Source organism: Streptomyces sp. NPDC007863, assembly GCF_040633895.1.
Classification (GTDB): Bacteria; Actinomycetota; Actinomycetes; order Streptomycetales; family Streptomycetaceae; genus Streptomyces.
In genome coordinates this window covers 512,394-569,498 of record NZ_JBEYEI010000001.1, presented here as the reverse complement: position 1 = coordinate 569,498, position 57,105 = coordinate 512,394, and the positions used below count along the sequence as shown (strand labels likewise).

45 protein-coding genes and 2 pseudogenes (2 of these 47 running past the window's edge) are annotated in these 57,105 nt (G+C 72.7%); 23 read left to right on the top strand and 24 right to left on the bottom strand.

What is annotated here, in order from left to right:
- A protein-coding gene (locus ABZ621_RS02410; RefSeq protein ID WP_360599808.1) for an AMP-binding protein crosses the window boundary here: on the top strand, positions 1-1,182 show its 3' portion. The gene continues 204 nt to the left of window position 1, outside the view; 1,182 of the gene's 1,386 nt are visible here — the last part of the coding sequence; the start codon falls outside the window, past its left edge; it ends in the stop codon at positions 1,180-1,182.
- Between the two features lie 77 nt (positions 1,183-1,259).
- Complete coding sequence (locus ABZ621_RS02405) at positions 1,260-2,141, top strand: Ada metal-binding domain-containing protein (protein WP_360599806.1); 882 nt, start codon at positions 1,260-1,262, stop codon at positions 2,139-2,141.
- Positions 2,142-2,220: 79 nt separating this feature from the next.
- Here ABZ621_RS02405 and ABZ621_RS02400 read toward each other — a convergent pair whose 3' ends face one another.
- From ABZ621_RS02400 to ABZ621_RS02390, 3 genes are read right to left on the bottom strand one after another with little or no spacing between them, the layout of a single operon-like run.
- Positions 2,221-3,444: an MFS transporter gene (locus ABZ621_RS02400; protein ID WP_360599804.1), complete on the bottom strand. Its 1,224-nt coding sequence runs from the start codon at positions 3,442-3,444 to the stop codon at positions 2,221-2,223.
- Position 3,445: 1 nt separating this feature from the next.
- Positions 3,446-5,026, bottom strand: a complete 1,581-nt coding sequence (locus tag ABZ621_RS02395) for a 4-hydroxyphenylacetate 3-hydroxylase N-terminal domain-containing protein (RefSeq protein WP_360599802.1) — start codon at positions 5,024-5,026, stop codon at positions 3,446-3,448.
- Positions 5,027-5,052: 26 nt separating this feature from the next.
- A complete protein-coding gene (locus ABZ621_RS02390; protein WP_360599800.1) occupies positions 5,053-5,619 on the bottom strand; it encodes a flavin reductase family protein in 567 nt (188 codons plus the stop codon).
- Positions 5,620-5,823: 204 nt separating this feature from the next.
- On the opposite strand from ABZ621_RS02390, the gene ABZ621_RS02385 reads away from it, so the two are divergent.
- Entirely contained in the window at positions 5,824-6,486 is a 663-nt protein-coding gene (locus tag ABZ621_RS02385) for a class I SAM-dependent methyltransferase (protein ID WP_360599798.1), read from the top strand.
- A gap of 60 nt (positions 6,487-6,546) precedes the next feature.
- Here ABZ621_RS02385 and ABZ621_RS02380 read toward each other — a convergent pair whose 3' ends face one another.
- On the bottom strand, positions 6,547-8,217 hold the full coding sequence (locus ABZ621_RS02380; protein ID WP_360599796.1) for a BBE domain-containing protein: 1,671 nt from the start codon (positions 8,215-8,217) through the stop codon (positions 6,547-6,549).
- A gap of 277 nt (positions 8,218-8,494) precedes the next feature.
- Between ABZ621_RS02380 and ABZ621_RS02375 the strand changes: the two genes are divergently transcribed.
- From ABZ621_RS02375 to ABZ621_RS02365, 3 genes are all read left to right on the top strand, one after another.
- Entirely contained in the window at positions 8,495-9,067 is a 573-nt protein-coding gene (locus ABZ621_RS02375; RefSeq protein ID WP_360599794.1) for a cupin domain-containing protein, read from the top strand.
- 125 nt (positions 9,068-9,192) lie between these two features.
- On the top strand, positions 9,193-9,999 hold the full coding sequence (locus tag ABZ621_RS02370; RefSeq protein WP_360599792.1) for an SDR family oxidoreductase: 807 nt from the start codon (positions 9,193-9,195) through the stop codon (positions 9,997-9,999).
- Positions 10,000-10,444: 445 nt separating this feature from the next.
- Positions 10,445-11,986 (top strand): MFS transporter, encoded by a 1,542-nt coding sequence (locus ABZ621_RS02365; RefSeq protein WP_360599790.1) that lies wholly within the window; start codon positions 10,445-10,447, stop codon positions 11,984-11,986.
- Here the strand turns inward: ABZ621_RS02365 and ABZ621_RS02360 are convergent.
- Positions 11,888-12,760 carry an AfsR/SARP family transcriptional regulator gene (locus ABZ621_RS02360; protein WP_360599788.1) on the bottom strand — a complete coding sequence of 291 codons (873 nt, stop codon included), beginning with the start codon at positions 12,758-12,760 and terminating at the stop codon, positions 11,888-11,890. The genes ABZ621_RS02365 and ABZ621_RS02360 overlap by 99 nt on opposite strands.
- 105 nt (positions 12,761-12,865) lie before the next feature.
- Positions 12,866-14,554, bottom strand: a complete 1,689-nt coding sequence (locus ABZ621_RS02355; protein WP_360599786.1) for an FAD-dependent monooxygenase — start codon at positions 14,552-14,554, stop codon at positions 12,866-12,868.
- A gap of 228 nt (positions 14,555-14,782) precedes the next feature.
- Here ABZ621_RS02355 and ABZ621_RS02350 point away from each other — a divergent pair, with 228 nt between their 5' ends.
- The 10 genes from ABZ621_RS02350 to ABZ621_RS02305 all read left to right on the top strand — a co-directional run bounded on the left by ABZ621_RS02350 (position 14,783) and on the right by ABZ621_RS02305 (position 26,050).
- Positions 14,783-16,501, top strand: a complete 1,719-nt coding sequence (locus ABZ621_RS02350) for a class I adenylate-forming enzyme family protein (protein WP_360599784.1) — start codon at positions 14,783-14,785, stop codon at positions 16,499-16,501.
- Positions 16,502-16,503: 2 nt separating this feature from the next.
- Positions 16,504-17,517 (top strand): methyltransferase, encoded by a 1,014-nt coding sequence (locus ABZ621_RS02345; RefSeq protein ID WP_360599782.1) that lies wholly within the window; start codon positions 16,504-16,506, stop codon positions 17,515-17,517.
- A gap of 44 nt (positions 17,518-17,561) precedes the next feature.
- On the top strand, positions 17,562-19,523 hold the full coding sequence (locus ABZ621_RS02340) for an FAD/NAD(P)-binding protein (protein ID WP_360599780.1): 1,962 nt from the start codon (positions 17,562-17,564) through the stop codon (positions 19,521-19,523).
- Complete coding sequence (locus ABZ621_RS02335; protein ID WP_360599778.1) at positions 19,520-20,923, top strand: adenylosuccinate lyase family protein; 1,404 nt, start codon at positions 19,520-19,522, stop codon at positions 20,921-20,923. Before ABZ621_RS02340 ends, ABZ621_RS02335 begins: the two co-directional genes overlap by 4 nt.
- A gap of 34 nt (positions 20,924-20,957) precedes the next feature.
- Positions 20,958-22,178 carry a methionine adenosyltransferase gene (metK, locus tag ABZ621_RS02330; RefSeq protein ID WP_360599776.1) on the top strand — a complete coding sequence of 407 codons (1,221 nt, stop codon included), beginning with the start codon at positions 20,958-20,960 and terminating at the stop codon, positions 22,176-22,178.
- Positions 22,179-22,403: 225 nt separating this feature from the next.
- A complete protein-coding gene (locus tag ABZ621_RS02325) occupies positions 22,404-23,180 on the top strand; it encodes an AfsR/SARP family transcriptional regulator (RefSeq protein WP_360599774.1) in 777 nt (258 codons plus the stop codon).
- Between the two features lie 52 nt (positions 23,181-23,232).
- On the top strand, positions 23,233-23,823 hold the full coding sequence (locus tag ABZ621_RS02320; protein WP_360599772.1) for an RNA polymerase sigma factor: 591 nt from the start codon (positions 23,233-23,235) through the stop codon (positions 23,821-23,823).
- Positions 23,820-24,620, top strand: coding sequence for an MGMT family protein (locus tag ABZ621_RS02315; RefSeq protein ID WP_360599770.1), 801 nt, complete (start codon positions 23,820-23,822; stop codon positions 24,618-24,620). The genes ABZ621_RS02320 and ABZ621_RS02315 overlap by 4 nt, the downstream gene beginning before the upstream one ends.
- A 26-nt stretch (positions 24,621-24,646) precedes the next feature.
- Positions 24,647-25,195 (top strand): methylated-DNA--[protein]-cysteine S-methyltransferase, encoded by a 549-nt coding sequence (locus ABZ621_RS02310; RefSeq protein WP_360599768.1) that lies wholly within the window; start codon positions 24,647-24,649, stop codon positions 25,193-25,195.
- Between the two features lie 168 nt (positions 25,196-25,363).
- Entirely contained in the window at positions 25,364-26,050 is a 687-nt protein-coding gene (locus ABZ621_RS02305) for a 2OG-Fe(II) oxygenase (protein WP_360599766.1), read from the top strand.
- Between the two features lie 342 nt (positions 26,051-26,392).
- Here the strand turns inward: ABZ621_RS02305 and ABZ621_RS02300 are convergent, their stop codons facing one another.
- Positions 26,393-27,277: a DMT family transporter gene (locus ABZ621_RS02300; RefSeq protein WP_360599764.1), complete on the bottom strand. Its 885-nt coding sequence runs from the start codon at positions 27,275-27,277 to the stop codon at positions 26,393-26,395.
- A gap of 102 nt (positions 27,278-27,379) precedes the next feature.
- On the opposite strand from ABZ621_RS02300, the gene ABZ621_RS02295 reads away from it, so the two are divergent.
- Positions 27,380-28,315, top strand: a complete 936-nt coding sequence (locus ABZ621_RS02295; protein WP_360599762.1) for a LysR family transcriptional regulator — start codon at positions 27,380-27,382, stop codon at positions 28,313-28,315.
- A gap of 22 nt (positions 28,316-28,337) precedes the next feature.
- Here ABZ621_RS02295 and ABZ621_RS02290 read toward each other — a convergent pair whose 3' ends face one another.
- The 4 genes from ABZ621_RS02290 to ABZ621_RS02275 form a co-directional block, all read right to left on the bottom strand.
- The gene (locus ABZ621_RS02290) at positions 28,338-29,144 is read right to left on the bottom strand and encodes a class I SAM-dependent methyltransferase (protein WP_360599760.1); all 807 of its coding nucleotides are present in this window, start codon (positions 29,142-29,144) and stop codon (positions 28,338-28,340) included.
- Between the two features lie 874 nt (positions 29,145-30,018).
- Positions 30,019-30,894 (bottom strand): leishmanolysin-related zinc metalloendopeptidase, encoded by an 876-nt coding sequence (locus ABZ621_RS02285; RefSeq protein WP_360599759.1) that lies wholly within the window; start codon positions 30,892-30,894, stop codon positions 30,019-30,021.
- A gap of 425 nt (positions 30,895-31,319) precedes the next feature.
- Complete coding sequence (locus ABZ621_RS02280) at positions 31,320-32,180, bottom strand: DUF4344 domain-containing metallopeptidase (RefSeq protein ID WP_360599758.1); 861 nt, start codon at positions 32,178-32,180, stop codon at positions 31,320-31,322.
- 18 nt (positions 32,181-32,198) lie between these two features.
- Positions 32,199-32,606, bottom strand: coding sequence for a hypothetical protein (locus tag ABZ621_RS02275; RefSeq protein WP_360599756.1), 408 nt, complete (start codon positions 32,604-32,606; stop codon positions 32,199-32,201).
- Positions 32,607-33,179: 573 nt separating this feature from the next.
- On the opposite strand from ABZ621_RS02275, the gene ABZ621_RS02270 reads away from it, so the two are divergent.
- Together ABZ621_RS02270 and ABZ621_RS02265 are read left to right on the top strand one after the other, a co-directional pair.
- Positions 33,180-33,545 (top strand): hypothetical protein, encoded by a 366-nt coding sequence (locus ABZ621_RS02270; RefSeq protein WP_360599754.1) that lies wholly within the window; start codon positions 33,180-33,182, stop codon positions 33,543-33,545.
- Between the two features lie 401 nt (positions 33,546-33,946).
- Positions 33,947-35,239, top strand: a complete 1,293-nt coding sequence (locus ABZ621_RS02265; protein ID WP_360599752.1) for a cellulase family glycosylhydrolase — start codon at positions 33,947-33,949, stop codon at positions 35,237-35,239.
- 63 nt (positions 35,240-35,302) lie between these two features.
- On the opposite strand, the gene ABZ621_RS02260 is transcribed toward ABZ621_RS02265, so the two are convergent.
- From ABZ621_RS02260 to ABZ621_RS02250, 3 genes are all read right to left on the bottom strand, one after another.
- Positions 35,303-37,063: an ABC transporter ATP-binding protein gene (locus ABZ621_RS02260; protein ID WP_360599750.1), complete on the bottom strand. Its 1,761-nt coding sequence runs from the start codon at positions 37,061-37,063 to the stop codon at positions 35,303-35,305.
- A gap of 320 nt (positions 37,064-37,383) precedes the next feature.
- Positions 37,384-38,625, bottom strand: coding sequence for a cellulose binding domain-containing protein (locus ABZ621_RS02255; protein WP_360599917.1), 1,242 nt, complete (start codon positions 38,623-38,625; stop codon positions 37,384-37,386).
- On the bottom strand, positions 38,616-38,945 hold the full coding sequence (locus ABZ621_RS02250; protein WP_360599748.1) for a hypothetical protein: 330 nt from the start codon (positions 38,943-38,945) through the stop codon (positions 38,616-38,618). The genes ABZ621_RS02255 and ABZ621_RS02250 overlap by 10 nt, the downstream gene beginning before the upstream one ends.
- Positions 38,946-39,331: 386 nt before the next feature.
- Between ABZ621_RS02250 and ABZ621_RS02245 the strand changes: the two genes are divergently transcribed.
- Complete coding sequence (locus ABZ621_RS02245; RefSeq protein WP_360599915.1) at positions 39,332-40,363, top strand: LacI family DNA-binding transcriptional regulator; 1,032 nt, start codon at positions 39,332-39,334, stop codon at positions 40,361-40,363.
- A gap of 72 nt (positions 40,364-40,435) precedes the next feature.
- Here the strand turns inward: ABZ621_RS02245 and ABZ621_RS02240 are convergent, their stop codons facing one another.
- The 3 genes from ABZ621_RS02240 to ABZ621_RS02230 form a co-directional block, all read right to left on the bottom strand.
- Positions 40,436-41,239 (bottom strand): carbohydrate ABC transporter permease, encoded by an 804-nt coding sequence (locus tag ABZ621_RS02240; RefSeq protein ID WP_360599913.1) that lies wholly within the window; start codon positions 41,237-41,239, stop codon positions 40,436-40,438.
- Between the two features lie 68 nt (positions 41,240-41,307).
- Complete coding sequence (locus tag ABZ621_RS02235; protein ID WP_360599911.1) at positions 41,308-42,282, bottom strand: sugar ABC transporter permease; 975 nt, start codon at positions 42,280-42,282, stop codon at positions 41,308-41,310.
- A 120-nt stretch (positions 42,283-42,402) separates the two neighbouring features.
- A complete protein-coding gene (locus ABZ621_RS02230) occupies positions 42,403-43,728 on the bottom strand; it encodes an ABC transporter substrate-binding protein (RefSeq protein ID WP_360599746.1) in 1,326 nt (441 codons plus the stop codon).
- A gap of 275 nt (positions 43,729-44,003) precedes the next feature.
- Between ABZ621_RS02230 and ABZ621_RS02225 the strand changes: the two genes are divergently transcribed.
- Positions 44,004-46,403: a glycoside hydrolase family 2 protein gene (locus ABZ621_RS02225; RefSeq protein ID WP_360599744.1), complete on the top strand. Its 2,400-nt coding sequence runs from the start codon at positions 44,004-44,006 to the stop codon at positions 46,401-46,403.
- Positions 46,400-47,446 carry a LacI family DNA-binding transcriptional regulator gene (locus ABZ621_RS02220; RefSeq protein ID WP_360599742.1) on the top strand — a complete coding sequence of 349 codons (1,047 nt, stop codon included), beginning with the start codon at positions 46,400-46,402 and terminating at the stop codon, positions 47,444-47,446. The genes ABZ621_RS02225 and ABZ621_RS02220 overlap by 4 nt, the downstream gene beginning before the upstream one ends.
- Before the next feature lie 166 nt (positions 47,447-47,612).
- On the opposite strand, the gene ABZ621_RS02215 is transcribed toward ABZ621_RS02220, so the two are convergent.
- The 4 genes and pseudogenes from ABZ621_RS02215 to ABZ621_RS02200 form a co-directional block, all read right to left on the bottom strand.
- Positions 47,613-48,920, bottom strand: coding sequence for a cellulase family glycosylhydrolase (locus tag ABZ621_RS02215; protein WP_360599740.1), 1,308 nt, complete (start codon positions 48,918-48,920; stop codon positions 47,613-47,615).
- A 358-nt stretch (positions 48,921-49,278) separates the two neighbouring features.
- Positions 49,279-50,469, bottom strand: a complete 1,191-nt coding sequence (manA, locus tag ABZ621_RS02210; RefSeq protein ID WP_360599738.1) for a mannose-6-phosphate isomerase, class I — start codon at positions 50,467-50,469, stop codon at positions 49,279-49,281.
- Between the two features lie 152 nt (positions 50,470-50,621).
- Positions 50,622-51,659, bottom strand: a complete 1,038-nt coding sequence (locus ABZ621_RS02205) for an ROK family protein (RefSeq protein WP_360599737.1) — start codon at positions 51,657-51,659, stop codon at positions 50,622-50,624.
- A gap of 112 nt (positions 51,660-51,771) precedes the next feature.
- Positions 51,772-51,894, bottom strand: a pseudogene (locus tag ABZ621_RS02200) (ABC transporter ATP-binding protein); the annotation flags it as partial.
- On the opposite strand from ABZ621_RS02200, the pseudogene ABZ621_RS02195 reads away from it, so the two are divergent.
- A pseudogene (locus ABZ621_RS02195) lies at positions 51,893-52,153 on the top strand (GntR family transcriptional regulator); the annotation flags it as partial. The pseudogenes ABZ621_RS02200 and ABZ621_RS02195 overlap by 2 nt on opposite strands.
- Before the next feature lie 62 nt (positions 52,154-52,215).
- On the opposite strand, the gene ABZ621_RS02190 reads toward ABZ621_RS02195, so the two are convergent.
- From ABZ621_RS02190 to ABZ621_RS02180, 3 genes are all read right to left on the bottom strand, one after another.
- Positions 52,216-54,360 carry a PQQ-dependent sugar dehydrogenase gene (locus tag ABZ621_RS02190; protein ID WP_360599735.1) on the bottom strand — a complete coding sequence of 715 codons (2,145 nt, stop codon included), beginning with the start codon at positions 54,358-54,360 and terminating at the stop codon, positions 52,216-52,218.
- Positions 54,361-54,401: 41 nt separating this feature from the next.
- Positions 54,402-55,586, bottom strand: a complete 1,185-nt coding sequence (locus ABZ621_RS02185) for a sugar phosphate isomerase/epimerase family protein (RefSeq protein ID WP_360599733.1) — start codon at positions 55,584-55,586, stop codon at positions 54,402-54,404.
- A 149-nt stretch (positions 55,587-55,735) separates the two neighbouring features.
- Positions 55,736-57,105: the 3' portion of a nucleotide pyrophosphatase/phosphodiesterase family protein gene (locus ABZ621_RS02180; RefSeq protein WP_360599731.1), read on the bottom strand. 34 nt of this gene lie beyond the right edge of the window; the window shows 1,370 of its 1,404 coding nt (coding positions 35-1,404); its start codon lies off the right edge, out of view; the stop codon is at positions 55,736-55,738.

Sequence of the window (57,105 nt, the reverse complement as noted above, 5' to 3'; positions counted from 1 at the left end):
ACGCTGTTCGCCTTGTGGTCGCTCGGCGCCCGGGTGGTGCTGGCGGAGCCTCCGTCCGGCCCGCGGGCGCGGGGCGTCCCGCCCGCGGCACGGCGGGCGCGGTTCTCGGTGTCGCTCGGCGAGGGCCGCGGGCTGCCCCACGACTTCGTCGACGAGTGCGAGGTGCTGGTGCGCCGTCACTCCGGCGGCGCTCCGGACGCGAGCGGGTCCTGCCTCGTGCAGTTCTCGTCGGGCACCACCGGGCGCCCCAAGGCGGTCGGCAGGAGCCCGGGGTCGCTGCTGGACGAGCTGAGGCGGCTGGCCGCCCTGGCGGGCATGCCGCGCCGGGGCGAGCGGGTGGCCGTCCTGGAACCGCTCACCCACTCCTTCGGGCTGATCGGCGGGGTGCTGCACGGCCTCGCGGTGGGCGCGACCCTGGTGCTGCCGGAAGCCCGTACGGCGGAGGCGGCCGTGCGGGCGGCGGCCGACGCGCACGTGGTGCTGGGCAATCCGCACCACTTCCGCGCGCTGACGTGGGCCGAGCCCGGGGCGCTGCCGCGCCTTCGGCTGGCCGTGTCGAGCGGTGACGCGCTGGCGCCCGAGATCCCCGCGCTGTTCCGGGGCCGGCACGGGGTGCGGGTCGGCCAGGCCTACGGCACGACCGAGACGGGCATCATCGCCGCCGATCTCACCGGCCGTTTCGGCCCGGCGGGCATCGGCACCCCGGTGCCCGGGACCCGTGTGCGCGTGGTCGGCGGCGTGCTGGAGGTGCACGTCCGGGAGTCTCCGTACCCGGACGACGACACGCCCTGGAGGGGCGGCTGGATGTCCACCCGCGACCTGGTCACGCGCGATCCCGGCAGCGGCGCGCTGCGGCTGCGCGGCAGGGTCCAGGGCGTCGGGGACACCTCGGTCGACCTGCTGCGCATCGAGTCGGTGCTGCGGGCCCACCGGCACATCACGGACGCCGTGGTCCTCGGGGTCGGCCCGATCGAGGCGCACGTCGCGAGCAGCGCCGAGCTGGACGGGGAAGAGCTGCGCTCCTGGTGCCGCCGGTTCCTCGGCGGGGCGCCGGGGCCGGACCGCTACCACCTGCTGCGGGAACTGCCCCGTACCGCCGGCGGCAAGGCCGTGCGGGACCGCGGCGTGCTCCGCCGGCACCGGACGCACCCGCCCGGGGCGTGCCGCTGCGTCAGCTGGTGAGCCGCCGCGGCGGTCGAGGGTCGCGGCCGCGAGCGCCAGGAGAGACGACCTCCCGAACGACTGGAAAGAGACGGAGCATGACGGTGACGACGACCGTGGCAACGCTGTACACCGGTGACGAGGCACGCTGGCGGGCCGTGCGGGACCGGGACGCCGACGCCGACGGCCACTTCTGCTACGTGGTCACCACGACCGGCGTGTACAGCCGTCCGTCGTGCACGGTGCGGCTGGCCCTGCGGGAGAACGTCCGGTTCTTCCCGACCCCGGAGGCCGCCCGGGCCGAGGGGTACCGCCCGTGCCGTCGCTGCCGCCCCGACGACTCCGACCGGCACGCGGTGGCGGCCGAAGCGGTGGCCCGGGCGTGCCGGATCATCGACGAGGCGCCGGTGCCGCCGAGCCTGGACGAGCTGGCCCGCGAGGTCGGCTACAGCCGCTTCCACTTCCACCGCCTGTTCAAGTCGTTCACCGGCATCACGCCGCACGCCTACCTGGCGGCGGCGCGGGCCCGCCGGGTGCGCGAGGCCCTGCCGCTGGCGGGGACGATCGCCGACGCCGTGTACAGCTCGGGGTTCAACTCCGGCGGTCACTTCTACGCGGCGGCGCCGGAGATCCTGGGCATGACCCCGAAGGCGTACCGGGCGGGCGGCGACGGCACGGACATCCGGTACACGGTGGCGGGCTCGTCGCTGGGGCCGGTGCTCGTCGCGGCGACGGACAAGGGCGTGTGCGGGGTGCTGACGGGGGACGACGCGCCGGCCCTGCTGCTCCGGCTCCGCACCATGTTCCGGCAGGCCCGGCTGGTGCCCGCGGACGACGCGGTCGCCGCGGCCGTCGCCGCGGCGGTGCGCGCGGCGGAGCCCCCGCAGCTCGGCCGTGAACTGCCGCTGCCCATACGGCGATCCGCGCTCGCCGTGCGGATACGGCGCACGGTGCCGTCGCCCGCCGCCCCGAGCAGGTAGCTCCGGGCCGGGGCCGACGGGGCCCGGCGTCCGCCCTCGTTCTCCCACCGGCCCGCCCGACGCGGAGTCCCGCTCCCGCTCAGCCCGGGGAGCGGGACTCCGCGTCGGCGGGGGCCTGCTTCCGGTCCGCCCCCGGCGGCCGCAGCCGCCCCGACGCCCAGGTCGCCGGCAGTGCCACCGCGCACACGAGCAGTCCGGTGAGGACCGCGTCCTTCGCGCCGCCGTGCGCGACGGCGGCGCCACCGGCCACCGCCCCGAGCGCGATGCCGGCGTTGACCGCGGACGCCGGCAGCGTCGAGGCGAGGTCGCGCCCGGGGCCGGCCAGCAGCCCGACCCGGTACTGCAGCGCGGGCACCAGTCCGAACCCGACGACCCCCCACAGCACGAGGGCGAGAGCCACCGCCGTCCGGGAGGCGCCGGCGCTCCACAGCACCGCCAGCGCCACGACCAGGACGGCGTTCGCCGCGACGAGCGTGCGCGCCGCGTCCCGGTCGGCGGCCCAGCCGCCCGCGAAGGTGCCGGCCGCGGTCGCGGCGCCGTACGCGAAGAGGAAGAGGGTCAGCCAGGCGCCGGACACCCCGGTGACGTCCTCCAGGAAGGGCGTGATGTAGGTGAACGCGGCGAACTGGCCTCCCATCAGCAGGAGACCGACCCCGAGCACGGCCAGGACCCGGGGCGCCAGCGCGTGCCGGGACTGCGACCACAGGCCGCCGGTGCCGGATCCGTCGACCGGCGGGAGGCACACGGCCGTGGTCAGCAGCGCCAGCGCGCCGAGGACCACGATGGCCGTGAACGCCGCCCGCCAGCCGAGGTGCTGGGCCGCCAGGGTGCCGAGCGGGACGCCGAGCGCGGTGGAGACGGCGATGCCGCCGAAGACCGCGGAGATCGCGCGTCCGGTCCGCTCGGGCGGCACCAGGGCGGCCGCCACGGTGAAGGCCGCGCCGAGGAACAGGCCCTGCAGCGCCCCGGTGACGGCCCGGGCCGCGAGCAGCGTGCCGAAGTCCTGGGCCAGGGCGGCCAGCAGGTTGCCGGCGACGTAGCCGGCCAGGGACGCCCAGGCCAGGGTGCGGCGCCGGATCCGGATGGTGAGCGCCGTGAGCAGCGGACCGCCGGCGCAGATGCCCAGCGCGTACGCGGTGACCAGGGCGCCGGCCGTGTCCACGGACACGCCGAGGTCCCCGGCGACGAGCCTCAGCAGGCCGACGACGACGAGCTCGGCGCTGCCCATGACGAAGGTGGCCAGGAAGAGGGCGGCGAGGGCCGGGCCCGGTCGCCGCCGCACCGCGGACGGGACGGAGGTCATGTCAGTGCCAGAAGTTCTTCCTGGCGCCGCGCAGGTCGTGGAACGACTCGAGGTCCGGCACCGTCCACCCGTCGAGGTCGTACTCCTGGAGGCACTGCTCGGCGAATCCCTTGTAGGCGTCGAGCTGGCCGGTCTCCATCTGGGTCATGAAGATGTCGCTGCGCACCGACTCGTGGTTGCCGGAGTAGTTGCGCTCGTACAGCTCGTGCCGGCCGCCGAACTCGGTGCCGACCGCGTCCCACAGCAGCTTCATCAGCTTGACGCGGCTGACGGCGTCGTAGCCGTTGGAGCCGCGCACGTACTTGTCGAGGTACGGGCGCACCTCGGGGTTCTTGAAGTCCTCGGCGCTGGAGTTCACGTAGATGAGGCCGCTGGCGACGTCCTGCTCGATGATCTCCTTGATGCGCGGGTAGCCGATGGTCATGAACCAGCGGTAGGCCATGCCGTACTCCAGGCGGGGCAGCAGGGCCCCGTCCTTCCACTCCTCGGGGTTGCGGGCGGCGGCGTCGGTGAGGGCCCAGAACATGTTGCGCCAGGCGAGCACCTCGCCGATGCGGGCCTGGATGCCGCGGAAGTCCTTGGTGCCGGTCATCTCGACGGCCTTGGCGAGGAGCCCGGCGATGAAGTCGATCTTCACGGCGAGGCGGATGCACCCGTGGAAGGTCAGGCGCGGGATGAAGCCGGACTTCGGGGCGAAGCCGTTGACCTGGTCGACGTCGCCGTAGAGGAAGACGTTCTCCCAGGGGATGAGGACCTTGTCGAGGACGAAGATGGTGTCGTTCTCGTCCAGGCGCGAGGAGAGCGGGTAGTCGAAGGGGCTGCCCATGACGGCGGCCGCCGCCGCGTAGGAGGGCCGGCAGATCAGCTTCAGACCGGGCGCGCCCATCGGGATGGTCGCGACGAGCGCGAACTCCTTCTCCTTGAGCGGCAGTCCGTAGTGCGAGATGAAGTTGTAGTGCGTGATGGCCGAGCCGGTGGCGACGACCTTGGCGCCGCTGACGACGAGGCCGGCGTCGGTCTCCTTCTCCACGTGCACGAAGACGTCCTTGACCTCTTCGGACGGGCGGTGCCGGTCGACCGGCGGGTGGATGATCGCGTGGTTCCAGAACAGCACCTTCTCCTGGGACTCGCGGTACCAGCGCAGCGCGTTGTCCTGGAAGGGCGCGTAGTAGTCGGAGTTGGCGCCGAGCGTGCCGAGGAAGGCGGCCTTGTAGTCGGGGCTGCGGCCCATCCAGCCGTAGGTGAGGCGGGCCCACTCGGCGATCGCCTCGCGGTCCTCGACGACGTCCTGGACGCTGCGCGGGGTGCGGAAGAACTTGTGGGTGTAGCCGTCGCTGCCGGTGTCGGTGCGGGTGGTCAGCACGTCGCGGCGGGCCGGGTCGTGCAGGGCGTCGTACAGGCGGGCGGTCATCCGGGCGGGGTTGGCGAACGCCGGGTGCTTGGTGACGTCGGTGACGCGTTCGCCGTAGATGTACACCTCGCGGTCGTCGCGCAGGCTCTCCAGGTACTCGTCGCCGGTCAGGGGGCGGGTGGTGCGGGGAGCCGGTGCGGAGGCGGAGTCCTCGCCCTGCTGCAGCGTCATGGTGTGTCCTTGTCCGGTCGTGACGGTCAGTGGCCCAGGGGGATGTGGAGCGCCGCGGTTCCCGACGACCACGCGCCGTCCGCCGGCCCGTCGAGGGTGCCCGCCCACGCGTGGTGGCCGGGCGCGGTGTCCAGGAGGCGGAAGGCCCCGCCGTGGAAGACCAGCGGCTCCGCGTCCCGGGTCGAGAAGGCCCGTACCCGCCCGACGTGCAGCACGTGGTCGCCGCCGTCGTACGCGGCCCAGGGCACGCAGTCGAGGTGGGCGGCGCAGCCGGCCAGGCGCGGCGCCGCCGCGTCGGGGTCCCAGGGCACGGGGGCGTCCGCCGGCCGGGGCCGGCCCGCGAAGTGCAGGGCCAGGTCCTCCTGGTGCGCGGCGAGGATGTTCACGCCGAACGACGGCGCGCCCGTGAGCAGGCCGCACATCCGGCTGCGCCGGTCCAGGGACACCATCACCAGCGGCGGGTCGAGCGAGACGGAGGTGAACGAGCCCACCGTGGCGCCGTGCACGCCGGCGCCGTGTTCGACGGTGACCACCGTGACGCCCGTGGCGAAGCGGCCGAGGCAGTCGCGAAAGCGGCGGCGTGTGTCGCTCATCGGCACTCCTCGAAAGAAGGGAAAGGAACCCTCGAATTCGGCGCTCTGTCAGGCGCATTGTGCCGTCGGCCGCTAAAGGATCGATCGAAGGGGGCGGCAGGAGATTTCGCGCAATATCCAGGAGACCGGAAATGATTGACACCGATGGACGCGGACGCCTGTAATTCCTTCTCGGATTCGAGTACCCGACACGAGGTGGCCATCATGAGACTCCAGGTCGAGTTGACCGACGCACTCCAGGACTACGTCGCCGAGGTCTCGCTGCGCGAGCCCGACCTGCTGCGCGCGCTGCGCGAGGAGACCTCGCAGCTCCCGCTGCACCTGATGCAGATCTCGCCCGAGCAGGGCCAGTTCATGCGGACGCTGCTGAAGGCGACCGGCGCGCGGCGCACGCTCGAGGTCGGTGTCTTCACCGGCTACAGCCTGCTGTCGACGGCGCTGGCGCTGCCCGCCGACGGCCGGGTGGTGGGTCTCGACATCAACGAGGAGTGGAGCGCCATGGCGCTCGACTACTGCAAGCGGGCCGGGGTCGCGGACAAGGTCGACCTGCGCGTCGGCGACGCCCGGGCCTCCCTGGAGCGGCTGCTGAAGGAGGAGGACGCCGCCGGCACGTTCGACTTCGTCTTCATCGACGCGGACAAGGAGAACTACACGGCCTACTACGAGTACGCGCTGGAGCTGCTGCGCCCCGGCGGCCTCGTCGTCGTCGACAACGTGCTGTGGCACGGCGCCCTGCTCGACGAGTCCGCCCAGGACTCCGAGACGCGGGCGCTGCGCGCCTTCAACCCGCGGCTGCGCGACGACGAGCGGGTGGAGCTGAGCCTGATCCCGTACGCGGACGGGCTGACGTTCGCCGTCAAGCGCTGAGTTCCGCGCCGCGCGCGGGAAGGCCGCCCCGGGAGTCCCGGGGCGGCCTTCGGGCGTGGGTCAGGGCAGGCGGACGGACTGGGCGTGGCGGAAGAAGTCGGTCGGGTCGTACTTCTTCTTCACCTGCTGCAGCCGGGGGTAGTTGTCCTTGTAGTAGAGCTTGTACCAGGGCGTCGACGAGGTGTTGTACGCCGGGTCGTTGAGGTCGTTGTCGGGGTAGTTGACGTAGCAGCCGTCGGTGACGGCGTTGGGCACGGGCACGCCGCCGGTGTCGGCGTAGACCTCCGCGAAGCACTGCCGGTTCCAGGCGACGTAGGCGGCGTCCTCGGCCGGGTCGTTCCAGAGGGACATCCACATCATCTTGAAGAACGACTCGCGGTGCGGATAGCCGGTGGCCGCCGGCGCGGGCCGGTTGACCTCGCCGCCGTAGGAGCTGAGCGTGATGGAGGCGCCGGGCAGGGAGGCGTCGGTGCGCGTCAGGTGCTTGTACAGGGCCGCGAGCTGCCGGTCGGGGAAGGCCGCGCGCATGTACGAGGACTTGTACTCCTGCCGGTAGGTCGGGTCGGTGAGGTTGGTGTTGGTGAGGGCGAGGTACCGGGTGGCCTCCAGCCACGGCAGCCTGCGGGGCTCCGCGTAGGCGGCCATCGGGCCGAACTCGGCGAACGGGCGGGTGACGGCCACCGTCGGCACGTCGACGCCCTCGCCGATCGCGGCGCGGTAGTCGTCGAGCAGCCGGCGGGCGTCGGGGACGGTGGCGTCGACCTGGGTGACCATGGCGATCTGGCCGGCGGACTTGTGGGTCAGCACGAGGAAGCTGGCGAGCGCCAGTTCGGGGGCGCCCGGGGCGCTGTGCGCGGTGAACCAGCGCGCGTAGTTCTGGGCCAGCCGGGAGAACTTCTCCTCGGTCATGCTCTCCCACGGCCAGGCCTGCGCCACCAGGTACACCTCGCGGGGCGGCTTGGGCAGCAGCTTCTTCGGGTCGGTGCCGGTGGCACCGGGGGTACGGAACCAGTAGCGGGTGACGACGCCGAAGTTGCCGCCGCCTCCGCCCGCGTGGGCCCACCACAGCTCACGGTGCGGGTCGCTCGGATCGTTGGTCGCGACGACGGTGCGGACCCTGCCGTCGGCGCCGACCACGACGACCTCGACGGCGCACAGGTAGTCGATGATCAGGCCGAGCTGGCGGCAGAGCAGGCCCCAGCCGCCGCCGCTGACGTGCCCGCCGGCCGCGACGGAGTGGCAGATGCCGCCGGGCACGGTGACGCCGTACAGCTGGTACAGCAGGGCGTAGACGTCCAGGAGCTGGGCGCCCGTCTCGACGGCGAACGCGCGCCGGCCGGCGTCGTAGTACACCTTGTCGAGCAGCGACAGGTCGAGCACCACCTGGACCTCGGGGTTGAAGACCCAGTCCTCCAGGCAGTGCCCGCCGGAGCGCACGGTCAGCCGCTTGCCGGCGGTGACGGCCGCCTGCACGACACCCGCGACCTGGGAGACGTCGTCCACGATCTGGACGGCCTCGGGGTTGCCGACGTAACGCCTGTTCATGCCGTGGACGAGTTCGCCGTACTGGGCGTCCGCCGGGGTCACCCTCACCGGGGCGAACGACCGGGCGCCCGTGGTCTCCTCCGCCGCCGCCGGCCGGGCGAGGACTCCGCCCACGGCGGCCGTGCCGCCCAGCGCCGCCGCGGTGGTGAAAAGCCGCCTGCGGCCTATCCCTTTACTGTCGTGCACGTCAACGTCTCCCGTTCTCGCCATTTTCGGCGCAGTGCAACACCCGCTCTTCTGCGCCGCGACAGTACGAATCAGTCATCGCCGAAAACACTCCGGATCTTGCTGTCGCATCCCTGAACGGCAGATTCCGGGATACGACCGCAAGATGGGGAGTGTCGGACGGCGCGCAGATCGCCACCATCGGAGGCCAGGCCGAATTCGCATGGTGGAAGGGGGCGCGCCGGTGACGGTCAGCGTCGGTGAGGTGTACGAGAACCCGCGGTGCCGGGAGCGGGTCGTGATCAGAACGCCGTCCTCGCACACGGGCGGGGAGCGCACCGTGATGGACGTGTACTCCGAGCCCGGCGGCGCGGTGTCGGGCGAGCACCTGCACCCGGTGAGCGAGGAGCGCTTCACCCTGGTGCGCGGCAAGGTCGCCTTCCTGATCGGCGGGCGTCAGGTGACCCTCGACGAGCCCGGGCAGAGCGTGCTCATCCAGCCCGGCATCAGGCACCGCTGGTGGAACTGCAGCGGCGAACAGGCCTTCCACATCTGCGAGGTGCGCAAGAACAGCGACCGCTTCGAGCAGCTGGTGCTGCGCCAGCTGTTCGGTCTCGCGCAGGACGGCAAGACGACGCCCGAGGGCATGCCCCGGCTGCTGCAGCAGGCGGTGACCACGCTGGAGTTCGGTGACGTGGTGCGGTTCACCTCGCCCCCGTGGGCGCTGCAGCGCGTGCTGTTCACCGCGCTGGCACCGATCGCCAGGCTGCTGGGGCACCAGGGGTGCGACCCCCGCTACATGGACCGCAAGCCGTCGGAGATCGCGGAGCTGGAGGAGCTCCCGGAGGAGGTCATGCGCTGGCACCGCTGACCCCGCGGGTCCGGTGGACACCGCCTGCAACACCTTCGGGAACCGCGGTGTTTCCGTAGACGAGAGCACACCGCACCACGCTCCTCCCCTCTCGGGGCGGGGCCGACCATCGAGAAGGAACCTTCATGGACCTGCAGCTTTCCGGACGGGTCGCCGTCGTCACCGGCGCCTCCAAGGGCATCGGCCTGGCCATCGTCCGCACGCTCCTCGAAGAGGGCGCGAAGGTCGTGGCCACCTCCCGCAAGAGCACCCCGGAGCTGGACGCGCTGGCCGGCCCGAACCTCGCGCACGTCCCGGCCGACTTCATGGACGACGACGCGCCGGCCCAGGTCGTCGCCAGCGCCGTGGAGAAGTTCGGCGGGCTCGACATCCTGGTCAACAACGCCGGCGGCCCGCCGCCCGGCGTGACCCTGCCGCGCGGTTCGTTCCTGCACGCCTCCGACGAGGAGTGGCGTGCCATGTTCGAGTTCAACCTGTTCTCGGCCGTGCGCGCCATCCGTGCCGCCGTTCCGCACCTGCTGGAGCGCGGTGGCGGCGCGATCGTAAACATCTCCTCCGGCAACGCCCGGCAGCCCTCGCCGATCAACGTCGACTACGGCGCGGCGAAGGCCGCTCTGAGCAACATCACCAAGGTGCTCTCGGGCGAGTTCGCGCCCCAGGGCATCCGCGTGAACACGGTCTCCCCCGGTGTGGTGCGCACGCCGTGGTGGACGGACGAGGGCGGCGTGGCCGACATGATCGCCTCGCAGGCCGGCACCGACAAGGACAGCGTCCTGAACAGCGTCGTCCCGGAGATGCTGAACCTGGCCACGGGCCGCTTCGTGGAGCCGCAGGAGGTGGCCGACGCCGTCGTCCTGCTGGCCTCGCCGCGCTCCGGCAGCACCACGGGCGCCGAGTTCGTCGTGGACGGCGGGCTCCTCAAGGAGCTCTGAGCGGCACCGTCCCGGAGCCCTGAGCGGCACCGTTCCGGGGCTCCGAGCAACACCGTCCTCACGAGGCTCCTCGCGGCATCGTCCTCACGGAGCCTCTGAGCAGCATCGTGCGGGAGGGCCGGCTCGTCCCGGCTCCTCCCGCCCGTTCCCGGCCGGCCGGACCGCGGCCGGGCACACGACGTGGCACGGTCCGCCGTCGGCCCGTCGGGGTTCCCGTCTTCCGAGGAAGCGGGGCCCCGGCGGCGTCGCCGGTCTCCGACGTGCCGTCCACGGTGGCGCCGCTGTCTTCTCGCGGGCCTCCGCAGCGCCCCCGCCGTCGTGGGCGCCCCCTGGCGCGGGCCCGTCCCGCTTCCCGCCTTCCCGCCCCGCCGTGCCGTCGCGCGGCCCCGGGGCCACTCGTCCGGATCACCGGGCCCGCCTGCGGCGACGGCCCCCGGGAGTTGTCATGCCCTTGCCAGCCTCGGCCGCCCGTACGCGGTGCGGCGCGGCGCCCCCGCCGGACCGCCGGCTGCTCGCCCTGGCCGTCCTCGCCCCCCTGCTCGCCAACGCCGACATGGGGATCGTGACGCTCGCCCTCAGCGACATCCGGCGCGACCTGTCGATGTCGCTCGACGCCGTGCAATGGGTCACGAACGTCTACGTGCTGCTGATGGGCGGGCTGCAGCTGCTGGGCGGCCGGCTCGCGGACCTGGCCGGTGCCCGGCGTCTCTTCCTGCGCGGCCTGGCCGCCTTCGCCGTGGCCTCCGCCCTGTGCGGGGCGGCCCCCAGCGGCCCGCTCCTCGTCGCCGCCCGCGCCGGGCAGGCGCTGGCCGCCGCCGTGCTCGTACCCGCCGCGATGTCGCTCCTCGTGACGGCCGCCGCGCCACAGTGGCGCGCCCGGGCCCTGGCGCTGTGGGCGGGCGCCGGCGGCGTCGGCTCGGTGGCCGGGGTGCTGTGCGGCGGTCTCGTGGTCGGCGGCCTCGACTGGCGCTGGGCGTTCTGGATCAACGTCCCGGTGATCGCCGTCGCCCTGGCGGTGGCCCGCCGCACCCCGCTGCCCGACCCGCCCCGCACCCCCGGGGTCCGTCTCGACCTGACCGGTGCCGCCGCGCTGACCGGCGCCCTGCTCGCGGCCGCGTTCGCCCTGGTGCGGCTGGCCGAACACGGCCCCGACCGGTACGCGGTGTGCGCGGCGCTCGCCGTTCCGGCCCTGGCGGCCGTCTTCGCGCGCAGGCAGCGCGGGTGCCCCCACGCGCTGCTGCCCGCGTCCCTGCTCCGCGACCGGGACCTGGTGTGCGGCGCGGCCGGCGTGCTGCTCGTGTCGGCGGCCGCCGCGCCCGTCGTCTTCCTCGGCGGGATGCGGCTGCGCGAGACCTACGGGTTCGGGGCGCCAGCCGCGGGCGTCGCCCTGCTGCCGATGGTCGGGGGGATCTTCGTCGTGGGCCGGGCCTGCAGCGCGCTGCTCACCCGGTACGGCGCCCGCCTGCCGTGCGCGCTCGGCTGTCTGCTCCTGGGGGCCGGGCTGTGGACGCTGGCGGCCCGCGCGCACGCCCCGGGGTACGTCTCGGGCGTGCTGCCGGGTCTCGTCCTGGCCGGTGCGGGCCTTCCCCTGATCTGGATGTCGTGCGAGGTCGTCGCGCTGACCCGGTTCCGGGGCTCCGGCGCGGGGCTCGCGGCGGGCCTGGTGCAGTGTGCGGGGCAGTTCGGGACCGCGCTGGGCACGGTGCTGGCCGTGGCGGTGTGCGGCCGTGGCACGGGGGTGGCCGCCGGGGCGGGGCAGGCGTTCGGGGTGGCGGCCCTGCTGATGGTGCCGGCGCTGGCGGGCGCCCTGGTCTGGCTGCCCGGCCGGCTGCCGCGCGCCCCGGCACTCCGCACGCCCCGGGGCGGCCCCGCCCCGGTCACCCGGACGTCAGACCCTGACCAGCCCGTCGTCGCGGACCGGGTCGCACGGGGCGGACAGGCCGCGCCGGGCCAGCAGGTCGAGCGACTGCCGGCCGCGCGCGCCTGAGGGGGGCTCCAGGCGCGGGTGCCCGGAGAGCATGTGGGTGTGCAGGAGCTGCAGCCGCGCCGACGGCTTGGTGTCGAGTTCCTCCCGCAGCCGGGCCCGCAGCCGGTGGTAGGCCATCAGCGCGTCGGCCTGTCGCCCCGACTGGTACAGGGCGAGCATGAGGTGCGCGACGAGGCCCTCGTGCGTACCGTACTGGTGCACCAGCGCGGTGAGTTCGCCGAGGATCTCGTGGTGCCGCCCGAGGCGCAGCTCGGCACCCAGGCGCTGGGGGACGGCGTCGAGCCGGTCGCGCTCGACGACCTCGATCGCCGCCCTGAGCAACGGCCCGGTGGGCACGTCGACGAGCATCGGCCCCGACCACATCGTCTCGGCGGCGCGCAACTGCTCGACGGCCTCGGCGTACTCGCCCGCCACCAGGGTGGCGCGCGCGGCGCGTACCTGCTGCTCGTACCGGTGCAGGTCCAGTTCGCCGGAGTCCAGCTTGAGCACGTATCCCTGATCGCGGGTCTGCAGCCGGCCGGGGCCCCGCCCCGGGCCGCGCCGGGCCCCGTCCAGGGAGCGGCGTAACTGCATGACATAGGTGTGGACCGCCGCGACCGCGCTCGACGGCGGCCGGTACTCCCAGATCTCCTCGACGATCTGCGCCACGGACACCACGTGGTTCGCGTGGAACGCCAGGAGCGACACCAGTTGCCGCTGTTTCGGGGCGGTCGGGGTCCGGTGACGGCCTCCGTCGTCGCACACGCTCAAAGGGCCTAGAACGCGAAACTCCATGTGAATCCCCCATCGTCGCTCAGGTCGGCCTGGGCCGCCCGGGGGACGGTCGATCCCCCGCGGTGCCCAGTCGTGACGCGCAAGTCGTGCGGATGCTATCGCCGCTCAGGCTCCGGGGCCCGCCGCCGCGTCGTACGGCCCTCCGGTGATCAGTGCCAGGAGCGCCCCGGCGTCGTCGGGCTCCCGGTCGGCCCGCCAGGCGACGTGCTGATCGGGGCGGACCAGCACCAGATCGCGCTCGTACAGGTCACGCGCGAGCGGATCGTCGAGCGTCAGGGTGCGCAGCGGCACGCCCCGGGCCCGGGCCGCGGCCTCGATCCGTCCGGTGCGCGGCGGACGCGGGCCGAGTCTCAGCAGGGTGAACCCCGCGCCGAACCGGTCGAACAGCGAACTGCCGGCCGTGCGGCGGTCGTCGAGCCACAGGTGCGGGGCGCGACCGCCCGGCACCGCCGAGGGGGTGTACGCGCCGAAGGAGTCGGGCACCGGCCCGGAGCCGTCCCCGGCGACGATCGGGGAGCCGTCGTAGCGGGCGCCCAGCTGCACCCCCAGGGTGTCCAGGGTGCGCATCCCGTACTCGGCCAGCTCCGCCCCGGTCTTGGCCCGGGCCGCCTCGCCGTCGGCCGAGTCCTCCTCCAGCCAGGCGGGCCGGTCGACGGCACCGAGCCCCTGGCCGAGCGCGCGGGCCGCCGAGGTGTTCCGGAGGGCGATCGGCCGGCGCTCGACGCCGTAGGAGTCCAGGAGGTCGGGGCCCGCCCACCCGCGCACCGCCGCCGCGAGCTTCCAGGCGAGGTTGGCGGCGTCGTCGACCCCGGTGTTCATGCCGAAGCCGCCGTTGGGCGTGAACAGGTGGGCGGCGTCGCCGACGAGCCGGACGCGCCCCGTGCCGAACGACTCGGCGACCAGTGCGGCGCCCGCGGTCCAGGGCCGGTGGCTGAGCACCTCGACCGGCAGGGGTTGTCCCGCCGCCCGCCGCACCAGCCGTACGAGATCGTCGTCGGTCGCCCGGTCCGGGTCGACGGAGCTGGTGAGCAGGAAGAACTCGTCCACCCCGTCGAGGGCGATGAGGTTCAGCGCGAGGTCCGCGTTGACGACCCAGTTGCTCCACGCGCCGCGGTCGCGCAGGAAGTCCCGGTACAGCGTGGGCACCCGCAGGTGGGCGGCGGTGGAGCGGCGTCCGAGGATGTCCTGGTCGAGGGCGCCCTCCCCCTCGTAACGGATGCCGAGGTGGCGGCGGACCGTGCTGTGCCCGCCGTCGCACCCGGCGACGTACGCCGCCCGGAACACGCGCCGGACGCCCTCGTGTTCGGCGACGACGTCGACGTGCCCCGCGCTCTCGCGCAGGGCGGTGACCGTCCAGCCGTAGCGGAGGGTGATGCCCCGCCGGCCGCGGGCGTGGTCGAGGAGGAGCCGCTCCACGTACATCTGGTTCGCCCGGTGCATCGGTTCGGGAGTCGGGTCCGCGCGGTCGGCCCCGGCCCGCCGGCGCACCACCTCGCCGGTGCCCGGCCAGGGCAGCAGGGCCAGTTCGTGCGCGTTGTAGCGGGTGAAGAAGGAGATGCCGGCCGAGTGGCCGGCGGGCAGTCCGAGGGCGCGGATCCGCTCGGCGAGCCCGAGCGTGCGGTAGTGCTCCATGGTCCGCGCGTTGTGGGTGCTGCCACGCGGCCGGCCGGGCACGTCCGCTTCGGAGTTGAGGACGACGCAGGGCACTCCCTGCCGGTCGAGGAGCAGCGCGAGCATCAATCCGACCGGACCGCCGCCGACGACGGCGACCGGGGTTGTCAGCGGGTCGTCCATGGGACGCGGCCTCCAGCCAATCGCGAGATCGAACCGGTGCGATCGTTGCAACCCCCTCTGAAGAACGGAGCAAGATCGGCCATCGGGGCTGCTTTCCATCGGCCCTTTAGCAGCCGGTTGGAGACTCCGCCACGAGCCTTTGCCGAACCGCTGGGGTGTCACGGGCCGCGATGTCTCACCGGTGACCGGAGCAAACCGACGTATCACTGCGGAGTGTGAGGTATTCCTATGTTCCTGTTCGGCACACACCGGTCCGCCGCGCAACGCCTGCGCCTCCACGCCGACCGGGAGCTGGGGGCGGGGAACTTCTTCTGGCACGCCTGGCGCGTCGCCCGCGACCGGGACCGCCCGCTCCTCTTCCACCCCGACACGTCCTCCCCCACCTGGGCGACGGAGGAGCCGCGGGGCGTGTCCCTGGACGACCTGCGCGTCGCCGTCATCCGCTACGCCCACTGGTACCGCGGCCGCGGGGTGCGGCCCGGGTCGCACGTGGGCCTGCACACCCGCGACGGGCTGCTCGGCCTGATCCACCACATCGCCATCACGTCGCTCGGCGCCGCCGCCGTGCACTGCAACCCCAAGATGGCCCCGGCGACGGCCGCCGAGTACTTCCTGCGGACCCGGACCACGGTGCTCGTGGGCGACGACGACCTGCTCAAGGGGCTCGCGGACGCCTGGCGGCAGGACGCGCCGGGGTCGGCCACGCCCGAGGTCGCGGACATCGCCTCGCTCGCCGTCACCGCTCCCCTGCCGCCCCGGCCGATGCCCGGCTTCCCGCACCGGCACGCCGACGAAGACCTGATCATGATCTCGCACTCGTCGGGCACCACCGGCCGGCCCAAGGCCCCGGTGTTCCACCACGGTTCGTTCTTCGCGGGCAAGCGGGAACGGCTGTGGTCCTTCCCCTCGCTCCGCTCCGACCGGCTGCTCACGGCGCTGCCGCACAGCCACTCCGCGGGCATCAGCTACCTCAGCCTGGCGATCCTGCTCGGCATCCCGACGCTGATCCTGGACGACGCGAGCGGCCCGGCCGTCGCGCGGGCGGTGAACCTGTTCCACCCCACCACCGTGCTGGGCTTCCCGCTCACCCTCGCCGAGATACCGACCGAGCGGATCGAACCGGAGGCCGCGCGGTCCATCCACACCTGGCACGGCATGGGCGACGCCTCCCACGAACGGCACATCCGCCCGCTGATCGCCCTGGGCCGGCGCACCGAGGGCGGCCAGGTGCGCAGCGGCTCGCGCTACCTCGACGGGCTCGGTTCGTCGGAGATGGGCATGGTGCTGTTCAAGCAGGCCTACACGCCCGAGACGACCCGCTACGCCCGCCACATCGGCCTCCCCGTCAAGGTGGTGCGCAAGGCGGCGGTGCTCGACGAGCAGGGCCGTGAACTGCCCGACGGGCAGGCGGGCCGGCTCGGCGTGCAGACCCCCAGCGTCACCGCCGGCTACCTGGACGAGCCGGACCTGACCGCGGACTCGACGGTCAACGGGTACTTCCTCACCGGCGACATCATGCGCCGCGAGAGCGACGGCACCTGGTACCACCTCGACCGCACGCCCGACGTGATCCACACCGTCGACGGACCGGTGCACAGCCTCCCGGCGGAGGAGGTCGTCCTGATGGCGACACAGGCGCTGGACGCCGCGGTCGTCGCGGTCGACGATCCCGGCTCCCCGGGGCACTCCCGTCCCCTGGCGGTCGTCCTCTTCACCGACGGCATCCGGCGCGACGCGGCCCGGCTCCTGAAGGCGTGCGACGCGGCCCTGGCCCGCGAGGGCCTGGCACCGCTCGGCGGGCTGCTGCTGGCGCGCGACCGCTCCGAACTCCCCGTCGGCGTCACGGGCAAGGTCCTCAAGCGCCTGCTGCGCGAACGCCTGCGCGACGCGCTGTCCCGCACCGGCGACCCGGCGCTCGCCGTGTCCGCTCCCGTACGGAAGGTCTGACGATGCCCGGTACCGAGACGACGGCGGCGCGTCGGGTGGTGGATCTGATCACCGGCACCTGGCGGGCCCAGGCCCTGCACGCGGCGGCCGCCCTGTCCCTGCCCGACCACATCGCCGCGGGGCACGGCACCGTGCAGGCGCTCGCCGAACGCACCGGTGCCAGCGAGGACGGGCTCGCGCGGCTGCTGCGGCTGCTCGCGGCGCTCGGCGTGTTCACCGGCGACGAGGAGAACGGCTACGGGCTCACCGACGTGGGCGCGCTCCTCGTCGCCGACGGCGAGCGGTCCATGCGGGACATGGTGCTGCTGTACGGCGAGGAGTTCCACCGGGCCTGGGGCGCGGTGGTGCCCGCGATCCGCACCGGGACCTCCGGCTTCGAGCACGCCTTCGGCACCTCGCTGCACGCCTACCTGCGCGACGAGCCCGACGCGGGGCCGCGCTTCCTGCGCGCCATGAACGCCGGCAACGTGTTCTTCCCCGAGGCCGCGGCGGCCTTCGACTTCACGGGGGCGCGCACCGTGGTCGACGTGGCGGGCGGCAGCGGCCTGCTGCTGTCGGCCGTGCTCCAGGCCCACCCGCGTCTGACGGGCACCGTCTTCGACCTGCCGCACATGCTGCCGGTGGCCGAGCGGCACCTGGGCGCCACCGTCGAGGCCCACCGCTACGAGACGGTGGCGGGCGACGTCTTCGACAAGGTCCCCGCGGGCCACGACGTGTACCTGCTGTCCCGGGTGCTGCAGGACTGGGACGACGAACGGTGTGCGACGCTCCTCGCCAACATCCGGGAGGCCATGGCGGACTCGGGGCGGCTGCTGGTCCTCGAACGGGTCGTCGCGACCGACGGGACGGCGCCCGTGCTGCCGCTGCTGTGGGATCTGCATCTGCTGATGGCCGCGGGCGGCCGCGAGCGGACCCTCGACGGATACCGCTCGGTCCTGGGCGCCGCGGGCCTGCGCCTGGAGAGCGTGCACCCCCTCGCCCTGGAGACGAGTCTGCTGGTCGCCGCTCCGGCATGAGGCAGCCCCTCCCCCGCCCTCCCCTGACCCCATGGAGTACCCCTATGCCCAGCGGTGACCTCGACCTGTGCCTCGTCGGCGCGGGACCGCGCGGTCTGTCGGTTCTCGAGCGGCTGTGCGCCAACGAACGCGCCGCGTCCGCTCACCGGGCGGTCACCGTGCACGTCGTCGACCCCTACCGGCCCGGCGCCGGACGGGTGTGGCAGGCCGGACAGTCGCGCGTGCTGCTGATGAACACCGTCGCCTCGCAGGTGACCGTGTTCACCGACGCCAGCGTGGAGATGGACGGCCCCGTCGAACCGGGCCCCAGTCTGTACGCGTGGGCGCGCACGCTGGGCGCCGGGCACGGCGAGGCCGTGCTCGCGGAGGCGCGCCGGCTCGGTCCGGACGACTATCCGACCCGCGCCTTCTACGGCAGTTACCTGGAGGACGTCTTCGCCCGGGTGGTGGCCGGCGCCCCGTCGCACGTACGGGTGCGGGTGCACCGGGCCCGGGCCGTCGGGCTGCGGGAGCGGGCCGAGGACGGCGCGCAGCAGGTCGTCCTGTCCGACGGGAGGGTCCTCGACGGCCTCGACGCGGTCGTCCTCTCCCAGGGGCACGTGCCGACCGAGGTCTCCGCCGCCGAGCGGCAGCTCTCGCGGCGCGCGCGGGCCCGCGGGCTGCTGCACGTCCTGCCGGCCAACCCGGCCGACCTGGACCTGTCGGACGTACGGTCCGGCGAGACGGTGCTGGTGCGCGGGCTCGGCCTGAACTTCTTCGACCACATGGCGCTGCTCACCGTGGCGCGCGGCGGCCGCTTCGACCGGGTCGGCGAGCGTCTCGTCTACCGCCCCTCCGGCCGGGAGCCGCGCATCGTCGCGGGCTCCCGGCGCGGCATCCCGTACCACGCGCGCGGCGCCAACGAGAAGGGCGCGCACGGCCGTCACGAGCCGCGCGTGCTGACGGAGAAGGTGGTCGCGGCGCTGCGGGAACGCGCGGTGGACGGTGAGCGCGTGCACTTCGGCACCGACCTGTGGCCGCTGATCTCCCGGGAGGTGGAGAGCGTCTACTACGGGGCGCTGCTGGCCGCCCGGGGCCGGGAGGCCGAACGGGAGGAGTTCGTCTCGCGGTTCGTGTCGCTGCCCGAAGGCCCCGACGCGGCCGGACCGACGGCCGAGCTGCTCGACGCGTACGGCGTCGCGGGGGACGAGCGGTGGGACTGGGACCGGATCCTCCGGCCGCACGGCGACGGGGAGTTCTCCGACCGGGCGGAGTTCCGCCGCTGGATGCTGGAACATCTGCGCGAGGACGTGCGCGAGGCACGCGCGGGCAACGTGAGCGGGCCGCTCAAGGCGGCCCTCGACGTGCTGCGCGATCTGCGCAACGAGGTCCGGCTCGCCCTCGACCACGGCGGCCTGGACGGCCACTCCTACCGGGACCAGGTGGAGGGCTGGTACACCCCGCTCAACGCCTTCCTGTCGATCGGCCCGCCCTCCTCCCGCATCGAGGAGCTGATCGCGCTGATCGAGGCGGGCGTCCTGGACCTGATCGGTCCGGGCATGCGGGTGCGCGTCGACGACACGGCGGGAGCGTTCGTCGCCGAGTCGGACGGCGTGGCGGACGACCCCGTGCGCGCCCGGGTGCTGGTCGAGGCCCGGCTGCCGGAGCCGGATCTGCGCCGGACCCGCGATCCGCTGCTGCGCGGGCTGCTGTCCACCGGGCAGTGCCGTCCGTTCCGCATCCCCGGCGCGTGCGGCACGAGTTACGAGACGGGCGGCCTGGAGGTCACCGAGCGCCCCTACCACCTGGTCGACGCGTACGGCCGCAGTCATCCGCGGCGCTTCGCGTACGGGGTGCCGACGGAGGCGGTGCACTGGGTGACGGCGGCCGGCATCAGGCCCGGGGTGAACTCGGTGACCCTGGGCGACTCCGATGCCATCGCCCGCGCGGTCCTGGCCCTCGACCCCGCCGCGGCGGACGCCTCCCGGCGCCGTTCCGGCAAGACGCTGACGGAGGCACCGGCATGACGGCGGACCGGGCGGGACTGGATTCCGGGCTGCTCTCCCCGGTGCGGGCGGGCACCCCGGTCGAGCGGGCGGTCGGCGACGAGGCCTGGCTCCAGGCGATGCTGGACGCGGAGGCGGCGCTGGCCCGTGCCCAGGCCCGGCTCGGCACCGTGCCGGCGCGGGCCGCCGAGGCGATCACCGGGGCCGCCCGCGCGGACCGGCTCGATCTGCGCGGGCTCGCCGTCGCCGCGCGGGAGAGCGCCAACCCGGTGGTGGGCCTGGTCCGCGCCTTCACCGCGGTCGTCGCCGAGCGGGACCCGGAGGCCGCCGAGTACGTGCACCGCGGTTCGACCAGTCAGGACGTCTTCGACACCGGCGCCATGCTGGTCTGCGACCGGGCGCTGCGCCTGGTCCGCGCCGACCTGCTGCGCACGGCGGTGGCCCTGGACGGGCTGGCGGCGCGGCACCGGGACACGCTGATGGCGGGGCGGACGCTGACCCTGCACGCCGTGCCGACCACCTTCGGGCTCAAGGCGGCCGGCTGGGGCCTGCTGGTGCGCGAGGCGGCGGACCGCGTGGACCGGCTGCTCGACGGCGGGCTGCCCGTCTCGCTCGGCGGCGCGGCGGGCACCCTGGCCGGCTATCTGCAGTACTCGGCGGTGGACGGCACGCCGGCCACCGGCGAGTACGCGGCCGAGCTGTCCAAGGCGTTCGCGGCCGAGACCGGGCTCGCCACGGCCGCGCTGCCGTGGCACGCGCTGCGTTCCCCCCTCGCCGACGTGGCCGCGGCCCTGGCCTTCGTCACCGGAGCGCTGGGGAAGATCGCCGTGGACGTGCAGTCGATGGGCCGCACCGAGGTCGGTGAGGTCGCCGAGCCGCCCGTGGCCGGACGCGGCGCCTCCTCGGCCATGCCGCACAAGCGCAATCCGGTGCTGGCCACCCTGATCCGCTCCGCCGCGCTCCAAGTGCCCGCGCTGGCGGGTGCGCTGACGCAGTGTCTGGTGACCGAGGACGAGCGCTCGGGCGGTGTCTGGCACGCCGAGTGGCTGCTGCTGCGGGAATGCCTGCGGCTGGCGGGCGGCGCCTCGCACACCGCCGTCGAGCTGTGCGAGGGGCTCGTCGTCCACGAGGACCGGATGCGGGCCAACGCGGCCGCGACCGGTGCCCTGATGTCGTCCGAGCGGATCGCCGCGGTCCTGGCGCCCCTGCTCGGCAAGGCCACGGCGAAGGGACTGCTGTCCGAGGCGTCCGGGACGGCCGAGCGCACCGGACGGCCGCTGGCCGACGTCCTCGCCGAGGATCCCCGGATCGGGTCCGCCCTGGACGCCGGGGAGCTGGCGGAGCTGCTCGACCCCGCCACGTACACGGGTGCGGCCGCCTCCCTGGTGGACCGCGCCCTGGAGCGCCACCGCACGTCCTGACCCACGCCCCGTCGTCCCGACCCCAGGAGTTGTGATGTCTGCCCGGCTCTTCACCTCGGAATCGGTCACCGAAGGCCATCCCGACAAGATCGCGGATCGTATCAGCGACACGGTCCTCGACGCCCTCCTCGCCCAGGACCCCGCGGCCCGCGTCGCGGTGGAGACCCTGATCACCACCGGTCAGGTCCATGTCGCCGGCGAGGTCACGACCAGCGCGTACGTCGACATCCCCGCCCTCGTCCGCGAAACCGTCCTGGGGATCGGCTACGACTCCTCCGCCAAGGGCTTCGACGGCGCCTCCTGCGGGGTGTCCGTCTCCATCGGGGCCCAGTCCCCCGACATCGCCCGGGGTGTCGACACCTCCCACGAACAGCGGGTCGGCGGCTCCTCGGCGGCCCCGGAGGACCGGCTGGCCCTCCAGGGAGCGGGCGACCAGGGCCTGATGTTCGGATACGCCTGCGACGAGACGCCCAGCCTCATGCCGCTGCCCATCCACCTGGCCCACCGCCTGTCGCGGCGGCTGTCGGAGGTGCGGCGCGACGGGAGCGTGCCCTACCTGCGCCCGGACGGGAAGACCCAGGTCACCATCGAGTACCTGGGAAGCAGGCCCAAGCGCCTCGACACCGTCGTCGTCTCCTCCCAGCACGCCGGTGACATCGACCTGGACTCCCTGCTCACCCCCGATGTGCGCGAGCACGTGGTCGAGCACGTCCTGGACGAGCTGGCCCAGGAGGGGATCAAGCTGGAGACCGAGGGCCACCGGCTGCTCGTCAACCCCACCGGCCGCTTCGAGATCGGCGGCCCGATGGGCGACGCCGGTCTCACCGGCCGCAAGATCATCATCGACACGTACGGCGGGATGGCCCGGCACGGCGGCGGCGCCTTCTCCGGCAAGGACCCGTCGAAGGTGGACCGCTCGGCGGCGTACGCGATGCGCTGGGTCGCCAAGAACGTCGTCGCCGCGGGCCTCGCCTCCCGCTGCGAGGTCCAGGTCGCCTACGCCATCGGCAAGGCCGAGCCGGTCGGCCTCTTCGTCGAGACCTTCGGTACCGCCGGCGTCTCCCAGGCCGCCATCGAGAAGGCCGTGACGGAGGTCTTCGACCTGCGCCCGGCCGCGATCATCCGCGACCTGGACCTGCTCCGGCCCATCTACGCCCAGACCGCCGCCTACGGGCACTTCGGCCGCGAGCTCCCCGACTTCACCTGGGAGCGGACCGACCGCGCCGACGCGCTGCGCCGGGCCGCCGGCCGGTAGGCGTCCGACCGGGCGCGGCCCCGGATCACCCCGTTCCGGGGCCGCGTCGCCATCCCCGCCGGTCGAATAGGATCGGATCGTCTTCCTGAATGCCGAGAAACCGAGCGGCCAACTTGTAAATTTCGCCCGCCCGCCTGTTTGACGCCGATTCGGCGCCCACCTATCCTCGTGCGAGAAAATGAGATACCTGTTCGATACGTGATGTCACGGGGATAGGAACTCTTCATGAAGTCGGGTATTCTCGGCCCCCTCTTACTCTCCGACGTTGAGGGAAATCTCGTACCGAGCGCGCCGAAACCGCGCCAGCTCCTCGCATTCCTGATGCTGCACACGCCACAGATGGTGCGGGCCGGGGACTGCATCACCGAGTTGTGGGGGTCGACACCGCCCAAGAGCGCGATGTCGACGCTGCAGACCTACGTGCTCCACATACGGCAGGCCCTGCGCGGCCCCCACCGGGACCACAGCCACCTCCTGCTCACCAGGAACCAGGGCTATCAGCTCACCCTGGAACCGGCCGGCTTCGACCGCTTCGGGTTCACCGACCTGACCCGTCGGGGACGTCTGGCGGCCGCCGCCGGGGACCACCGGACGGCCTCGGAGCTGTTCACCCTGGCCCTCGCGCAGTGGCGCGGACCCGCCCTGTCGGACGTCCGGACCGGCCCCCTCAGCTCACCGCACCTGGCGGAGCTGGCGGAGACCCGGCAGGGGGTCCTGGAACAGCGCATCGAGGCCGATCTGGCGCTCGGCAAGCATCGTGAGCTGGTCGACGAGCTGAGCCTGCTGACCGCGCGCCACCCCACCCACGAGAACATGCACGCGCAACTGATGGTCGCGCTGTACCGCTCCGGCGAGCACCAGCGCGCCGGCGACGTCTTCCACTGCCTGCGCCAAGCGCTCGGCGACTCCCTGGGGATCGAACCCGTCCCCCGCATGTGGCGCCTGTACCAGGCGGTCCTGGTAGGCAGCTCGGAACTGGACGCTCCGGTCGTTCGCGGATAACCGCTCCTCCACGTCCGCAACACCCTGGCCCTGGACGGTGTTTGTTTCAGTGATGGACGACAAGGCCGAGCAGCTGACCGAACTCCTGGCGGCGCACCTCGAAGCCGGCTTCACCGAGCTGGTACGGGTGCACGCCGGGGCGGTCCACGCGTTCCTGTACCGGGTCTCCGGCTCCTCCGCCGAGGCGGACGACCTGGGCCAGGACACCTTCCTGCGCGCCTACACGGCACTGCGGGAGTACGCCCCCGCACGCCGTCGTGAACTGCGTCCGCGTGCGTGGCTGATGACCATCGCCGCGAACGTGTGGCGCAATCACGTCCGGACGCGCACACGGCGTCCGGCCACGGCCGGACTGCCCGTGGAGGAGACCATGGACGTCTGGCCGGACCTGAGCCCCGGCCCGGAGGAACGCGCGGCGACCGCGGAGGACCGGTCGCGCCTGGTCACGGCCTTATCGGCATTACCCGAGCACCATCGCATACCGGTCGTGCTCCACCATGTGATCGGAATGAGCTACACAGAGGTGGCCGAAGTACAGGGCTGCGCGGTGGGCACCGCGAAGGCACAGGTCTCCCGGGGCCTGGCGGGCCTGCGGCGGCTGATCGAGCCGGAACCACCGGCGCTGAAGGAGGTGACGACATGAACGAAGGCGACGGGGACGCCGTCACGCGGCGGCTGCCCGAACTCACGGCAGAGGCGCCGGAGGACTTCGCGCTGCGGGTGTTGCGCCGTGTGGGCATCTCCGAGGACCACTACGACACGTACGTGCGTCTCGACACGGCCGCGGGCGGACTGTTCGTCGCCGCGAGCCCGCGAGCGGTGACCGGCGCCAGCCTGGACTCGGCGGGGCTGACCGCGACGGGCTTCGAGGAACTGCACCGCGCGCGCACCGGCCGTTCGGCGATCCCGGGAGGCAGACCCCTGGCCGGGCTCGTCCCGGCGCTGCGCACCGGCCGGGCCCACCGGCTGCCGATCGACCTGTCCGGTCTGCCGGAGCAGCAGCGCGCGGTCCTGGAGGCCGTACGCCGCATTCCGGCGGGACAGCTGCGGCCGGTCGGCTGGATCGCCCGCGAGGCCGGCACCGAGGTACCGCCCTCGCCCTCCGAGGTCCTGCGCGCACTGGCGGCCAACCCCGTCGCCGTGCTCATACCGTGCCACCGGGTCACGCACGACAACGGATCGCCGTGCGACGCCGCGTACCTGCCGAAGGCCGGCTCGGCCCTGCGCCGGGCCGAGCAGATCGACATGCGCCGGGTGGCGGAGCTGTCCCGGGCCGGCACGGTGTTCCTCGGCAGCGACACCACCTTCATCTACTGCCATCCGACCTGCGCCCACGCCCGCCGGATCACGCCCGCGCACCGGGTGCACTTCCGCACCGCTCAGGACGCCCGCGAGGCGGGCTACCGAGCCTGCAAGAGCTGCCGGCCCATCACGGTATGACCCGGCGCACCACAGAAAGGTCCCCCATGCCCCTCCCCTCCACCGCGGCACTCGCCTCGCACGACACCCCGCTGGGCACCCTGACCCTCGCGGCGACCGACGACGCGCTGGTGCTGTGCGCCTTCGACGACCGCGAGCGGGCGGAGGCCCGGATCGCCCGTGCCGGCCTCACCGCCGTGGACGCCGAGGACGACGCCACCTCCGCCCAGCTGCGGATCATCGAGGAGACGGGCCGCGAGCTGGACGCGTACCTCGGCGGCCGCAGCCGCGCGTTCACCGTCCGCATGGACCTGCGCCTGGCCACGCCGTTCAGCCGCACGACCATGGAGCGGCTGGACGGACTCCTTCCGTACGGGGAGACGAGCACCTACGCCGAGCTGGCCACCGCGCTCGGGCGGCCGCGGGCCGCGCGGGCCGTGGGCACCGCGCTCGGCGCGAACCCCCTGTGCGTGGTCCTGCCCTGCCACCGGGTGGTCGGCTCGGGCGGGCGCCTGACCGGCTACGCGGGCGGCGTCGAGGCCAAGCGGTTCCTGCTCGACCTGGAGTCCGGCCGGGCGCCCTCGCCCTCCCTCTGAACCGGCGGGCGCCGGAGCACTACCCCCGCTTCCGGCGCCCGTCCCCCATCCACGACCGCGGAGCCGACCCTGACCAGCTACGACACCCCTCACCTGCCGGGCCTGGAACACGACCGAACCCCCGGCGCACACGACGCCGGCCTCGACGACACGCTCGACCTGCCCGCCGTGGACGCGCTGGACTGGCCCGCGCTGACCGGCGCGCTCGACTCCGAGGGGGTCGCCGTCACCCCGCCGCTGCTGTCGCCGCGCGCCTGCGAGGAGGTCCGCGCGCTGTTCGACCGGGACGACGTCTTCCGCAGCACCGTCGACATGGGCCGCCACCGGTTCGGCAGCGGCCGCTACCGCTACTTCGCCGCGCCCCTGCCTCCGGTGGTGACCGCCCTGCGCAGGCGGTTGTACCCGCCGCTGGCCCGGATCGCCAACCAGTGGGCGGAGCGCCTCGACCGGCCCCGGTTCCCAGGCACCCACGCCGAACTGACGGCGGCGTGCGCGGCCGCCGGCCAGCTGCGGCCCACGCCCCTGCTCCTGCGCTACGGCCCGGACGACTACAACTGTCTGCACCAGGACGTCTACGGCGAGCTGACGTTCCCGCTGCAGGTGGCGGTGATGCTGGACCGCCCCGATGTCGACTTCACCGGCGGCGAGAGCGTCTTCGTCGAACAGCGCCCGCGCGCGCAGTCCCGCCCGGTGGTGAAGCGCCCGGGCCAAGGACAGGCACTCATCTTCGCGGTCCACGACCGCCCGGTCCGCTCGGCGCGCGGCTGGAGCCGCGTCATGCTGCGCCACGGGGTGAGCGCGATCCACGACGGGCGACGGCACGTCCTCGGCGTCATCTTCCACGACGCCCCGTGACACCCGGTCCATACGGGCGCGACGGAAAACGTCCGGGGAACGGTCACCGTGGCCGTTCCCCGGACGGTACACGTGCATTCGGAGCCCTTTCATCCGGCGCACTGGCCGCGGTCGGGCGCCGGAAATGCATTCCGATCATGTCGTGACGTAGGGGCCCCACCCGAAAGGGGTGGCAAAAGCCCGTCGAACGTCTTCGTCGAACGGCTTCTCCGCCCCGTGAGGCGCGGGCCCGAGAATCCGGCAATGACGCCCGGATAATGATCGTGACGTCCGGCCCGATGCGGAGCCGCCACCGATTTCCGTACCCGAACACTCCGCCCGGTGTGTCGTACCGACGGCGGCTCAGCCGGACAGCTGTGCCTGACGGCGCACCAGGCCGACGCCGACCAGCACCACCGCCATCCCGAGGGCGATCCGCAGGCCGAATTCCTCGTCGAGTACGACGACGCCCAGAGTCACGGAGACCACGGGCAGCAGGTAGCCGACCGTCGTCGTGTTGGTGGCTCCCTCGGCGGCGATGGTCTGGTACGTGAGGTGGAACGTGACCCCGGTGGCGACGACGCCCAGGATCACCACGGCCACGAGCGTCATCGGGCTGACGATCCGGACCGGTGTCAGACCGCCGGCCGGCAGGGTCGGCGCGGTCAGGGCGGTCGCCGCGACGAGCTGCGCCGCGGAGAGCGAGAGGGTGGGGATGCCTCTCCCGACGAGGAAGTGGCCCATGAAGGCGAAGCCGACGGCGTAACTCGCCGCCGCGACGAGGATGGCCACGGCGGCCCAGCCGCCCGACACCGTCGCCCGCCACGGGGCGAAGATCAGCACCACTCCGGCGAACCCGAGCAGCAGTCCCCCCAGCCGAGTGGGCCGGAGCCCCCGCTCGGATCCGAGGACGACCCCGATCAGCAGCGACCACAGGGGAGTCGTCGCGTTCAGGACCCCGGCCACGCCCGAGTCGACGGTCTGCTGGCCGATGCTGAACAGGGCGAAGGGCAAGGCGTTGCAGAAGAAGGCGGCCACGAGGACCCGTCCCCAGATCCGCCGGCCCTTCGGCAGTCGTCGGCCCGAGCACAGACAGGCCACCAGCAGCGTGGCCGCCCCGAGTACGCACCGGCTGAAGGTCACCTGCACCGGAGTCAGCGCGTCCAGGACCAGGTCGATCCAGAGGAACGTCGACCCCCACAGCAGAGCGAGCACGCCGATCCGCGCCCATCCCCGTGTCCTGCCCATGAAGCCTCTCACCCCTCGCTCCTGATCGGCTGCGATGAACGATCCCCGGGATCAATGGGAAGGACAAGAAAAAGAATCTGCACGTTTGTTAAGTTGCGCTACATGCTTGATGTGCGACGCATGCAGGTGCTGCACGCGGTGATCGGCCACGGCTCGGTGACCGCGGCGGCGACCCACCTCGGCTACACGCCCTCGGCCATCAGCCAGCAGGTGGCGGCGCTGGAGAAGGAAGCGGGGATCGCCCTGCTGGAACGGGTCGGCCGGGGAGTGCGGCCGACGGCGGCGGGCCTGCTGCTCGCCCGGTACGCCGCCGACATCGGCGAGCGCCTCGCCGAGGCCGAAGCCGCGCTGACCGATCTGCGCGCCGGGCGCACGGGCCGGCTGATCCTTCACTACTTCGCCTCGGTCGGACCGACCCTTCTCGCCCCCGCCCTCGCCCACGTCCGCCGCGAGCACCCGGGCGTGACGATCGATCCCCGGCTGACCGAGCCGGACGACGCACTGGCCGAGGTGGAGCGCGGCAACGCCGACCTCGCCCTCGTCGTCCGACGGCCGACCCCCGACCACCACCGGGGGATCCGTGCCGTCCATCTGCTCGACGACGCGTACCAGGCGGTGCTCCCCGTCGGACACGCCCTGGCCACGCGGCCGGTGATCGAGCTCGCCGACCTCGCCGACGAGCCCTGGGTGGGCAGCGAACCGCCAGGGCCCTGCCTCGCCCCGGTCGTCAACGCCTGTGCCTCGGTCGGCTTCAGCCCGAACTACGTGGCGAAGTCCGAGGACTACGCCACCGCCCAGGGCTTCGTCGCCGCCGGCCTCGGCATCAGCCTGATTCCCCGACTGGGACTGAGCGCGCTCCACCCCGGCGTCGTCGCCCGCCCGGTCGGCGCCCCGGACCCGGTCAGGACGATCTACGCGGCGGTCCGGGAGAGTTCCCTGCGACAGCCCGCACTGCGCGCACTGCTCGACGCGCTCAAGGCCCCCGCCGGGACGCGGCGGCCCGAGAACACGCCGCCCACCGCGGCCCGTTCCGGCTGACCCGCCGACGTCCCGGCGCGGGTCAGACCTCGGGGCGGGTGGCGGTGACGACGTAGTAGTCCAGAGTGCCCTCCTGGTACGCCTTCAGGAAATTGCGGGGCCAGGTGCCCGGCTTCCACTGGTCCGACAGCCAGCGGTCCCAGCCCTCCCACACCTCCGGGCCGATGGAGGCGGCCCGTGCGTCCGTCAGGCCCGCCCGCGTGAACGCCTCCACCAGGAGGGTGACGGGGCGGGCGATGTCCAGGCCGTCGGCGTACGTCTCGAGGAGGTCGGCGAGCCGGGCGCCGTGGGCGGGGTCGTCGTCCGGGGTGAAGAAGCTCGCGACGGCCACCTGCCCGCCGGGCGCCAGGACCCGCGCCGTCTCGTGGGCGAAGGCGATCAGGTCGTCGAAGTGCTGGGCGGCCTCGACGCTGTGGACGCGGTCGAACTCGCCGTCCCCGAAGGGCATGTCCTCCGCCGCACCCCGGACGAACCGGAGCTTCGGCGGGGCGGCCTCCAGCAGAGCCGCGTTGGCCCGGTGGGCGCGGTCCAGCTGCTGCGGGTGAATGTCCATGCCGGTGATGTGCCCGGGGTCGTACTCGCGCAGCGCCAGCGCGCACCCGACGCCGAGCCCGCAGCCGACCTCCAGCACCCTCCTGTCGGCGAGCGGCCCGACGGAGTCGAGCACGCGCCGGTACAGGTCCTGCTGGCTGCGGACACGGTCGTCGACCGAGATCGCTCCGGCGAGGTCGATCGACCGCCAGTACCCGAAGTTGATGAACCCTCCGGCGAACACCGGGACCGAGCTGAGGTCGGCCGGCCCGTACGACTCCCGGACCGTGTCCCGCATTTCCACCGATTCCGCCACAGGCGTCACCTCCACGGCAAGTGTGACGGCCGGGCCCCGCCGTGTCGACAACGCCATCGGCCGAGTCGGCGCTCGACGAACGCCACGGAGGCGTCGTCCGGTGGCTCACCCTCGGGGCGCGAGAGCGGGGCTACCGGTGGACCGGCTGTCCCGTGAGGGCCTCACGGAGGGCTCGGACGATCGTCTCGGGCCCGGGCCGGTCTCCCGACGCGGATCGCAGGCGCCCGGCGAGCGCACGGTCGTCGCGCGCTTCGACCAGGGTCCGGCAGTCGTCGCACAGGTAGATGCGGCCGGGCAGCGCGAAGGAACCGCGTGCCGACGCTCCTGGTCTCAGGCTGTGGGTCCACACCACGTCGGACCGTGCGCAGATCACGCATGCCTGGCCGTGCCATGCGATCCCCGGTTCGGGCGCGTCCGGCTCAGGAGTGCAGGAGCCGCGGTGTTCGCTCATGTCGGACCTCGGAAGATCGGCGGCGGTCAGCCGCGGGTTTCCGTGGCAGAGGCAGGTCCCCGGCCCCGCCGATCGGGCATGCACCACGTACACCTCGCCCTGGACACCGACCCGGGCGTTCGGCCACGCGGCAAGCGCCGGGGCTTCACTCCTCCGCCGAGGCGCGTCCGGCCGGCAGCCGCAGGGCCTCCCCGCGCACGCCTTCATCGGTGTCCGTGGCCAGTGCCCGCACCTGCCGGACCAAATGTGCCGTCTCCTGGACCACCCCCCGTGTCGCGGTCGTCCAGCAGGAGCCGATGAAGGACACGGGCGACGTCGGGCACCTCCACCGCGGCAGCCAGCCGCCCCGTCCGTCCTCCTCGCCGGTGCCCGTGTCGGGGACTCGGCGCAGGGCGGTCGGGTGTGTCACGGGGCCTCCGCGGGGACGCGGGACGGGACTGTCGGCAGGACGACGCGGCGCGGCTCGGTGGCGAGGACGCGGCCGGAGCGCGCGACCGCCAGGAGGTTCGGCAGCGCGTACGGCTCCGCGGCGTCCAGGTCCACGGTGTAGCCGAGGTCCTGGAGGCTCGCGACCGTCAGCCGGCTCAGCGGGTTGTCGTTGCCGTCGATGCTCGGCGACATCAGTTCGTTGTCGAAGACGGACTCGCGCCAGTGGCTGCCCGCGCTGCCCAGCCCGCCGACGTTCGCGACGGGAACGGGGCCCGGCGGTTCGCCGACCAGGGTCCCGAACTCCTTCATGCCCGCCGTTCCGACGTAGGTCGGGTCGGGGCCGGGGAAGTCCTGGCGCAGCCCGAAGTCGTCCCAGAGGGTGCCGATGCCCAGCACGTGACCCATCTCGTGCGTGATCACGTCGAGAAGGGAGCCGTCGGCCTCCATCTCGGCGAGGTCCGCGCTGTCGAACCGCATGCGTCCGGTCACGGGGAGTCCGGCCCCGCTGGCCGCGTCCGGCCGGCGGAACCGGGTGGGTCCGGCCTGGCCGAGGATGTTCGGGACCTGGTCGGTGCCGTCGATCGGGACTCCCTCCGCGTCGATGAGGATGTCGTCGACGATGACGGTGCCGCTGAAGTCCCGCACGATCGCGGTCTCCAGGTCGCCGACGATCACCCGCGCCCACCGCTCGGCGGCCTCGGCGAAGACGGCCTTCTGGCCTGGTGTCAGCCCTTGGACGAAGCGGACCTCGATCTGGAAGGGTGAGGTCGTGGCGGCGAGCTCCGCCGCACGGTCCCCGTCGGCCACCGCCTTGTACGTCTCGAAGGTCGCGTAGTTCTGCCTGCCGACCATGGCTCCGGCTCCCGTCGCGTGCGGCCGCGTGAATCTTCACCGCCCCCGTCAACCAGCTTAGGCACGTTCCCGGTGACGGACCACCGATCGGGCAGGCCCCCGCACGCTGTTGCTCATTCAAACGTAGCGCCGGGTTCCGGCCACCACGGCGCCGGCGGTACTACTCCGACTTCGGCGACACCGAGCCGAAGGCCGCGCTCGTCGTGAACGACCCTGCCCGTTACGCCTTCCCGACGCGCGCGCTGTCGCCGGCCGGAGTGCCGTCGACCGCCGGCTACCCGGACTTGGAGGCGGAGGGAGCCCGGCTCCGCGACCGGCGCCTGGGCCGGGCACGACACGATCGGCGCGCCGACCCGGTCGCCGGGCCTGCGCTCCGACGGAACGACGTACCGAGACGGAGACGCCACCCACTCCTCACCACGGACTCAGGCGCTGGGCGAGGAGCCGCTCTTGAGGTACGGGGCGAGCAGGGTGCTCCAGGACTCCTGGATCTGCCGGTACTCGTCGGGGCAGCGGACCGCGCGCGACTCCGGCAGATAGCCGTCCGGGTTGGCCTCGGTGAGGACGACGCCCTGGTAGAGCGCCGGGTTCGAGCCGTAGAGCCAGCAGACGGCGTTGTAGAAGCGCTGTGCGTTGAGGGAGTGCTCTCCGGCGACGTCCTCGCTGATCCGGCCCTCCTCCGACGCCAGGGCGAGCGCGCCCCACGCCTCGATGTCGCTCCAGGCGTACTCCTCGTGTACGGGGTCCTCGGAGAGGAGGAGCGTGGCGAGCTGGTCGACCGCGTCCTCCTCACGCCCCGTGATGGGCAACTCGTACACGCTGATCAGGGCGTGCCCGAGTTCGTGGAACACCGTGCTGTTGGAGATGCCGATGACGTCGTCGTTGGTGGCCCGTTCCCGCTCGACCGGTGTGCCCGAGGTGTTCAGGTCCGTGAAGATCGACCGGAAGAGCGCCGCGTACTCGTAACAGAAGATGATCGCCCCCTCGTCGGGATCCCAGTACGCGTTGGGCTCCTCACAGCTCGCACCGACCAAGGGGATGTCGTGCGGAAGTCCGATGAGCGAGTTCGCGTGGGCGGCGGCGCTCTCCAGGACCTCGTTCTCCTGGAGGAACTCCTGCTCCGCCAGGCCCTCCTGGGTCTGGGCCGGCTCGTAGCTCACCACGAGCTCCCCGGGACCGGGCTCCGCGGAAGGGGCCGCGGGCGTCGGCGACGCGCCCAGGAAGAGCAGGGACACGGCGGCCGCGAGCGCCGCCGCCCCTCTCCGGGGGGTCAGGTGGAACACCATCGTCGTCTCCGTTCGGCGTCACCGCGCGCAGCGGGTCGCTTCGAGCGCCCGCATCTGCGCGGTCCAGGGGGCGAGGCCCTGCTGGACGGCGGCGAGCCGACCGGACGCCTCGGCGAGGTTGCCGGACTCCAGCCCCTTCGCGGCCGCTTTCAGCGCGCCTGTGATGTCGCTGCCGGTGTCGAGGGCCCGCTGGATGTCGTCCTTCATCGCGTCGGGCCGGTCGATCGCCCGCAGCGAGCCGACGACGTACTGGAGCGAGTCCGCCGCCGACCTGGTGGCGCTCGTCGTGTGGACGACGTCGGACGGGGTGGCGCGGTTGTCCGCCACCCGTCGGACCGGGTAGGTCGCCCACCGCGCTGCCGAATCCAGCTCGGCCTCGACCGTGAGCAGCTGCTGCTCGCTCTCGGTGTCGGGGGCATGAGCCACCTCTCCGGCGGCTCTTCCCTGTGCGGGGGCGAACCGGCCGTACGGAAAAAGCATAGGCCGCCGCGGTTCCTCCGGCAGCTCCTGCCAGGCCGTCGTCAGGCGAGGCCGCCGGCTGCGGGTTCGCCCTTCCGGAAGAGCCCGCGGCCGGAACGCGGCGCCGGCGCCGCGTTCCGGCCGCGGATGCGCGGAGAGCCGGCCATTCCGGCGCCGGCGGCACGCGACAGGACAAAGCGGATGACAGGCTGCCCGCGTGGCCCGGCCGAGGACTGTGGGGGCATGCGGGCCGCAACAGGAACAGCACCCAACCACCGGGGGGAACTCATGGCGTTGCGCACGCGTTCGCACGGCCTGCTCACCGCAGCTGTCACCACCGCACTGTTGGCGGTGGCTTCGGGGACCGAAGCGGCAGCCGTGGAGTGGCGGCCGCGGCCGGGCATGGTCTACCTGTCCGACATGCCGAAGGACGGGACGACCTGGTACGGGGCACCGGCCGCGCGCGGCTGGAGCATAGGCGCCTGCTTCGGGTTCTGGCCTGGGGATCAGGCACCCGAGGTGAACGTGTGGAGTCGTGAGGTGGCCACGTCCGAGACGGCGGCCGGCGTGCAGAACACCGTCGTCTTCGCGACGGAGGCCGAGGCGATCACGTTCGCGGCCCGGGCCCGCCAGGCGTACGCCGACTGCCCGCGCCGCTACGAAGGCCCTACCAGCGTCGTCACCGCGTACGACTACGGCACCGTGGACGTCGAGGAGGGGGCCGCCGTCCTCGGCATGCGCGACGAGGCGGCCTGGGACAGCGGCCTCTACCACAACCACCTGTTCGGCGTGGGCCGGGACGGCGACACGGTCACGCTCATCGAGTGGCAGAGCAACTGGAGCGCACCGCCGGTCGACTACTTCAGGAACACCACGGTGAAGAACGTGGTCAACCGCCTGTACTGAGTGCCGACGAGGACGGGCCGGGCGAGCTGTGCGGCCCGCCGACCGGGCGCCTTCCGCGCGGGCTTCGGCTCACGACCCCGTGCGCGAGCGCGACGCGGCGCGGTGCCCGGCCGGTTCACTTCGGCGAGCCGCGGTTCAGTAGACACATGGCCATGACGCGACGACAGAACCGCAGGAACGGCCGTACGTTCAGCGGTCATTCACTGAACCGAGCCGGCCCCCTCATGCCCTCGCCATAAACGCGTCCTTCACGCTTGACACGGATCCGGCCACGGGTGCCTCATGGTGGACACCCCCGACACGCAGACCAGCGGCTCGGTCCTTGCGCTCTGACAACGTTGTCTCGTCATCGGAGTCGTGCGTGCGCGGGGCTCCATCCCCCTTCCCTTACGAGGAGAGGCATGACCAAGTCATCGCGCAGGACGTGGCTCACGGCCGCCGGCAGCGCCCTCGCCGGCGTCGCCGGGCTGCTGCTGCCCGTCTTCGGCACCGCCGGAGCCGCCCAGGCCGCCGAGAGCGGCATCCACGTCAGCAACGGCCGCGTCTACGAGGCCAACGGCAACGAGTTCGTGATGCGCGGGGTCAACCACGCGCACACCTGGTACCCGGGCGAGACGGGCGCCATCGCCGACATCGCCGCCAAGGGCGCCAACACCGTCCGCGTCGTGCTCTCCAGCGGCGACCGCTGGACGGAGACCAGTACCTCCCAGGTGTCGTCGATCATCGACGACTGCAAGACGAACAAGGTCATCTGCGTCCTGGAGGTGCACGACACCACCGGGTACGGCGAGGACGGCGCCGCCGCCACCCTCGACCAGGCCGCCGACTACTGGATCGGCGTCAAGAGCGCCTTCCAGGGCCAGGAGGACTACGTCGTCGTCAACATCGGCAACGAGCCCTACGGCAACAGCGGTTACACCGCCTGGACCGGTGCCACCCAGAGCGCCATCGGCAAGCTGCGGAACGCCGGCATCGAGAACGCTCTGATGGTGGACGCCCCCAACTGGGGCCAGGACTGGTCGAACACCATGCGGACCAACGCCGCCTCGGTCTTCGCCGCCGACCCCCGCCGCAACACGATCTTCTCGATCCACATGTACGGCGTGTACGACACGGCCGCCGAGGTCCAGGACTACCTGAACCACTTCGTGAGCAACGGACTGCCCATCGTGGTGGGCGAGTTCGGCGACAACCACAGCGACGGCAACCCCGACGAGAACGCCATCATGGCCACCGCCCGCTCGCTGCGCGTCGGCTACCTCGGCTGGTCCTGGAGCGGCAACGGCAGCGGCGTCGAGTACCTCGACATGGTCACCGGCTTCGACGCCGGCTCCCTGACCACCTGGGGCAACCGCTTCTTCAACGGCGCCGACGGCATCTCCGCCACGTCCACCCGCGCCACCGTCTACGGCGGCGGGGACACCGGCGGCACGGCTCCCAACGGCTACCCGTACTGCGTGAACGGCACCGCCTCCGACCCCGACGGCGACGGATGGGGCTGGGAGAACAGCCGCTCCTGCGTCGTGCGCGGCAGCGCCGCCGACACCGGCTCCGGCGGCGGAAGCACCGGCGGAACGGCGCCGAACGGCTACCCGTACTGCGCCAACGGCAGCGCCTCCGACCCCGACGGCGACGGATGGGGCTGGGAGAACAGCCGCTCCTGCGTCGTGCGCGGCAGCGCCGCCGATCGCTGAGCAGCGGGTGCCCTCCCCCTCCCGTCGCCGGGAGGGGGAGGGCACCCCTGTTCGTCCTGCGGGTCAGGCCAGCTGGGTCGCCTGGAGGCGCGCGTAGGCGGCGTCCCGTTCGAGCAGCTCGCGGTGGCTTCCGGACTCCACCACCCGCCCCCGTTCCAGTACCACGATCCGGTCGGCCCTCCTGATCGTGGAGAGGCGGTGGGCCACGACGAAGACCGTCCGGCCGGCGACCAGACGGGCCAGCGCCTCCTGGACCTGCGCCTCGGAGCGGGCGTCCAGCGCCGAGGTGGCCTCGTCCAGCACCAGGACCCGGGGGTCGCGGATGAGGGCGCGGGCGATCGCGAGCCGCTGCCGCTGGCCGCCCGAGAGCCGGGTGCCGCGCTCCCCCACCACCGTGTCGAGGCCCTCCGGCAGCGCGTCGACGAACTCGGCGGCGTTGGCGTCGCGCAGGGCGCGCCGCAGCGTCCCGTCGTCGACGTCCTCCAGGCCGTAGGTGACGTTCTCCCTGATGGTCCCCTCGAAGAGGACGGACTCCTGGGGCACCACGGAGACGGACCTGCGGTAGCTCCGCAGGTCGAGGTCGGCCATGTCCTGCCCGTCGAGGAGGACCCGGCCCGCCGTGGGACGGTGGAAGCCGAGCACGAGGTTGAGCAGCGTGGACTTGCCCGCCCCGGAGCCACCGACGATCGCGAGGGTGGTGCCGACCGGCACGTCGAGGTCCACCTCGCTGAGGGCGGGCTCGTCACCGTCGCCGTGCGTCAGGCCCACGTTCTCGAACCGGAACGCGCCCGCGACCTCCTCCACCCGCCGCTTGCCGTCGTTGACCTCCAGGTCGGGCGCCTGCAGGACCTCGCCGACGGACTTGAGCGACTCCACCGCCTTGCCCACGACGGGTGCGAGCGCGAGCAGGCTGGTGACGGCGCCGGTGAGGGTGGAGAAGTAGGCGCTGAGCATGACGACCTCGCCCGCGGTGACCGACGCCCAGCCGTGGTACGCGACGAGCGCCGCGCCCGCGAGGCAGGCCGTGCCGAGCCCGTTGAACACGACCCAGGACAGGGACCCGAAGCGGGCGTTGAGCAGGTCGAGTCGCGTCCCCTCCCGCTGCACCCGGTCGAGCTCGCGTCCGACGCGGCCCAGGGCCGTGCGCTCCAGGGCGTGGGCGCGGGTGATGGGGATGAGGGTGGTCATGTCGCTGACGGAGGCGGACATGCGCTCCACGGAACGCCGGTACGAGGTGTTCCCCTCGCCCAGCCGTGCGCGCAGCGCGCCGATGAGCAGCACGGCGACGGGGACGAGCAGGAGGAAGACCGGCAGGAAGACCGGGGTGACCACGGCGATGACGGCGAGGCCGCCGGCCAGGGTCGCCACGGCGGTGAGGCCGTTGTCCGCCGTCTGCTGGACTCCCGTCTCCAGTGTCTCGACGTCCCTGACCACCTTGGCGTGGAGCACGGACGAGCTGGTGCGGCTGTGGAAGCCGATGGAGAGCTGCTGCATCCGGGTCACGAGGGCGGACCTCAGGTCGCGGCCGACCCGGCGGACCGCCCCGTGCATCCAGCGGACGTACAGCAGGTGCAGCGGCGGGTTCAGGAGGAGGACCGTGAGCATCACGGCGCAGTTCCACCAGAGTTCGGATATGGGCCGGTGCTCGACGACGACGTCGATGACGTTCGCCGTCACCGGCGGGAGCAGCCAGACCGGCGCGTGCTTGGCGAAGAAGACCGCGACGGCCCCGGCGAGCCGGGCGCGATCGGGCCTGAAGAGGTAGTGGACGGTGCGGATCGGGTGTTCGCCGCGGTAGCGGTGGTCGAGCGGGCTGTGGTTCATGGCTTCTGCGGGCTTCCTTCGTCGGGGCCGGCCGCCCCTTGCGCCGTGGCACGCGTCCGGTGACGGCAGGGGGACGGGGCGGAGGCCCGCCGCGTACGAGGGCGGCCCCGGTCCCGCGGCCGTGGGACGGCCCGGATCTCCCTGGGGGCGAGGACGGCGGCGTGCTCTCGGAGAAGCATGCGGCGCGCGGGCCGTCCGATTCCAGTGCCGGCGAGTCCCCGTCGAAGTTTTGCGAAACCCTGGCTGAACCGGCCTCCGACGCGGAACGCCGAGATGGGGTGCCCGCGGAAGCGGGCACCCCTGCACTGCCGTGTGCGCGGTCAGGCGGTGGCGCACACCTTTCCGTTGAGGGTGAAGGCGGTCGGCACGCCGTTGGTGCCGGCCGGGGACGTGCCGTTGAAGCCGAAGTTCACGGAGGCTCCCGGGGCGATGGTGACGTTGTAGCCGGACGGGTTGCTCGCGGTGACGGCCCGCCCGTCCTGGACGGGTACGGCGTTCCACATCTGGGTGATCCGCTGGTCACCGGGGAAGCCGAAGGCCAGCCGCCAGCCCTCGACGGGGGTGCCGCCGGTGTTGCGGATCGTCACGCTGCCGTTGAAGGTGGTGCCCCAGTCGGAGAGCGTGTAGGTGACGGCGCAACCGGCCGGAGCAGGAGTCGTCGGCGGGGTGGTGGGCGGAGTGGTGGGCCCGGTCGGTTCCGTGGTGGGCGGGGTCGTGGGCCCCGTCGGCTCCGTGGTGGGCGGTGTGGTCGGGTCGGTGGGGGTCGGGGACGGGGTGGTGCCGGGGAGGCCGCTCTGTGCGGCCATGCGGTCGGAGTGGGCCCGGAAGACGGCGACTTCGGGCGCGCCCTCGGAGACGCCGAACTTTCCGTCGATGGTGCGGTCCTGGTACCACCAGAAGGCGCTGCCGTCGCCGCCGGCCTCTTCGAAGGCGGCGTAGATCTCCCGCCACCACAGGGCGCGGTCGACGTTGTGGACGTTGAACTCGCCCACGAAGAAGGGCTTGCCGACGACCTCGTGGGAGTCGCGGATCCAGGCGCGGACGAGGTCCTTGGTCTCCTCGATGCTCAGGTCCGCCCAGTGCTCGGTCGGGTAGGGGTGGGCGGAGGTGAAGTCGATGTACGGGGACTTCTGGACGTGCACGAAGGGGTTGCCGGAGTCGCCGCCGAAGCCGTACTTGGTGCCGTGGCCCTCGATGCCCGCGCCCAGGAGGTGGTTCGGGTCGATGGACTTGACGAAGGCGCCCATCTCGTCGACCCAGGCGCGCAGGGTGGTGCCGTCGACGTTCTCGGCGGCGCTCTGGCCCTCGTAGCGGGGCTCGTTCATGAGCTCCCAGGCGAGGATGGCCGGCTCGTCCTTGTACTTCACCCCGCTGGAGTGGTTGGTGCGGTTGAGGGCGTAGGAGACGGAGTTCTTGTAGGAGGTGAAGCAGCCGGGGCAGCGGTTCTTGTCGAAGAAGGCGGCGCGGGCGGGGTGGCCGCCGGAGAGGCCCTCCCAGCGCAGACGGGTGTCGATGCCGCCGTACGCCTCCCTGTAGTTCTCGAAGACGGGGATCAGGCGCAGGCCGTGGGCCTTGGCCGACTCGATGAGGTAGTCGAAGGCGGCGTACTGCTGCTCGTTGAACTCGCCCTCGCGCTCCTCGAAGCCGTGCTGGCGTCGATGCGGGCCTTGTCCATGTGCTGGGTTTCGGTGTCGCCCGAGCCGGCCCCGAAGGTGAACATGTCGTAGGCGTTGGCGCCGGCGAAGAAGTACTCCTCGCCGTCGAGACAGAAGCGGATGCCGCAGCGGGTGACGAAGGAGTCGCCGCTGTCGGCGGCGGCCTGGGTGGGGCGGGCGACGACGAGGCCGGTGAGGGCCAGCACCGCCGCGAGCAGAAGGGCCAAGGGACCCGCGCGTCTCGCCTGTCGAACGGCGTGGGGGACGTACTCATAGGGGTTCCCTTTCGTCCTGAGGGAGCTGGAGGAGGAACCGGTCGTCCGGGGGGGGGCGGCTCACCCCGGAACGCCAATTAACCGGTTAATTTCGAGGGGAACCGTAGAGAGGACGACAGAGCATGTCAATGGCTTCAACTCGCTTGAATCAATGGCCCGTTGACGTGAATCAATGGCCTGTCGACGTGATTCAGCGGCCTGGGGGCGTGCTCCCCCGCCGCCCGGAACCGGTCCGCATCCGGGTCTGCCGCACTCCGCGTCCAGCGGGCCCGCCACCAGGACCACGGCCTGGCGGTAGGGTCGAGGCGTCGAGAGTTCAGGATGGAGCTGGGGTGGCAGTGAAACGGCCGACGATGGCGGACATCGCGCGTCGGGCGGGCGTGTCGAAGGTGGCGGTCTCGTACGCGCTCAACGACCAGCCCGGAGTCTCCGAGGCCACCCGCGCCTCGATCAAGAGCATCGCCGAGGAGCTGGGCTGGCGGCCCAACAGCGCCGCCCGGGCGCTCACCGGCGGGCGGGCGCAGGCCGTCGGGCTGGTCGTGCGGCGGCCGGCCCGGACGCTCGGCGTGGAGCCGTTCTTCATGGAGTTCATCAGCGGCGTGGAGACGGTGCTCGCCGAGCACGCGTACGCGCTGATGCTCCAGATGGTCGCGGACCAGGAGCAGGAGATCGAGGTCTGCCGGCGCTGGTGGGGCGAACGGCGCGTCGACGGCGTCTTCCTCATGGATCTGCACTCCGAGGACGCGAGGGTCGACGCCGTCCGCGACATCGGCCTGCCGGCGGTGGCGATCGGCCCGCCGGAGGTGGCCGGAGGCCTGCCGGCCATCTGGTCCGACGACGGCGCCAGTGTCCACGAGATCGTCCGCTACCTGGCGGCGCTCGGGCACCGGCGGATCGCGCGCGTGGCGGGCCCCGCCGAGCTGGCGCACACGGCGGTCCGCGACGCCGCCCTCGCGGAGGCGTGCCGGGAGGCCGGGATCCCCGAGGCGACGGTGGTGCACACCGACTACACCGGCGACGCGGGCGCGCGGGCGGCCCGGGCGCTGCTGATCGCGTCCGCACGGCCGACGGCGATCGTGTTCGACAACGACATCATGGCCGTGGCCGCCCTCTCCGTGGCCCAGGAGCTGAACCTCGCCATCCCCGCCGACCTCTCGGTCGTCGCGTGGGACGAGTCGCCGCTCACGCAGGTCGTGCGCCCCATGCTGTCGGCCGTCACCCGGGACATCCCCGCCTACGGGGCCCGCTCCGCGGCCGCGCTGCTCTCCCTGATCGGCGGGGAGGACGTCGGCAGCGTGCGCGACGGCTACGCGCACTTCGTGCCCCGGGGCAGCACCTCTCCCCCGCCGCCGGAGCCCGCCGCGCGCTGACCACCCGCCCGTCGCGGGTGCTCGAAGGCCGGGCCGTCCCCCGTACGGCCCGGCCTCGACGTGCCGCTCCCGCTACTTGGTGGATCCCTGCGCGAAGCCGTTGTAGATCCACCGCTGGAGGAGCAGGAAGACGATCAGCGTCGGGACGATGACGAGGATCGCGCCGGCCGAGATGGCCTCCCAGTGGGCGCCGAAGGGACCCTTGAAGCGGAAGAGCGCGGTGGAGATCGTGCCCAGGTCCTCGGAGTGCATGTAGAGGAAGGGGATGTAGAAGTCGTTGTAGGTGGTGATCCCCTTGATGATGACGACGGTGGCGATCGCCGGCTTGAGCAGCGGAAAGATGATCTTCCGGTAGATCGTGAAGGCGTTGGCGCCGTCGAGCCGGGCGGCCTCGTCGAGCGAGACGGGGATGCCGCGGATGAACTGCAGGAAGATGTACACCGAGACGATGTCGGTGCCCATGTACAGGAGGATCGGTGCCCAGCGGGTGTCGATCAGGCCGAGGCCGTTGATCACCTGGAAGGTCGCGACCTGGGTGGTGACGCTGGGCACGAGGGTGGCGATCAGGAAGCCCGCCATCACGAGCTTCTTGCCCCGGAAGTCGAACCGGTCCACCGCGTAGGCGGTCATCGAGCCGATGATGACCGTGCCGCCGATCGAGAACACCAGGATGAACGCGGTGTTCCCGAAGGCCATCAGCATCTTGCCGTCGTCGAACGCCGTGACGTAGTTCTCGAAGTTGAACCAGTTCCCCGGCAGGGAGAGCGCGCTGCCGTCGCCGACCTCCTCCGAGGTCTTGAGCGAGGTCAGGAAGACGACCGCGAGCGGCAGCAGCACGACGACCGAGGCCGCGATCAGCGACAGATAGGTCAGCATCCCGCCGACGGGCAGCCGGCGGCGCGCGGGGCGGGGCCGGTTCGGGGCGGCGGTGAGGTCGGGGGAGGTCATACGAGGTCCACCTTGTCGTCGGGCACGAGCCGGCGCTGGATCCAGGTGACCAGCAGGATGATCAGGAGCAGCACCACGGCCGCGGCCGAGGCCAGGCCGGTCTTGTTGAACTGGAACGCGAGCTTGACCGTCTGGATCACGAAGGTCTGGGTGCCGGTCGCGCCGCCGGTCATGATGTACGGGATCTCGAAGACCGACAGCGACCCGGAGATGGCCAGGATCGCGCTGAGGCTGATCACCGGCTTGATGCTGGGGGCGATGATGTGCCGGAACTGCTGCCACTTCCCGGCCCCGTCCAGCTCCGCCGCCTCGTACAGCTCGCCCGGGATGGACTGGATGGCGCCGAGGAAGAGGACGAAGTTCAGTCCGGTGAAGCGCCAGACGGAGACGCCGGCGAGGGAGACGTTCGCGGAGGTCGGGTCGCCGAGCCAGGGATGGTCGGTGGTCACGCCGAGCCAGGCCAGCACGGAGTCGAGGGTGCCGCCGTCCTGGAAGAAGTACAGGAAGACGAAGCCGATGGCGACGCCGTTGATCAGGTAGGGGAAGAAGAGGATCCCCTTGAAGAAGTTCCGGAACCGCAGGTTGAAGCTGAGGATCACCGCGAAGTACAGCGCGACCACGATCTGGACCACGGACGCCGCGAGGTAGTAGCCGCTGACGAAGAACACCCGGAAGAGTTCGGGCCGTGTGAAGATCCGGACGTAGTTGTCGAACCCCACGTTCTCCCGGTCCGGGCTCACCCCGTCCCAGTCGGTGAAGCTGTACGAGATCATGCTCGCGACGGGGACGTACGTGAACGTGATCAGCAACGCCAGCGGAGCCGCCAGGAACAGCCAGGGCGTGATGCGCCGTAGCGGCGAGTCCCGCCAGGATCTCGTCCGTCCGGCGGCGGGACGGCTGCGGCCCTCCCGGTCGCGCCGGCTCCCCCTCGTGTCGGCCTTGCCTGTGTCGGTGCTGGATCGCCCTGTCATGGCGGCGCCCTCTGGTGCGGTGTCGGTGGTCTGGGTCATGTCGGCCTTTCGTGTCCGCTGCTGCGGAAGGTCCAGGGGGCCCCGGCCGGTGTCGTACGGCCGGGGCCCGCTCCGCCGGTATCAGCTACCGACGGTCTTCGCCGCCTCGTCCCACCTCTTGTTCAGGTCGGCGAAGAAGTCCTCGATGCTGCCCTTCGCGGCGCCACGGGCCGTGTCGATCAGCTTCTGGCGGTATTCCTGCTTGTTGAGGCCGATCTCGGCCGCCTCGTCGATGTCGTTGACGAGCGCGGTCTTCGCCTCGGACCGGTCGAAGAACGTGACATCGTTGTCAACGAAGTCCTTGAGGGTGGCGGGCATCGGGGCCGACTTGACCGCGGAGACCACGCCCTCCTTCTCCGCGAAGCCGGACTTCTCGGTGAACCAGTCCACCCAGGCGCGGGCGGCCGGCTTGTTGTGCGAGTGGACGCTCACGGCCTGCTGGTAGTCGGAGACCAGGGCCGCGCAGTGCTTGCCGCCCTTCTGCACGGGGAAGGGCATGAAGCCGATGTCCTCGGCGGAGCCGCCCGCCTTCTTGGCCGCGTCCTGCATCTGCGTGATCGACCAGGAGCCGAGCATCATCGTGGCGATCTTCCCCTCGCCGAGGAGCGCCTTGGAGGTCTCCCAGTTGGTGGTCGTCGGATCCTTCTCCGACAGCCCCTCCTTCACGATGTCGAACAGCAGGCCGTCGGTGGTGTTCAGCTCGCCGCCGGCCTTCCAGGGCGAAACCGGTCCGGCGAGGGCGTTGCCGGCCTGGGCGTCACAGCCCGCGACGCCGAGGTTGTTGGTCCACTGGACCAGCGGCCAGCCGTCCTTGAAGTTGGTGTAGTACGGGGTGGCGCCCGTCTTGTCCTTGATCGCCTTCAGGCCGGCCAGGAACTCGTCCGGGGTCTTCGGCCAGGCGGTGACGCCCGCCCGCTCCCACAGCTTCTTGTTGTAGACGAAGCCGTTGGCGGTGCCGAACTGGGCGATGCCGTAGACCTTGCCGTCCACCTCGGTCTTGTCGGCGAAGCGGTACTTCGACAGCTCCTCGGCCGTGCCGAGGGGGGCGAAGAACGTGGGGTAGTCGTTCTTGGCCACCGCGCCGGGGATGAAGAGCACGTCACCGTACTCCTTGGTGTTCATGCGGATCTTCACCTCCCCCTCGTAGTCGGTGATGCCGTCGAACGTGACCTTCACCTTCGGGTAGACCTTGTTGAACTCGGCCGCGTACTTCTGCAGCGCCCCACTCTGGACCAGGTCGGTCCGCTGGGTCAGGACCTTGATCTCGCCGGAGACCTCCTTCGGGTCCGACGGCGGCGCGGCCACCTCGCCGGTGGCGCCGCCGCCTCCGCCGCCGCACGCCGACAGCGCGAGCATCACAGCGGCCAGCACAGCGCCCGAGAGCGCGGTCGTCTTCTTGTTCCCCATGGCCCAACTCCTTCAAAGTCACGGCTCAGGTCATCGGTGGGATGACGGCACTATGTCAGCCAGTCGTGAACCGGTAAAGTGCTGATTTCCAGCGTGATGCCTAATCGTTACCCGGGCCGCCCGATCGGCAAGGGTCGATGAAGTCGCGTGTCCCCTGCGCCACGCACCGTGCTGGCTATGCTTCACCGGTTCATGGACAGTTAAGTAAATGTACGGCTAGCTTGTCGGCCCGTACCCGCATCCCGCCCACTGCCAGGCGATTGGAGCCGCACACCATGAAGGACGTCACCCCGCTGCACGACGGGTGGAGCCTGCGCCACGAGGACGCAGCGCTCCCTGCGCAGGTGCCCGGTTGTGTCCACACCGACCTGCTTGCCGCCGGCGTGATACCGGACCCGTTCCTCGGCCCGAACGAGACGGAGATCGCCTGGGTCGGCCGCCGCGCGTGGTCGTACGTGACGGACCTCGCCGCCGACGACGGCCGCCACGAGCGGCGCGAACTGGTCTTCGACGGCCTCGACACCGCCGCGGAGGTCCTGCTCGGCGGCGCGTCCCTCGGCTCGACCCGGAACATGCACCGCGTCCACCGCTTCGACGTCACGGGACGGTCGGGGCCGCTGGAGGTCCGCTTCGACTCGGCGTACGACGAGGCCGAGCGGGTCCGCTCCCTCACCGGCGACCGGCCCAACGTCTACCCCGAACCGTTCCAGTACATCCGCAAGATGGCCTGCTCCTTCGGCTGGGACTGGGGGCCGACCGTCGTGACCGCCGGCATGTGGCGGCCGGTGCGCCTGGAGCACTGGTCGACCGCGCGGCTCGCCGAGGTCCGCCCGCTGGTCACCGTGGACGGCACGACCGGCCGCGTCGAGCTGCGGGCCGGGACCGCGCGCACCGAGAGCGGGGCCGGCCGCCCGCTCACCCTGCGGGCCACGGTCGCCGGGGTCGTCGCCGAGACCTCCTTCGACGGGGCGGAGGCGGTGCTCGGCCTGGAGGTGCCCGAGCCGGAGCTGTGGTGGCCGCGCGGCTACGGCTCCCAGCCGCTGTACGGCCTCGACGTCGAGCTCCTGGACACCGACGGCACGCCGCTCGACTCCTGGTCGCGGCGGATCGGCTTCCGCACGGTGACCGTCGACCGCTCGGCGGACGAGCGCGGCACCGGCTTCACCTTCGTCGTCAACGGCACGCGGATCTTCGCCCGCGGGGTCAACTGGATCCCCGACGACGTGCTGCCCTCCCGGGTCACGCCCGAGCGCTACCGCACCCGCCTCACCCAGGCCGCCGAGGCCAACATCGACCTCGTCCGCATCTGGGGCGGCGGCATCTACGAGGACGACGCCTTCTACGACGTCTGCGACGAACTGGGCCTGATGGTCTGGCAGGACTTCCTCTTCGCCTGCGCCGCCTACCCCGAGGAGCAGCCGCTGCGCGGAGAGGTGGAGGCGGAGGCGCGCGACAACGTTGTCCGACTGATGCCGCACCCCAGTCTCGTGCTGTGGAACGGCAACAACGAGAACCTGTGGGGCTTCCGCGACTGGGACTGGGAGGAGCCGCTCGCCGGCGACTCCTGGGGCGAGGGCTACTACCTCGGGATCCTGCCCCGGATCGTCGCCGAACTCGACCCGACCCGCCCCTACACCGCCGGCAGCCCCTGGTCCGGTTCCTGGGACCACCACCCCAACGACCCCCGCCACGGCACCCACCACTCGTGGGAGGTCTGGAACCGCCAGGACTACGCCGAGTACCGCGCCGACGTGCCCCGGTTCTGCGCCGAGTTCGGCTGGCAGGCGCCGCCCGCGATCAGCACCCTGCGGCGCGCTCTGCCCGGCGAGGACCTCGCCCCCGACTCCCCCGGGATGCTGCACCACCAGAAGGCCGAGGACGGCAACGGCAAGCTGAACCGGGGCATCGAGCGCCACTTCGGCCTGCCCGACGGCGACTTCGACCGCTGGCACTACCTCGCCCAGGTCGTCCAGGCCCGCGCGGTGGCGGCCGGCATCGAGCACTGGCGCTCCCACTGGCCGGTCTGCGCGGGCACGGTCGTGTGGCAGCTCAACGACTGCTGGCCGGTCAGCAGTTGGGCCGCGATCGACGGCGACGGGCACCTCAAGCCCCTCTACCACGAGCTGCGCCGGGTCTACGCCGACCGGCTCCTCAGCCTGGTGCCCGCCGACGGGGGACCCGTGCTCGCCCTCGACAACCAGTCCGGCACCACCTGGCGCACGCCCGTCACCCTGCGCCGCGTCGCCGCCGACGGCACCGTGCTGAAGGAGGCCTCGCTCGACCTGGAGGCCGCCGCGCGGACGGTGCTGCGGATGGTCGTCCCGTCCTCGCTGCTGCCGGCGGCCGACTCCGGCAAGGAACTCCTCGTCGCCGACGCGGACGGCCTGCGCGCGGTCCACCTTCCCGTGTACGAGAAGGAGTTCGCCTACCCGGAGCCGCTGTACGACGTCCTGGTCGAGCCCGCCGGGGACGGCGACGCGGTCGTGACCGTCACCGCCCGCACCCTGGTGCGGGACCTCCTGCTCCAGGCGGACCGACTGGCCCCGGCGGCGAGCGCCGACCGGGGACTGGTCACCCTCCTGCCGGGCGAGGAGGTCCGGATCACGGTGCGCGGCTGGGCGGGCGACGACCCGCGGGCCGTGCGGGCGGCCCTGTTCAGCGTGGGAGCGGCGTGAGCGCCCCAGCCTCTCGCATCCCCGGCCGGCGGGTCACGATCAACGACGTGGCCGCGCTGGCCGGGGTGTCCAAAGGCGCGGTGTCCATCGCCTTCAACAACCGTCCCGGGGTGTCCCCGACGACCCGCGAGCGGATCTTCGCCGCGGCCCGGGAGCTCGGCTGGAGCCCGAACCAGACCGCGCGCAACCTCTCCGGCCGGCGGGCGGGCATCGTCGGCCTGGCGGTCTGCCGGCCGGCCCGGCTCCTCGGCCTCGAACCCTTCTACATGGAGTTCATCTCCGGCATCGAGGACGTCCTCGCCGAGCGTTCCTGCTCCCTCCTCCTCCGGCTCGTCCGCGACCTGGAGGAGGAGAGCTCCCTCTACCAGGAGTGGTGGCGCAGCCGGACGGTCGGCGGGGCGATCCTGGTCGACTTCCACCGGGACGACCCGCGGATCCCGCCCCTGCGGGCCCTCGGCATGCCCGTGGTGGCCGTCGGGCACCCGTCGCTGACCGGCGGGTTCCCTTCGGTGTGGACGGACGACGCCTCGGCGGCGGCGGAGGCGGTACGGTACCTGGCCGCGCTCGGACACCGGCGCATCGCCCGGGTCGGCGGCCCCACCGGCCTCGGCCACAGCGGCATCCGCGCCGCCGCCTTCGAGGCGACCATGGCGGAGCTGGGGCTGGGCGGCGGGCGCCAGGTGGCGACCGGCTTCGTGGGAGAGGAGGGGGCCCGGGCCACCCGCGGTCTCCTGATGTCCCCGGAGCGGCCGACGGCGATCGTGTACGACAACGACATCATGGCCGTCGCCGGGGCGGCGGTGGCGGCCGAGATGGGGCTCGCGGTCCCCGACGACCTCTCCCTGCTGGCCTGGGACGACTCGCAGTTGTGCCGTCTGACGCATCCGCCGCTGTCGGCGATGAGCCACGACGTGCACCAGTTCGGCGAACAGGTCGCCCGCACCCTGTTCGGGGTCATCGAGGGGACCCACACGGGCGCCTATCAGGTGCCCACGCCGTCCCTGACGCCTCGCGGGTCGACGGGACCGCCGCGGCGTACGTAGGCCGGGACACGGCGTCGAGGGGCCGCCTCTCCGGGGAGGCGGCCCCTCGACGCCGTGCGTCGTCCCCGTGGGGACGGCGGAAACGGACGAGGAGCGGGCTCCGCGGCAGGGACGTGCCGGCGGAGCCCGCTCCTCTCGCACCCGGTGCGGCGGGTGCGGTACGGGGTCAGCTCTTGGCGCAGGGGACGCCGTCGAGGCTGAAGGAGGCGGGCACGGCGCCGGGGCCCGCGACGTTGACGCCGAAGCTCACGGCCTCACCGGCCGGGACGGACGCGGTCCAGGACTCGCTGGTGGCACGCACCTGCCGGCCGGTCCGGGTGACGGACGCGTTCCAGGCGGAGTTCACCGTGGCGCTCTCCGGGAGGTCGAAGTCGAGCTTCCAGCCCTTGAGGGGCTGTTCGCCGGTGTTGCGGACGGTGACGTCGGCGTTGAAGCCGGTGCCCCAGTCGTCGAGGCGGTAGGCGACGGAGCAGCCGCGCCGGTAGACGCCGGCCTCCTTCGAGGTCTGCCGGATGCCGTCGGGGCCGTGGAAGAGGCGCTCGCCCCAGGGGGTGAGCCGCTCGGCGTCGAAGCCGGTGGCGAGGTCGAGGTATTCGACGCCGCCGCCGTTGCCGCTCCAGGACCAGCCCAGATAGCCGAGGTCCAGCCGTCGGGCGGTGGCCATGATGGCGTCCTCGTCGGGGTTCCCGTCGGAGTGGTCGTGGCCGAACTCGCCGACCACGATCGGAAGACCGCGGTCGACGAAGCTGCCGAGGTAGTCCTCGACCTCGGCGGCGGTGTCGTACACGCCGTACATGTGGATCGAGAAGACGGTGTTGCGGTCGGGGTCGGAGGCGAAGACGGCGGGGGCGTTGTCGCGCATGGTGTGCGACCAGTCCTGCCCCCAGTTGGGCGCGTCGGCCATCAGCGTGTGGTCGAAGCCGGCCGCGCGCAGGCGGCCGATGGCGTCCTTGGTGTCCTGCGTCCAGGCGGCGTAACCGGCGTTGCCGTGGGGCTCGTTGCCGAGGTTGACGATGACGTACTTCTCCTGGCCCTTGAGGGCGCTCGCCACCTCCAGCCAGTAGTCGACGGCCTCGGAGAGCGAGGCCGCGCCGCTCTGCTCTCCGTATCCGGTGGTGTCGTGGGCCTCCAGGACGCAGACGAGGCGGTTGGCCTTGCACTGCGCGACGACCGCAGTGACGTCGGCGGCGTCGTTCCTGGTCCAGCGGGTGCCGGTGGAGAGGACCACCCGCACGGAGTTGGCACCCAGAGCCTTGATGTCGGCGAGGGACCGGCCGGTGCGGTCGGTGTACCAGGTGTGGGCGTGGTTGACGCCGCGCAGGACGATGTCCTCGCCGGTGGCGTCGACGAGCCGTCCGTCCACGACACGGAAGCCGTCGGACCGCTCGGCGGCCTGGGCGGTGACGGGGACCGAGGTGATCGTGGCGGCGAGGGCGAGCAGCGTCGCCGCCGAGAGGACCCGTGTCCTGTTCATGTGGTGCTCCCAACTCGGGCCGCGCCCTCGGGAGAAGCGTGGGCGCGGTGGTGCCTGACATGGAGTGAGACGGCGGCGGATCGGGGCCGGTCGCCCCGGGCGGGCCCACGGGTGGTGGGCGGGTCGCCGGGTGGTGGGCGGGTCGCCGCCGGGCCCCACTGCCCGGATGGTGCTGCGGCTCGGTTCCGGGCAGTGGGGATCGACCGCGGATTCGGTTCGGGTCGTCGCTTTCGTGGATCAGCGATTCGTCCTGCCGATTCCTGGCGGCCGAGTTGAGGCTAGAGGCCGTGATGGCCGATAACAATAGCCGCAACATAACCGGTTAAGTTTAGGTGCCGGTTTTGTTGGCGCCCACCATTCACCCGAGGAGTTCGGCGGTGCCCGTCGTGGCGCGGAAGACCGCGCCGGCGCCTTCCAGTCCCGCCTCGGCGCCCGCGGGCACGTACACGGCCCGCCCGGGGCCGATGCCGAGGCGCTCCCCCGCCGAGGAGACGGTCGCGGTCCCGCCGGCGCAGAGGAGGATCTGCGGGGCGTCCAGCGTCACGCGCCGCCGCGGTTCACCGGCGCGCAGGAGGTACCGCGACAGGCGGAAGTCGTCCACCGGCGCCGGGTAGACCTCCTCCGCCCCCTCCTCCCGAGGGGTCAGGACGCGGGCCGGGGGCGCGTCGAAGCGCACCACCCGGACCAGTTCGTCCGCGTCGACGTGCTTCGAGGTCAGACCGCACCGCAGGACGTTGTCGGAGCTCGCCATGATCTCCACGCCGAGCCCGGAGAGATACGCGTGCGGGACTCCCGCGCCGAGGAACAGCGCCTCGCCGGGGGCCAGTTCGACGTAGCGGAGCATCAGGGCCGACAGGAGTCCGGGGTCACCTGGATGCGCCCGTGCGACGCGGTCGTAGGCGGCGATGCGGGCCTCCCCCGCCCCGGCCGCCGCGGCGGCGACTCCTCGGGCGACGGCGTCGAGCAGACCGGCGGGCGGCCGGAGGAAGGCCCGGAACACCTCCGCGAGCGCCTGCCGCTCGGGAACGAGCCTCAGGGTCTCGGCGTACGGCCGCAGCGCGGGCACCTTCAGGGAGTCGAGCAGGCCGGCGGTGTCCGCCGGGTTCCGGAAGCCGCACAGCCCCTGGAAGGGGGTGAGGGCGACGATCATCTCGGGCTTGTGCTGGTCGTCGCGGTAGGTGCGGTGGGGTGCGTCCAGGGGCACGCCGAGCGCGTTCTCCCGCGCGAATCCGGCCTGGGCCTGGGCGAGGTCCGGGTGCACCTGCACGGAGAGCGGGGCTTCTGCGGCCAGGAGCTTGAGCAGGAACGGGAGCCGGGGCCCGAACCGGCGCACGGTGACCGCCCCGAGCTCACCCTCCGGATCCCCGGAGACGACCCGGTCCAGCGGGACCGGCGCGTCCCCCCGGGACACCAGGGAAGGCGCCGCCGGATGGGCGCCCATCCAGAGCTCGGCCTGGGGGGCACCGGTGGGCGGCAGCCCCATGAGCTCCGGCAGCAGGGTGCGGGAGCCCCAGTCGTAGGGCTGGACGGTGTTGAGGAGGAGATCCATGGCCATTTCCTGGAGTGCGAGTGCGTACGGGTGAGGTCGGGGCAGGGCGCCTCGCCTTGAGGGGCGGCCGGTGCTCGGATTCGCGGGCAGCGCGGGAGGGCCCTGGCCGTATCCGGTGAAGGTCGGGTCAGCCCTCAGGGGGAGCCCGGTCGTCAGTTGGCCGTCAGGCGGCCGGTCGCGCCCAAGCCCGAGCCCGCGCCCGAGCCCAAGCCCGAGCCCGCCCCCGCGCCCGAGCCTGCGCCTGTGCCTGCGCGGGACGATCCGGAGGCCGCGACGCCGGCGGCCGCCGCGCCGATCAGCCCGGCGTCGAGGGCCAGCCCGGCGGGCACGACCGGGAGGCCTCGCGTGAAGTCGAGGACGGCGAACGACGTGAGGTGATGCCGCAGGGGCGCGAACAGCACGTCGCCCGCCTGCGAGACCCCGCCCCCGACGACGACCAGGTCGAGTTCGACGAGCGCGGCGGTGGCCGCGATGGCGGCGGCCAGGGCGCGGCCGGCCCGGTCGAAGGCGGCGAGCGCCCTCGGGTCGCCCGCGCGGGCCGAGAGTTCGACCTCGCGGGCGGTGGCGGGAAGGCCGGGCGGGGGCGTCCAGCCCGCTTCCAGCGCGTGGGCGGCGATCGCCGTGCCGCTGGCGTAGCGCTCGACGCATCCCCGGGCGCCGCAGGGGCAGGCCGGGCCGTTCTGGTCGACGGTGATGTGCCCGATGTGCCCGGCGTTCCCCGTCGTGCCGGCGTGGAGGGAACCGCCCAGGACCAGGCCGCCGCCGACCCCGGTCGAGACGACCATGCACAGGGCGTTCGCCGCGTCCTTCGCCGCGCCGAGCCAGTGTTCCGCCGCCGCCATCGCGACCGCGTCGCCGACCAGCACGGGCTCGATGCCGGCGGGCACGGCGGGATGGTTCCGTACCCGCTCCACCAGGGGGAAGGAACGCCAGGCCGGGATGTTCACCGGGCTCACCGTCCCGGCGAAGGTGTCCACGGGCCCGGCGCTCCCGATCCCCAGGCACGACAGCGCGCCCCACTCGGGGTGGGCCGCGAGCTCGTCCACGACCGACGACACCGCCGCCATCATCGCCCGGGCGGACTCGCGCGCGGGCGTCGGCCGCTGCGCCCTCACCACGACACGCCCCTCGGCGTCGATCAGCGCCCCGGCGATCTTCGTGCCACCGATGTCCAGCGCTCCGTACACCATCCGCCCAACCTCTCCAGAACTGTCGCAACCGTGCAGGGCACCACTCTGCCGAGCTATGACAACGTTGTCTAGAGAGAAGCGGATCCGGTTAAGTCACATGTCCAGGCGGCCCGCACCGGCCGTCGCGCAGCAGCATCGCGTGCGTCGTCCCGGGCGGAAGCTCTTCCAGGTGGTGGGTGACCAGCGCCGGGGCCGGCTCGGGACGGGTCCGGCCGAGGGCGTCCAAGCGGTCGATGTGGCACTCGGCGCCTCCGCCCAGCCCCCTGGTGGAACAGGCCACACAGGACCTGCGCGACCGGATCACAGGTGGCCACTGGCCGGTCGGCACCGGACGGCCCGCCGAGACCGCCCGGGCCAAGACGCTCGGCGTCGGCCGCTCCACGGTCCGGGAGGCCCTGCGCGCGCCGGCCGGAGCCGGACTCGTGCAGGTCCGCCAGGGCTCCGGCGTGTTCGTCATCGCCGTCGAGCCGGAGGCGTCACCGACACGGGACCGGCGCAAGGGCCCTCGGGCCGGCGCAGGCGCCGGCCCGAGGGCCCGGTGCGGACGTGGCGCGTGTCAGTCCGCCGGGGTCAGGGCCACCTCCGCGCTGCCCGAGAGGGAGGGGAGGCCGGCCGGAGGGGTGTCCTTGTAGGAGGCGTTGAAGACGGCCTTCAGGTTGTCCGAGCCGGCGTGGCCGCCGTCCACGAAGGTGCGGAAGGAGCCCGCGCAGCCGGTGCTGGTCGACAGGGGGTGGCCGTGGGAGTCGTGGCCGAGGATGAAGGAGACGGTGACCCTGGAGCAGTCGACGGGCTGGTCGTCGGTGATGTCGACCTTCCAGGTGACGGTGTCGCCCCAGTGGAACGCGGTGCCGCCGTGCGGAGCGGGGTCGGTGGTGAGGGAGACGAGCGGTGCCTTGTTGCCGACGACGACCTGGACGGCGGTGGAGGCCGACCGGCCGGTGCCGTCGGTGACCTTCAGGGTGGCTTCGAAGACGCCGTTCGTGGTGAAGGTGTGCGTGGGGTCGGGTTCGGTGGAGTCCACGGTGCCGTTCGCGTCGAAGTCCCAGGCGTAGCGGAGCGCGTCCCCGTCGGCGTCCTGCGTGCCGGCGGCGGAGAAGCGGACCGTCAGCGGGTTGACTCCGTTGACGACGTCCGCGGTGGCCTTGGGCTCGGGCGTGCGGTTGCCCCGGACGTAGTCGATGCGGGCGAGCTGCGCCTCGGGCAGTTCCGCGAAGTAGCCGGTGCCGTACTCCAGGACGTAGAGCGCGCCGTCGGGGCCGAACTCGGCGTCGATCGGTCCGTCCGTGCGGATGCCGGGCACGGCGTCCTCGATCGCGAGGACCTCGTTGCGCTTGCCGAGGGTGAGTGCCTTCATCTGGTCGCGGGTCCACTCGTAGAAGAGCGGCTTGCCGGCGAGGGAGGCGGGCCAGCGGTTCTCGGCGGTGTTGCGCTTGTCGTAGCGGTACGCCGGGCCGCCCATGGGGCCGATGCCGCCCGTGCCGAGCTGCGGGAACGTCGCGGAGGCGTCGTAGCCGTAGACGATCTCGGCGTCCGTGACCGGCGGCAGTTCGGTCAGGCCGGTGTTGTGGCGCGAGTCGTTGACCGGGGCGGCGCAGTCGAAGGCGCCGGCGGACTTCTGGGTGGCGAAGTCGTAGTCCTGGTAAGGCTGGTCACGGGTGACGCAGAACGGCCAGCCGTAGTTGGCGGGGCGGTCGATGACCATCCAGCGGCCCTGCCCGGCGGGGCCCCGGTCCGGGCGGGCGGTGCGGGCGTCGGGCGAGTAGTCGCCGACGTAGACCTCGCCGGTCCGCTTGTCGACCCCGAAGCGGAAGGGGTTGCGCAGGCCCATGGCGTAGATCTCGGGGCGGGTCTTCGGGGTGCCGGGCGCGAAGAGGTTGCCGTCGGGGATCACGTAGCCGCCGTGGCGCTTGACCTTGATGCGGAGCACCTTGCCGCGCAGGTCGTCGGTGTTGCCGGAGGTGCGGCGGGCGTCGTAGGCCGGGTTGCGGTCGGGGCGGTCGTCGATCGGGGCGTAGCCGTCCGAGGAGAAGGGGTTGGAGTCGTCGCCGGTCGAGAGGAACAGGTTGCCCCGGTGGTCGAAGTCGATCTTGCCGCCGACGTGGCAGCAGAGGCCGCGGTCGGCGGGGATGTCGATGATCTTCTGCTCGGAGGCGTAGTCCAGCTTGTTGCCGGTGAGCTTGAACCGGGAGAGCCGGGTGTAGCCCTTGTACGGGGCGAAGTCCGCGGGCGTGCCGGTCTGCGGGGCGTCGCCCTCGTTGACGCCCGGGGTGGACGGGTCGTCCATGGGGGTGGTGAGGCGGGGCGAGTAGTAGAGGTAGACCCAGTGGTTCCTGGCGAAGTCGGGGTCGACGGCGATGCCCTGGACGCCTTCCTCGTCGTGCTGGTAGAGCCCGGCGGGGCTCTTCTTCATGTCGGCGGCGAGGAAGTTCACGCCGCTCTCGGGGTCGTGGATGCGGATCTCGCCGGTGCGCGCGGTGTGCAGGACGCGCAGGTCGGGCAGGACGGCGAGGGCCATGGGCTCGCCCGGCCGGTCGTTGAGGGTGACCTTCTGGAAGGCCGAGGCCGCGGATGCGGATGCGGATGCGGCGGACGGGGTCTCGTCGGATGCGGTGGTGGCCTGGACCGGGGTCAGGGGCAGCAGCCCGATGGCGCCGGCCAGCGCCGCCGTGCCCAGGAGGGTGACGATCCGTCTGTTGCGCACGCGGAACTCCTTCGCTACTGGTTCGGGGCGGTGCGTCGTGGTCATCGGCGGGCGCGGAGGGCGGCGAGGTTGTCGTAGCCGATGCGGGCGTACTCCAGCGACTGGCCGGGGACGGAGGCGCTCGGCGCGGTGTCCTGCTCGACCATCGGGTGGTGGCGGTTCTTCGCCCCGACCCGGGTGAAGAACCCCCGGTAGTCGATGGCGCCGGTGCCGAACGGCACCATGTCGTAGCCCATGCCGCTCTGCGGGTTGATCACACCGTCCTTGGCGTGGAAGAGCGGGAAGCGGGGCGTGTGGCGGGCCACCAGGCCCGCCGGGTCGAAGATCTGCTCGTGCCGGGAGCCGTCGTGGGCGGTGTAGGTGTGGAACTTGTACCGGGCCACGTGGGCCCAGAAGACGTCCAGCTCCAGGTAGACGCTTCTGGGGTCGCTGACCCGGAGGAAGTACTCCAGCTTCCGGATGCCGGAGCTGCGGGTCGGCCGGCCCTGGGCGTCGAGCGGACCGCCGTCGAGGAGGAAGTCGTAGGCGCTGTCGTGGTTGTGGGTGTAGAGCTTGATTCCTTCCCGGGCCGCGAGGGCGCCCAGGGTGTTCCACTTCTCGGCGGCGACGTCCCAGTCGGCGCGGTAGGGGCTGCCGGTGGGGTCGCCGCCGGTGCCCATGTGCTCCATGCCGAGGATGTTCGCGATCTCCAGGGCCTGCCGGAACGCGTCCAGGTCGGCGGGGGTGAGCGGCCAGGAGCCCGGGATGAAGCCGTGGCTGCCCTGGGCGCGCAGCCCGTACTCGTCGAGCCAGGAGCGCATGAGCCGGGCGCCCTCGACGGTGCCGAGGTCCGCGCCGCCGGGGGCGTTGGCGTGCTGGCGGTACCCGGCGAACTCCACCTGCCGGTAGCCGTACCTGGCCAGCTGCCGGAACACCTCGCGGAAGCCGGACGGCAGGTCGGAGGCGAGCGGGTCGCGGGAGACCGCGTCCCGGACGGTGTAGAGGATCAGTCCGCGCTTGTCCGGGGGGACGAGGGCGGAGCGGCCGCGGTCCCCGGTCTGCTGCGGCTCGGCCTGCGCCAGGGCCGGCGAGGAGCCGAAGACGGGCGCGGCGACGGCCACGGCCGCGGTGGCCGTGCAGGTGCTGAGGAAGCGGCGTCGGCTGACCCCGAGCGTACGGCGCAGCGCGTCGCCGGCGGTGGCCGCTTCGGGGGTGGTCGCTTCGCTCGTGGTCTCTTCGGGCGACACGGTCACGGTGTTCTCGCTTTCGTGGTGACGGGGGTACGGGGGTACGGGGGTACGGCGCGGCCCGGCGGAGGGCGCGGCGGTGCCGGGTGGGGCGGTACGGGGATCGGCGGTACGGGAGGAAGCGCCGGTACGGGAAGGGGTGCGCCGGATCAGGTGAGTCCGGCGAGCCGCAGGAGGAGCGGCTTCACCTCGGTGGCCGCGGTGCGGCCGGGCAGGGCGCCCGGGGCGGAGCAGAGGATGAGCGGGCCGTCCGCGTCGCTCGCGGGCAGGCGGCCGTGGCTGCCTCGGACGGGTGACGGGTCCAGGGGCACGACCGCCACGCGGTAGCGCAGACCGGCCTTCTTGCGGGCCAGGGCTGCCGCGGCCTTGAGCCGTACGTAGGGGTCCCGGGGATCCATGAAGAGTTCGGCCGGGTCGTAGCCGGGCTTGCGGTGGATCTCGACGAGGCGCGCGAAGTCGGGGGCGCGCGCGTCGTCCAGCCAGTAGTAGTACGTGAACCAGGCGTCGGGTTCGGCGACGGCGACCAGCTCGCCGGAGCGGGGGTGGTCCAGGCCATGTGCCTTCTTTCCCTCGTCGTCGAGGAGCCGCTCGACGCCGGGCAGGTCCTGGAGGGCGGCGCGGGTGGCCGCGAGGTCCTCGGGACGGCGGACGTAGACGTGGGCGAGCTGGTGGTCGGCGACGGCGAAGGCCCGGGAGGCCATCGGATCGAGGTACTCCATGCCGTCCTGGGTGTGGACGTCGAGGAGCCCGGCGCGTCGCAGGGCGCGGTTGATGTCGACGGGGCGGCTGACGCGGGTGATGCCGTACTCGGACAGGGCGACGACCGTACGGCCCTCGGCGCGGGCGTCGTCGAGCAACGGGCCGATGACGGCGTCGAGTTCGGTGGCCGCGCGGCGCGAACGGGGGTCGTCGGGGCCGTACCGCTGGAGGTCGTAGTCGAGATGCGGGAGGTAACAGAGCGTCAGGTCGGGGCGGCGGGTGCGCATGATGTGGCGGGTGGCGTCCGCGATCCACCGGCTGGAGGCGAGGGAGGCGCCCGGTCCCCAGAAGTGGAAGAGGGGGAACGTCCCGAAGCGTTCGGTGAGTTCGTCGTGGAGGTCCGGCGGGCGGGTGTAGCAGTCGGGTTCCTTGCGTCCGTCGGCGTAGTAGACCGGGCGGGGCGTGACGGTGATGTCGGTGTCGGCGCCCATCGCGTACCACCAGCAGATGTTGGCGACGGTGTAGCCGGGGTGGGCGCGGCGGGCGGCGTCCCAGATCTTGTCGCCGGCGACCAGGCCGTTGTGCTGGCGCCACAGCAGGACGTCGCCGAGTTCGCGGAAGTACCAGCCGTTGCCGACGATGCCGTGCTCGGCGGGGAGGGTGCCGGTGAGGAAGGTGGACTGGGCGGCGCAGGTGACGGCGGGCAGCACGGTGGACAGGGGCGCGCGCGAGCCGGAGTCGGCGAGGGCGCGGAGGCGGGGCATGTGGTCGAGGAGCCGGGGGGTGAGGCCGACGACGTCGAGGACGAGGAGGGGGGTGG

Excerpts from the sequence above, each read along its gene's own strand:
- ABZ621_RS02405 (WP_360599806.1), top strand. The coding sequence starts at position 1,260 with ATGACGGTGACGACGACCGTGGCAACGCTGTACACCGGTGACGAGGCA.
- ABZ621_RS02400 (WP_360599804.1), bottom strand. The coding sequence starts at position 3,444 with ATGACCTCCGTCCCGTCCGCGGTGCGGCGGCGACCGGGCCCGGCCCTC.
- ABZ621_RS02395 (WP_360599802.1), bottom strand. The coding sequence starts at position 5,026 with ATGACGCTGCAGCAGGGCGAGGACTCCGCCTCCGCACCGGCTCCCCGC.
- ABZ621_RS02390 (WP_360599800.1), bottom strand. The coding sequence starts at position 5,619 with ATGAGCGACACACGCCGCCGCTTTCGCGACTGCCTCGGCCGCTTCGCC.
- ABZ621_RS02385 (WP_360599798.1), top strand. The coding sequence starts at position 5,824 with ATGAGACTCCAGGTCGAGTTGACCGACGCACTCCAGGACTACGTCGCC.
- ABZ621_RS02370 (WP_360599792.1), top strand. The coding sequence starts at position 9,193 with ATGGACCTGCAGCTTTCCGGACGGGTCGCCGTCGTCACCGGCGCCTCC.
- ABZ621_RS02365 (WP_360599790.1), top strand. The coding sequence starts at position 10,445 with ATGCCCTTGCCAGCCTCGGCCGCCCGTACGCGGTGCGGCGCGGCGCCC.
- ABZ621_RS02360 (WP_360599788.1), bottom strand. The coding sequence starts at position 12,760 with ATGGAGTTTCGCGTTCTAGGCCCTTTGAGCGTGTGCGACGACGGAGGC.
- ABZ621_RS02355 (WP_360599786.1), bottom strand. The coding sequence starts at position 14,554 with ATGGACGACCCGCTGACAACCCCGGTCGCCGTCGTCGGCGGCGGTCCG.
- ABZ621_RS02350 (WP_360599784.1), top strand. The coding sequence starts at position 14,783 with ATGTTCCTGTTCGGCACACACCGGTCCGCCGCGCAACGCCTGCGCCTC.
- ABZ621_RS02345 (WP_360599782.1), top strand. The coding sequence starts at position 16,504 with ATGCCCGGTACCGAGACGACGGCGGCGCGTCGGGTGGTGGATCTGATC.
- ABZ621_RS02340 (WP_360599780.1), top strand. The coding sequence starts at position 17,562 with ATGCCCAGCGGTGACCTCGACCTGTGCCTCGTCGGCGCGGGACCGCGC.
- ABZ621_RS02335 (WP_360599778.1), top strand. The coding sequence starts at position 19,520 with ATGACGGCGGACCGGGCGGGACTGGATTCCGGGCTGCTCTCCCCGGTG.
- metK (WP_360599776.1), top strand. The coding sequence starts at position 20,958 with ATGTCTGCCCGGCTCTTCACCTCGGAATCGGTCACCGAAGGCCATCCC.
- ABZ621_RS02325 (WP_360599774.1), top strand. The coding sequence starts at position 22,404 with ATGAAGTCGGGTATTCTCGGCCCCCTCTTACTCTCCGACGTTGAGGGA.
- ABZ621_RS02320 (WP_360599772.1), top strand. The coding sequence starts at position 23,233 with ATGGACGACAAGGCCGAGCAGCTGACCGAACTCCTGGCGGCGCACCTC.
- ABZ621_RS02315 (WP_360599770.1), top strand. The coding sequence starts at position 23,820 with ATGAACGAAGGCGACGGGGACGCCGTCACGCGGCGGCTGCCCGAACTC.
- ABZ621_RS02310 (WP_360599768.1), top strand. The coding sequence starts at position 24,647 with ATGCCCCTCCCCTCCACCGCGGCACTCGCCTCGCACGACACCCCGCTG.
- ABZ621_RS02300 (WP_360599764.1), bottom strand. The coding sequence starts at position 27,277 with ATGGGCAGGACACGGGGATGGGCGCGGATCGGCGTGCTCGCTCTGCTG.
- ABZ621_RS02295 (WP_360599762.1), top strand. The coding sequence starts at position 27,380 with ATGCTTGATGTGCGACGCATGCAGGTGCTGCACGCGGTGATCGGCCAC.
- ABZ621_RS02290 (WP_360599760.1), bottom strand. The coding sequence starts at position 29,144 with ATGCGGGACACGGTCCGGGAGTCGTACGGGCCGGCCGACCTCAGCTCG.
- ABZ621_RS02285 (WP_360599759.1), bottom strand. The coding sequence starts at position 30,894 with ATGGTCGGCAGGCAGAACTACGCGACCTTCGAGACGTACAAGGCGGTG.
- ABZ621_RS02280 (WP_360599758.1), bottom strand. The coding sequence starts at position 32,180 with ATGGTGTTCCACCTGACCCCCCGGAGAGGGGCGGCGGCGCTCGCGGCC.
- ABZ621_RS02265 (WP_360599752.1), top strand. The coding sequence starts at position 33,947 with ATGACCAAGTCATCGCGCAGGACGTGGCTCACGGCCGCCGGCAGCGCC.
- ABZ621_RS02260 (WP_360599750.1), bottom strand. The coding sequence starts at position 37,063 with ATGAACCACAGCCCGCTCGACCACCGCTACCGCGGCGAACACCCGATC.
- ABZ621_RS02240 (WP_360599913.1), bottom strand. The coding sequence starts at position 41,239 with ATGCTGACCTATCTGTCGCTGATCGCGGCCTCGGTCGTCGTGCTGCTG.
- ABZ621_RS02235 (WP_360599911.1), bottom strand. The coding sequence starts at position 42,282 with ATGACAGGGCGATCCAGCACCGACACAGGCAAGGCCGACACGAGGGGG.
- ABZ621_RS02230 (WP_360599746.1), bottom strand. The coding sequence starts at position 43,728 with ATGGGGAACAAGAAGACGACCGCGCTCTCGGGCGCTGTGCTGGCCGCT.
- ABZ621_RS02225 (WP_360599744.1), top strand. The coding sequence starts at position 44,004 with ATGAAGGACGTCACCCCGCTGCACGACGGGTGGAGCCTGCGCCACGAG.
- ABZ621_RS02215 (WP_360599740.1), bottom strand. The coding sequence starts at position 48,920 with ATGAACAGGACACGGGTCCTCTCGGCGGCGACGCTGCTCGCCCTCGCC.
- manA (WP_360599738.1), bottom strand. The coding sequence starts at position 50,469 with ATGGATCTCCTCCTCAACACCGTCCAGCCCTACGACTGGGGCTCCCGC.
- ABZ621_RS02205 (WP_360599737.1), bottom strand. The coding sequence starts at position 51,659 with ATGGTGTACGGAGCGCTGGACATCGGTGGCACGAAGATCGCCGGGGCG.